The sequence below is a fragment of the Microvirga sp. CF3062 genome (assembly GCF_036314045.1).
Taxonomy (GTDB): Bacteria; Pseudomonadota; Alphaproteobacteria; order Rhizobiales; family Beijerinckiaceae; genus Microvirga.
In genome coordinates this window covers 1-45,630 of sequence record NZ_JAYGGN010000013.1, presented here as the reverse complement: position 1 = coordinate 45,630, position 45,630 = coordinate 1, and the positions used below count along the sequence as shown (strand labels likewise).

General features: G+C 62.2%; 45 protein-coding genes and 1 tRNA gene. 29 read left to right on the top strand and 17 right to left on the bottom strand.

The genetic code is table 11. The annotated features are described in order from the left end of the window. Positions 1–240: 240 nt before the first annotated feature. Both VB618_RS19250 and VB618_RS19245 read right to left on the bottom strand, forming a co-directional pair. Positions 241–759: a DUF4399 domain-containing protein gene (locus VB618_RS19250; protein WP_329798363.1), complete on the bottom strand. Its 519-nt coding sequence runs from the start codon at positions 757–759 to the stop codon at positions 241–243. 14 nt (positions 760–773) lie between these two features. Beyond that, a complete protein-coding gene (locus VB618_RS19245) occupies positions 774–2,390 on the bottom strand; it encodes an SUMF1/EgtB/PvdO family nonheme iron enzyme (protein WP_329798362.1) in 1,617 nt (538 codons plus the stop codon). A gap of 338 nt (positions 2,391–2,728) precedes the next feature. Between VB618_RS19245 and rsgA the strand changes: the two genes are divergently transcribed. Together rsgA and VB618_RS19235 are read left to right on the top strand one after the other, a co-directional pair. Continuing rightward, positions 2,729–3,775 (top strand): ribosome small subunit-dependent GTPase A, encoded by a 1,047-nt coding sequence (gene rsgA, locus VB618_RS19240; RefSeq protein ID WP_329798371.1) that lies wholly within the window; start codon positions 2,729–2,731, stop codon positions 3,773–3,775. Positions 3,776–4,134: 359 nt separating this feature from the next. Then, on the top strand, positions 4,135–4,827 hold the full coding sequence (locus VB618_RS19235) for a protocatechuate 3,4-dioxygenase (protein WP_329798361.1): 693 nt from the start codon (positions 4,135–4,137) through the stop codon (positions 4,825–4,827). A 146-nt stretch (positions 4,828–4,973) separates the two neighbouring features. On the opposite strand, the gene VB618_RS19230 is transcribed toward VB618_RS19235, so the two are convergent. Both VB618_RS19230 and VB618_RS19225 read right to left on the bottom strand, forming a co-directional pair. Then, positions 4,974–5,684, bottom strand: coding sequence for a DnaJ domain-containing protein (locus VB618_RS19230; RefSeq protein WP_442931869.1), 711 nt, complete (start codon positions 5,682–5,684; stop codon positions 4,974–4,976). Beyond that, positions 5,684–6,412 (bottom strand): VWA domain-containing protein, encoded by a 729-nt coding sequence (locus tag VB618_RS19225; RefSeq protein WP_329798359.1) that lies wholly within the window; start codon positions 6,410–6,412, stop codon positions 5,684–5,686. Before VB618_RS19225 ends, VB618_RS19230 begins: the two co-directional genes overlap by 1 nt. A gap of 675 nt (positions 6,413–7,087) precedes the next feature. Between VB618_RS19225 and VB618_RS19220 the strand changes: the two genes are divergently transcribed. The 9 genes from VB618_RS19220 to VB618_RS19180 all read left to right on the top strand — a co-directional run bounded on the left by VB618_RS19220 (position 7,088) and on the right by VB618_RS19180 (position 15,789). Further along, positions 7,088–7,864 carry a response regulator transcription factor gene (locus VB618_RS19220; protein ID WP_329798358.1) on the top strand — a complete coding sequence of 259 codons (777 nt, stop codon included), beginning with the start codon at positions 7,088–7,090 and terminating at the stop codon, positions 7,862–7,864. A 117-nt stretch (positions 7,865–7,981) separates the two neighbouring features. Continuing rightward, positions 7,982–8,350: a hypothetical protein gene (locus tag VB618_RS19215; protein WP_329798357.1), complete on the top strand. Its 369-nt coding sequence runs from the start codon at positions 7,982–7,984 to the stop codon at positions 8,348–8,350. Positions 8,351–8,597: 247 nt separating this feature from the next. Beyond that, a complete protein-coding gene (locus VB618_RS19210) occupies positions 8,598–9,905 on the top strand; it encodes an epoxide hydrolase family protein (protein ID WP_329798356.1) in 1,308 nt (435 codons plus the stop codon). Positions 9,906–10,026: 121 nt separating this feature from the next. After that, positions 10,027–10,425, top strand: a complete 399-nt coding sequence (locus VB618_RS19205; RefSeq protein WP_442931868.1) for a cupin domain-containing protein — start codon at positions 10,027–10,029, stop codon at positions 10,423–10,425. A 51-nt stretch (positions 10,426–10,476) separates the two neighbouring features. After that, positions 10,477–11,133 (top strand): VOC family protein, encoded by a 657-nt coding sequence (locus VB618_RS19200; protein ID WP_329798354.1) that lies wholly within the window; start codon positions 10,477–10,479, stop codon positions 11,131–11,133. 162 nt (positions 11,134–11,295) lie between these two features. Then, positions 11,296–12,414, top strand: a complete 1,119-nt coding sequence (locus VB618_RS19195; RefSeq protein WP_329798353.1) for a thioredoxin family protein — start codon at positions 11,296–11,298, stop codon at positions 12,412–12,414. 44 nt (positions 12,415–12,458) lie between these two features. Continuing rightward, complete coding sequence (locus VB618_RS19190) at positions 12,459–13,514, top strand: alpha/beta fold hydrolase (protein WP_329798370.1); 1,056 nt, start codon at positions 12,459–12,461, stop codon at positions 13,512–13,514. A gap of 100 nt (positions 13,515–13,614) precedes the next feature. Further along, positions 13,615–13,995 (top strand): cupin domain-containing protein, encoded by a 381-nt coding sequence (locus VB618_RS19185; RefSeq protein ID WP_329798352.1) that lies wholly within the window; start codon positions 13,615–13,617, stop codon positions 13,993–13,995. 414 nt (positions 13,996–14,409) lie between these two features. Further along, the gene (locus VB618_RS19180; RefSeq protein WP_329798351.1) at positions 14,410–15,789 is read left to right on the top strand and encodes an FAD-containing oxidoreductase; all 1,380 of its coding nucleotides are present in this window, start codon (positions 14,410–14,412) and stop codon (positions 15,787–15,789) included. 348 nt (positions 15,790–16,137) lie between these two features. Here the strand turns inward: VB618_RS19180 and VB618_RS19175 are convergent. Beyond that, positions 16,138–16,227: transfer RNA gene (locus VB618_RS19175), tRNA-Ser, on the bottom strand. A gap of 264 nt (positions 16,228–16,491) precedes the next feature. On the opposite strand from VB618_RS19175, the gene rplU reads away from it, so the two are divergent. The 5 genes from rplU (at position 16,492) to proB (ending at position 20,364) form a co-directional block, all read left to right on the top strand. Continuing rightward, positions 16,492–16,884: a 50S ribosomal protein L21 gene (rplU, locus tag VB618_RS19170; protein ID WP_173946682.1), complete on the top strand. Its 393-nt coding sequence runs from the start codon at positions 16,492–16,494 to the stop codon at positions 16,882–16,884. Positions 16,885–16,918: 34 nt separating this feature from the next. Continuing rightward, the gene (gene rpmA, locus VB618_RS19165) at positions 16,919–17,185 is read left to right on the top strand and encodes a 50S ribosomal protein L27 (RefSeq protein ID WP_036355650.1); all 267 of its coding nucleotides are present in this window, start codon (positions 16,919–16,921) and stop codon (positions 17,183–17,185) included. Between the two features lie 181 nt (positions 17,186–17,366). Further along, positions 17,367–18,017: a GNAT family N-acetyltransferase gene (locus VB618_RS19160; protein WP_329798350.1), complete on the top strand. Its 651-nt coding sequence runs from the start codon at positions 17,367–17,369 to the stop codon at positions 18,015–18,017. Positions 18,018–18,217: 200 nt separating this feature from the next. Next, on the top strand, positions 18,218–19,252 hold the full coding sequence (gene obgE / locus VB618_RS19155) for a GTPase ObgE (protein WP_329798349.1): 1,035 nt from the start codon (positions 18,218–18,220) through the stop codon (positions 19,250–19,252). Further along, the gene (gene proB, locus VB618_RS19150; RefSeq protein WP_329798348.1) at positions 19,249–20,364 is read left to right on the top strand and encodes a glutamate 5-kinase; all 1,116 of its coding nucleotides are present in this window, start codon (positions 19,249–19,251) and stop codon (positions 20,362–20,364) included. Before obgE ends, proB begins: the two co-directional genes overlap by 4 nt. Here the strand turns inward: proB and VB618_RS19145 are convergent. Next, positions 20,334–21,155, bottom strand: a complete 822-nt coding sequence (locus tag VB618_RS19145; protein ID WP_329798347.1) for a DUF72 domain-containing protein — start codon at positions 21,153–21,155, stop codon at positions 20,334–20,336. The two genes, proB and VB618_RS19145, sit on opposite strands and share 31 nt — an antisense overlap. A gap of 130 nt (positions 21,156–21,285) precedes the next feature. On the opposite strand from VB618_RS19145, the gene VB618_RS19140 reads away from it, so the two are divergent. The 8 genes from VB618_RS19140 to VB618_RS19105 all read left to right on the top strand — a co-directional run bounded on the left by VB618_RS19140 (position 21,286) and on the right by VB618_RS19105 (position 28,663). Continuing rightward, entirely contained in the window at positions 21,286–22,527 is a 1,242-nt protein-coding gene (locus VB618_RS19140) for a glutamate-5-semialdehyde dehydrogenase (RefSeq protein ID WP_329798369.1), read from the top strand. Then, on the top strand, positions 22,524–23,180 hold the full coding sequence (locus tag VB618_RS19135; RefSeq protein WP_329798346.1) for a nicotinate-nucleotide adenylyltransferase: 657 nt from the start codon (positions 22,524–22,526) through the stop codon (positions 23,178–23,180). Before VB618_RS19140 ends, VB618_RS19135 begins: the two co-directional genes overlap by 4 nt. A 44-nt stretch (positions 23,181–23,224) precedes the next feature. After that, complete coding sequence (rsfS, locus tag VB618_RS19130; RefSeq protein WP_442931866.1) at positions 23,225–23,659, top strand: ribosome silencing factor; 435 nt, start codon at positions 23,225–23,227, stop codon at positions 23,657–23,659. A gap of 73 nt (positions 23,660–23,732) precedes the next feature. Continuing rightward, the gene (gene rlmH / locus VB618_RS19125) at positions 23,733–24,227 is read left to right on the top strand and encodes a 23S rRNA (pseudouridine(1915)-N(3))-methyltransferase RlmH (RefSeq protein WP_329798345.1); all 495 of its coding nucleotides are present in this window, start codon (positions 23,733–23,735) and stop codon (positions 24,225–24,227) included. 4 nt (positions 24,228–24,231) lie between these two features. Next, positions 24,232–25,575, top strand: coding sequence for a murein hydrolase activator EnvC family protein (locus VB618_RS19120; protein WP_329798344.1), 1,344 nt, complete (start codon positions 24,232–24,234; stop codon positions 25,573–25,575). Beyond that, positions 25,575–26,891 carry a S41 family peptidase gene (locus VB618_RS19115; RefSeq protein WP_329798343.1) on the top strand — a complete coding sequence of 439 codons (1,317 nt, stop codon included), beginning with the start codon at positions 25,575–25,577 and terminating at the stop codon, positions 26,889–26,891. The genes VB618_RS19120 and VB618_RS19115 overlap by 1 nt, the downstream gene beginning before the upstream one ends. 225 nt (positions 26,892–27,116) lie before the next feature. Then, entirely contained in the window at positions 27,117–27,665 is a 549-nt protein-coding gene (locus VB618_RS19110) for an RNA pyrophosphohydrolase (RefSeq protein WP_329798342.1), read from the top strand. A gap of 272 nt (positions 27,666–27,937) precedes the next feature. Then, positions 27,938–28,663, top strand: a complete 726-nt coding sequence (locus tag VB618_RS19105) for a DUF1236 domain-containing protein (protein WP_329798341.1) — start codon at positions 27,938–27,940, stop codon at positions 28,661–28,663. Between the two features lie 139 nt (positions 28,664–28,802). On the opposite strand, the gene VB618_RS19100 is transcribed toward VB618_RS19105, so the two are convergent. Then, positions 28,803–28,997, bottom strand: coding sequence for a hypothetical protein (locus tag VB618_RS19100; protein WP_329798340.1), 195 nt, complete (start codon positions 28,995–28,997; stop codon positions 28,803–28,805). A 633-nt stretch (positions 28,998–29,630) separates the two neighbouring features. Between VB618_RS19100 and VB618_RS19095 the strand changes: the two genes are divergently transcribed. Together VB618_RS19095 and VB618_RS19090 are read left to right on the top strand one after the other, a co-directional pair. Further along, entirely contained in the window at positions 29,631–30,518 is an 888-nt protein-coding gene (locus VB618_RS19095; protein WP_329798339.1) for a DUF7146 domain-containing protein, read from the top strand. Beyond that, complete coding sequence (locus VB618_RS19090; RefSeq protein WP_329798338.1) at positions 30,518–31,501, top strand: AAA family ATPase; 984 nt, start codon at positions 30,518–30,520, stop codon at positions 31,499–31,501. Before VB618_RS19095 ends, VB618_RS19090 begins: the two co-directional genes overlap by 1 nt. A gap of 796 nt (positions 31,502–32,297) precedes the next feature. Here VB618_RS19090 and VB618_RS19085 read toward each other — a convergent pair. Next, positions 32,298–32,657, bottom strand: a complete 360-nt coding sequence (locus VB618_RS19085) for a winged helix-turn-helix transcriptional regulator (RefSeq protein ID WP_329798367.1) — start codon at positions 32,655–32,657, stop codon at positions 32,298–32,300. A 136-nt stretch (positions 32,658–32,793) separates the two neighbouring features. Here VB618_RS19085 and VB618_RS19080 point away from each other — a divergent pair, with 136 nt between their 5' ends. After that, complete coding sequence (locus VB618_RS19080; RefSeq protein ID WP_329798337.1) at positions 32,794–33,120, top strand: nuclear transport factor 2 family protein; 327 nt, start codon at positions 32,794–32,796, stop codon at positions 33,118–33,120. Further along, the gene (locus VB618_RS19075) at positions 33,120–33,923 is read left to right on the top strand and encodes an SDR family oxidoreductase (protein ID WP_329798366.1); all 804 of its coding nucleotides are present in this window, start codon (positions 33,120–33,122) and stop codon (positions 33,921–33,923) included. Before VB618_RS19080 ends, VB618_RS19075 begins: the two co-directional genes overlap by 1 nt. Positions 33,924–34,219: 296 nt before the next feature. Here VB618_RS19075 and VB618_RS19070 read toward each other — a convergent pair whose 3' ends face one another. Further along, a complete protein-coding gene (locus VB618_RS19070) occupies positions 34,220–35,383 on the bottom strand; it encodes a sensor histidine kinase (protein ID WP_329798336.1) in 1,164 nt (387 codons plus the stop codon). Between the two features lie 153 nt (positions 35,384–35,536). Between VB618_RS19070 and VB618_RS19065 the strand changes: the two genes are divergently transcribed. Continuing rightward, positions 35,537–35,956 carry a response regulator gene (locus VB618_RS19065; protein WP_329798365.1) on the top strand — a complete coding sequence of 140 codons (420 nt, stop codon included), beginning with the start codon at positions 35,537–35,539 and terminating at the stop codon, positions 35,954–35,956. 290 nt (positions 35,957–36,246) lie between these two features. Here the strand turns inward: VB618_RS19065 and VB618_RS19060 are convergent, their stop codons facing one another. The 8 genes from VB618_RS19060 to VB618_RS19025 form a co-directional block, all read right to left on the bottom strand. Beyond that, positions 36,247–36,939: a response regulator gene (locus tag VB618_RS19060; RefSeq protein WP_329798335.1), complete on the bottom strand. Its 693-nt coding sequence runs from the start codon at positions 36,937–36,939 to the stop codon at positions 36,247–36,249. Beyond that, positions 36,936–39,617, bottom strand: coding sequence for a sensor histidine kinase KdpD (locus VB618_RS19055; protein WP_329798334.1), 2,682 nt, complete (start codon positions 39,615–39,617; stop codon positions 36,936–36,938). The genes VB618_RS19060 and VB618_RS19055 overlap by 4 nt, the downstream gene beginning before the upstream one ends. A gap of 48 nt (positions 39,618–39,665) precedes the next feature. Further along, positions 39,666–40,265, bottom strand: coding sequence for a potassium-transporting ATPase subunit KdpC (kdpC, locus tag VB618_RS19050; RefSeq protein WP_329798333.1), 600 nt, complete (start codon positions 40,263–40,265; stop codon positions 39,666–39,668). A gap of 12 nt (positions 40,266–40,277) precedes the next feature. After that, positions 40,278–42,335: a potassium-transporting ATPase subunit KdpB gene (gene kdpB / locus VB618_RS19045; protein WP_329798332.1), complete on the bottom strand. Its 2,058-nt coding sequence runs from the start codon at positions 42,333–42,335 to the stop codon at positions 40,278–40,280. A 10-nt stretch (positions 42,336–42,345) separates the two neighbouring features. Next, the gene (gene kdpA, locus VB618_RS19040; protein WP_329798331.1) at positions 42,346–44,055 is read right to left on the bottom strand and encodes a potassium-transporting ATPase subunit KdpA; all 1,710 of its coding nucleotides are present in this window, start codon (positions 44,053–44,055) and stop codon (positions 42,346–42,348) included. A gap of 9 nt (positions 44,056–44,064) precedes the next feature. Further along, positions 44,065–44,154, bottom strand: coding sequence for a K(+)-transporting ATPase subunit F (gene kdpF, locus VB618_RS19035; protein WP_329798330.1), 90 nt, complete (start codon positions 44,152–44,154; stop codon positions 44,065–44,067). Positions 44,155–44,167: 13 nt separating this feature from the next. Beyond that, positions 44,168–44,296 carry a hypothetical protein gene (locus VB618_RS19030; protein WP_329798329.1) on the bottom strand — a complete coding sequence of 43 codons (129 nt, stop codon included), beginning with the start codon at positions 44,294–44,296 and terminating at the stop codon, positions 44,168–44,170. A gap of 91 nt (positions 44,297–44,387) precedes the next feature. Then, on the bottom strand, positions 44,388–45,401 hold the full coding sequence (locus VB618_RS19025) for a magnesium and cobalt transport protein CorA (RefSeq protein ID WP_329798364.1): 1,014 nt from the start codon (positions 45,399–45,401) through the stop codon (positions 44,388–44,390). Between the last annotated feature and the right edge of the window lie 229 nt (positions 45,402–45,630).

Genomic DNA, 45,630 nt, shown 5'->3' with positions numbered 1-45,630 from the left:
GGTCTTCCCCTTCAACGAAACGCTTCATGCTGCCCTCCGCCGATCACGATCAGCTTAGCAGATCAAGGCGTTTCCACACAGCCTGGACCCAGAACGGACCTTCAACTGTAGCAGGTGCCCTGATCCGACGACCTTTCTAGATTTCACTTTGGATTTGATCGAGCCGGCTTCTGCAATCTAAGCCGAGAAATGCAACCTGCGCCCATTCGTGCTGCGAAATTCAGGGCGTCCCACCGTATTTCAGGGTCGAATCGATCCACTTCGCCGGATCCCGCTCTCTCGCTCGGCTCGACTGATCTGAGGGGACCTGCGCACCCGAGGCGGCAATACTGTCACGGTGATTTTCTTGGAGATGAGCAGAGGCGCGAAGGGTTTGTGGTCAGCATCACCGAGAACGAGTTGCAGAACATGCTTACCAGGTGGGAGCTCAAGGCGGGTCTCGGTTTGTCCTGCGCCAAAGTGAATGTGTTGTTTATCGGTTGGGATCGGTTCGTTCGGCTCAATCGCCTCGTCTACATCGACCAGGAGATGGTGATGGCCGGTGTTCGGCGTTCTGTCGCCTGCATGGGTGATGCCCATGTTGCGCAGCCCGAACCGAACCGGAAAGCTGCCTCGGATCCGCTGCCCGTCGCCCGGATAGATGATGTAGAGAGACGCGTCCGCTGGGGCCGGTGTCTGCGCCTGAGCCGACCACGATGACCAACAGAAGCATACGGCGGATGCGGCGGCAATTGCACCCTGTCGGACGATCGCATGCATGAATTGTCTCCTTCTCAGAGCGACCGAGCTACCCGGAATCCATGGGCCGGGTATCGCACGCCGCTGTCGTAATAAGCTCGGCTTGCAGATCTGGCATAGCTCGCATCGTTGCGCCAAGAACTGCCACGCAGCACTCTCTCTCGGCAATTTTCCTCAGTCCAAGCCGATCCGTCGGCCGGTGCGCCCTGATAATTCGGGTGCCAGCAATCCGCGACCCATTGCGCAACGCCACCGGCTAGGTCGTAAAGCCCAAGTGGATTTGCCGGAAAGCTGCCGACAAGCGCGGGCTGGCGTGGATCATAGGGTTCGCCGCAGCCTTTGCAGTTGGCCATTTTCGGGACAATCTTGTCGCCCCACCAATAGCGGCCGCCGGTTCCGGCACGGGCTGCATATTCCCATTCGGCTTCACTAGGCAGGCGATAATCCTGTCCAGTACTCTTTGAGAGCCATGCAACATACTGTTGCGCATCGGCCCAGCTCAAGTTGCGGGCTGGAGCCATGGAACTGCCATCGAGGAGGGAGGCACAGGCATTCGCCGCCACACATTGGTTCCATTCGCCGACTGTGACCGGGTATCGCCCGAGAGCAAACGGCTTAACTCTGACTAAATGAGCCGGACTCTCGGATGGATCCTCGGTACTCCCCATCCGGAAGCTGCCTCCGGGCAGACGCACCAGTTCCGGGCAGCCCTGGCAATCCCGCAAACCTGTTCCGAATTCAACCGCCTTGCTCAAAGACTGCGGTGGGGGCACGGCAGCGACTTGGGTATTGCTGGAAGGCGCAGTAGGAGCAGGAGACGCCTCCGGGATTGGAATGGGCAGTTCACCCGACAGGGTTGGAGGCGGTGGAGGCAGGCCCGGAGGGTTGGCAGTTGCTTGGCGTGTAGCATTCTGTTGCGGTTGGGCCGTTGCAGCCTGAGCCGGGACAGAAGCGGCCGGGCTTAACGCGGCCTCTGGCGCCCCTGCCGGACGCTGCGTCAGGAATGCATACCAGCCGCCTCCTGCCACGGCCATTAGCCCCACGAACCCGGCAGCGGTCCAGTTCCATTTGGCTTTGGCATGGCTAGCACGGGAGACCGCGGATGGATCCGGCAGGACCCGATAGATGCGCACAGGATCTGTGATGTTCTTGAGCTTCTCGTCGCCAAGCGATTGATAGCCGCAGACCAACTTGTTCTTGATCTGCTCATAGACGCCGCCTGAGATATAAACACCGCCAGGATCGGCCATGTTTTCCAGGCGCGCCGCGATATTGACCCCATCGCCATAGATATCATCCGGATCGACGATGACATCGCCCAGATTCACTCCGATCCGGTATCGGATCCACTGCTCCTGTGGCAGCGAGGTGTTACGGGCCGCCATCGACTGCTGGATTACGATAGCGCAGCGCACGGCTTCGAGAGGACTATCGAACATGGCTAGAAAGCCATCGCCGGTTGTCTTGATCACACGGCCGAAATGCTCATTGATTGTCGGCTCGATCATCTCGCGGCGATGCCGCTTCAGGCGCGCAAGCGTGCCTTCCTCGTCAAAGCCCATGAGCCGGCTGTAACCGGCGATGTCCGCCGCAAGGATCGCCGCAAGCCGGCGGGGGCTACCAATAACATGGGAAGTGCTCTCTCCGGGCATAGCAACCCCTGGCGGCACAGTAACAACCTAAAGATTACACCCGATCAAGCTGCTAATGCAATCGACCGTCCCTGGATCGTTCCGGCGCCAGGTGTCTTGTCCTAAGGCATGACGCATCACGGGGTAGCATGAACCTCAGCCGCGTCGCGCGTGATCCCTCTGTGTCACATGAGTCCAACCGGTTGCGAAAGTTTAACCCCGCTCATAGAACACCGTGAGAGGGTGACAAATACCGAGGAAACCTGGTCATTGAGGGTGGGAAGCAACCAACCCGCGGTCGCCAGAGGCGTTACTTTCATGTTCTAAAGGACCCTGCCTATGAATGTGACACCGTGCGATTGGGAAAAACTGTGACAGATGACTCCGCCGCCCGTCCCGTGTCACTTTCAAGTCTGGGATGGTCTGATTTTTTCAAGGATCAGCTTGAGCCTCATGAGGCAGGGCTTGCCCCACATCGTATTGCTACGGTCCACCGCGCCCGCCTGACTGCCATATCCCAAACCGGGCCAGTCGGTCTGACACTTCCGGTTCACAGCCAGACCGGCGACTTTGCCGTGGGGGATTGGGTGCTTGCCGACCCTCAAACCCAGCTGCTGCATCGCCGACTGATCCGCAAGACGGTGCTGGAGCGTCGCACCGAAGGCAGCAAGACCCCGCAGCTCGCTGGTGCTAATGTTGATACGCTGTTCATCGTCACCTCATGCAATGCTGATTTCAACCTCGCGCGGCTGGAGCGCTATCTGGCACTGGCGAATGAGGCCGGGACCAACCCGGTGATCCTGCTGACCAAGGCTGACACCGTGGCAGATGCGCAGACGTATCTAAAACAGGCGAGCGCACTGCAACGCGGGCTGCCCGTCGTGATCTTAAATCCTCGATCCAAAGATGCCGCAGCTGCTTTAGCCCCGTGGTGCGGTGTCGGGCAGACAGTGGCGCTGGTCGGATCCTCAGGTGTCGGCAAATCGACTTTAGTAAACACACTGGCAGGCCTGACGCAGGAGTTGGCCCAGGAAACCGGAGGAATTCGCGAACACGACTCCAAAGGGCGCCATACCACAACCTCGCGGTCGCTTCATGCCATCGCAGGTGGCGGATGGGTGATCGACACGCCGGGGATGCGCACGCTCCGTGTCAGCGATGCGGCTTTTGGCATTGAGACCCTGTTCGCTGAAATTACTGAGCTTGCCCCTCTTTGCCGGTTCCGCGACTGCACGCACGCCCATGAGCCCGGCTGCGCCGTCCAAGGAGCCGTTACCGCAGGTGTGCTGGACCCGGAGCGTCTCGCCCGGTGGCGCAAGCTGGTAGAGGAAAGCAGCAACCAAACGTCGGGCCGCAACGGGCCGCGTGGTGGCAATGCCGCTGCGGGTCGAAGCAAGAAGCGCTGAACGACGGCCGGTAGGGCTGCTCGCCTACACGGGATATTGATCACTTTCCGATAGGTCCGGCCGCATTGGACCCAATGTGGAGGGATGGAGACGGTCACCTGAAGCACTCCGAACTGGTGGCTTGCTCTTCCGTCGAAGGTGATGCCTGTTTTCTCTGAGTGCTGGATATGTACGGCCACAAGCCACATGTCATCTCGTAACATGGAGCCGATCCTTCGTGATGATCTGAAAACCATGGGACAGCGGACGCTCGCAGGGAGGTTTGTCTCAGCCCTGCATCTGGAGCAGTGCCATTACGCCTTTCATCACGTTCGTGCGATGTGGGATGCGGCGAACTGGTCTGGAAGGGTCAGTCGTCTATGCTGTCATTCAGTGATCCACGCCTGGGGTTCTACATGAGCCACCATCCAATCATCTGTCCTGATCGACGCTCTTTGCTGATCAAGGCGGCCGTCACGTCCGCCTCCGTTATCATCCCGCGGAGCCTGGTCGCGGCCGAGCTTGTCCCAACACCAGTACAGACGGAGGGGCCCTTCTACCCAGTCGAGTTCCCCCCTGACATGGACAATGACCTTGTCCGTATCACGGGCCAAGCCGCTCAGGCTCTGGGACAGTTGGTACACGTGTCGGGGCGGGTGCTGGACACCCGCGGGCAGCCGAAGCCTGGCAGTGTGGTCGAGATCTGGCAGTGTGATGCCAATGGCATCTATCGCCATCCGCGTGCGGGAGGGCAGGGCCGCATCGACCATGCTTTCCAGGGCTATGGCCGCACCCAAGTGGATGAACAGGGCAGATATCGGTTCCGCACCATAAGACCCGTGCCGTATCCCGGGCGGACCCCCCACATCCACTTTGCCGTGCATGTACCGGGGCAGGGACGTCTGGTTACCCAGATGTACATTGAGGGCGAACCCCTCAACGCACAGGATGGAGTCCTCAACCGCATCCGTGACCCTCAGGCCCGCCGCAGCGTGATCGTTCCCTTGGCTTCTGGGCAGGTCCCTGAGCCCGGCGCGCTCCAAGGGCGCTTCGATATTGTCGTGGCAGTTTAGATCTGGTGCTCTCGCCTAGCGCGTCACCCAGACAATAAGCCGAGTATCTGCTCAAGGAGGGAGCACTGCACGCGCCTGAAGGGCAGGGCATCTTCTGCTTCGATCCGCAACGGGATACTCCGGCATCAGCACTGTGGCATCACCGATTACCTTTCATGCCGGCTCAACAGAATTTCCTTGGCTTGGTTCACCCGCGCGGCGAGATAGGTCGAGCCGCCTTGATCCGGATGGAGCTTCTTCATCAAGGAGCGGTGAGCCTGTCGGATCTGATCGGGAGCGGCCCCTGGTTGGAGATCAAGGATCCGGTAGGCTTCCTCCGGAGTCATGACACCTGATGCGGGCTGAGCGGCTGCCCGCCGCTGCTCCTCATTCTGAGTATCTTCGCGCCAGCGAGGAAACCGACGGTCGAGGTAGGCTTCGAGAAGGCGGACGCCGTCCGGATCGCCGGCTTGGCACTCCGTCAGCAGATCCCGCAGGCGAGCCTCATCCAGTGACCCGAGTTGCTGCCCGGCGAAAGCACCGGCAAGCACGGAGCCCTCCATCTCGCCGGTGTCGTGATCAAGAATCATCTCAATCAGTCCTGAGCGAACGCGCGAAGTACTGCCGGAGGTCCGCTGCGGACGTGTGCCAAGACCAGTGAAGGTGAAGCGACTCCACCCGAGGAGCCAGGCTCCGAGACTTCCAATCAGCAGGGCTATGTCGACCCGCCCCCGCACCGCAAACAGGCCCGCCAAGCCCAACGCCAGCACCCCGCCGGTGATTTTGAGAAATTTCGCCAGAGTCGCAGGGTTCGCATGCGCGAAGTTGCTTAGGAAGAACCAGAGGGCCGTGACGGCCACGATGCCATACAGCAGCATCACGGCTTGCGCTCATTGATGGTGGTGAGCAGGCCATGGGCCTGCGCGTTGCTTGCGGACAGCCGGGCAAGTCCCTCGACGCCACTGGTCGCATAGGTGGCTGCGGCACGCAGGAGTTCGGACAGTGTGTGGGGAGCTCCTGCATCGAACCGCGCATAGGCTCCGCCGCTCAGGCGGGCGATCTCCTGAAAGGCGCGGGCCGCATCAGGATCGTGCCCCTCTTGGAACATGAAGGCTTTCACTCCGAGGAGACCGAGTTCGCCTGCGACGGCACAGAGATCGTCGATTGGCTCCTCCATGGCGTCGCCAACGTAGACGAGCACTTTCACCGGGGTTTGGCTCGCCTCAGTGCGGACATGGCGGAGCACCCGCCCGATCTGGGTTTGACCACCCTGGCAGTTGATCTTCGTCATGAGCTCGGTGAGAGCCCGCGGATCCGCGACCCAGCGGGAGGCGCGGCACTCACCGAAACCTCGGAAGTAGACCAACTGCACTGAGAGGCCGCCGGCCTGGCCGGCCGCAGCAAACATCTCGCCCTGGACCCGGCAGGCGAGATCCCATGTGGGCTGCCGGCTCATGGTGGCATCAAGCGCGAACACGAGCCGCGCCCGGGGCGCATTGCCGGCCAGTGGCCCAAGGCGCTTGGCCTCCGCCAGGAACGAGTCAACCATTGAAGCCGGACTGCCAGCAGTTGTGGGTGGTCGTGTGAGATCCTTCTTGTCAGCCATTGCATCTCCCTCTCCAAAGAGGTGGGGCTTGAGGGAGCGCCTGTAAATCCGAATACGGAGGCATAGCGCGGCAGCTCCAGGTTGCGAGACCTGCGAAGATAGGGGAGAACATGCAGGAAGAATGCTCGATGTAGTAGGCGCTGAAAGTAGTGCGGAACACCCTCACGAGAGGGGTCATGGACCGTCACTTGTTGGCAATTGCCGGAACTAGGCCGAATGTCCGCTTGAGACGCAAACATCGGACGTTCCTCAAGAGCAGTGAATTTCTTCGTTTGATCCATTTAAGACCTTTGGCATTTGCATCAGCCGTGGCCCAAACGGGGAGCACCAGCCATCATGCACGATGCTGACATAGGTGCGCGCAGAGCCCACCCACGAACTCATCCGGAAAACAGCTGCCTTCGGCACCAAGCGGGCGACGCAGGTCTTAGGGCGCTCTGGTCGCTGTTGATGGCAGATCTATAGTCCTCTGTGGCAGCGCACGCTCAGGTGGGGAGAAGGCAACATCAAATGACCCGACCATTGCCGATAAATAGGAAAATATCCTTTATCAAGGCAGGCTCCGGCCCTGCAATGCCGCGGTTTCCTGTGCATGCAGGCTGACGACTCATCGAAGTCTTCGGGTGCAGCGATGGCCATGAGCTGTTACCATCAGGAGTGGCTCGGAGAGCGCCCATGACCACGAGGGTATCCTTTGAAGGTCCCAATCGGGATCGCTCAGTGCATCCGAATGCCCCGAACGAGGGCGTTATCTCCGAGGATGTCTCAGCTGAAACTGCTGGCCTGCCAATAACTGTCCGGTCGCTCCCGACAGTCGTGATCCTTTCCGATATCCGGTTCCTGCAAGAGGTCTTGGCTGAGATTCTGGGTCGCGAGGCTGGGCTGTCCGTGATCGGCATTGCTGCAAACCTCGTCGAGGCGCAAGCGAGCTGGCCGGGCATCCATCCCGATATAGTCCTGCTCGACACAACCCTGCCTGATGCTCTCGGCGCCGCCGCTGCGGTTCGGGAACTCCTGCCGAAGGCTCGCGTGATAGCTCTCTCGGTGACGGAGACAGAGGAGAATGTGATCACGTGGGGCGAAGCTGGTGTGGCCGGCTACATTCCGCGTACGGCCACCCTGACCGATGTGATCGCCGCGATCGGGAACACCATGCGCGGCGAGCAGGCCTGCTCGGCACGCATCAGCGCTACGCTCTTGCACCGGCTCGCGGAACACCCCACCCCGTCACCCGCCGCAAACCAGCCCCTATTAACGGCACGGGAGGTCGAGATCGTTCAACTCCTAGCGACAGGACTATCCAACAAGCAAATTGCCCTCCACTTGCGCATCAGTCTGGCCACGACCAAATCGCACGTCCACAACCTTCTGACCAAGCTGGAGCTCCCCCGTCGAGGTCATGCAGCGATTTGGCTTCGCCAGCACGCAATCACTCTTCAGGATGCCCGCTGACGATCGGCACTCGTCCACCAACTCCATCCTTCTGCATCCTTTTCGTACCGGAGGATGGATATCGCATGCCGCCTTTTGCCGTGAGAATGCATGTGCTCTCAATGCAAGGAGAGTCCCTTGTCGGTTGGCATCCAGACTGCTCTGGTTACCCTGTCGCCCTTGCTCAGTGACATCATCACCCGAGCGATAAGACCAGAGATCGAGCTCGACGTGGTGGCTGAGCTCCACAGCGGAGACTTGCTTAAGGAGCAGCTTCGTCTGATCGGTCCCGAACTGATCCTGATCGGCTTGCAGGCGGGACAGACAGACGCGATCGCCGCGACTGCCCTTGCGGCGGTACCGACCGCAAAGGTGATCGCCTTCTCATCTGACTGCCGTCACGCTTACCTGCATGAGATGCGGCCTTATCAAATAATGCTCATCGACGTCACGCCGGCGGCACTGGCTGGAGCCATCCTAGGTCAACAGCTCGGGGCACAAGCCTGACTTCCCGTATGAAGGGATTAGATCCTTTTTTGATCCTCTCTCAATCCATTGATGGATAGATCAGGACAGGTTGCGAGTAGAATATGTCAACGGTTGCAGCCCTGTTGCACTCAGACCGCCGTTCTTGGTCATAGCCGCACTGCCTTGCTCCATTGACGTGCGTCATCCGGCTGGCACGCGAGAGGCTCACCGTCATGGGTGAAGCCATTCATCTGTAGCCAACCTCGCTACTCCAGCAAGAAGATTGATGATGTCCCTATTTGCCACCTCAGCAGCCGCGATCGTTGCCACTTCAGTAGCCGCGGGTGCTCTCGGCCTGCTCCCCGCACCGGTAGCCGCAAACCCCACGCAACAGAGGGCATTGACCGAAGACGCCGCAATCCGCCCCTTCCGCATCGACATTCCCGAAGAGGCACTTGTGGACCTCCGCCGCCGCATCGCGGCGACACGATGGCCTAACCAGGAGACGGTTAATGACCAGTCGCAGGGCATCCAGCTCGCGAAGATCAAGCCGCTCGTCGAGTACTGGGGCACCGGCTATAGCTGGCGGAAGGCGGAAGCGAAGCTGAATGCCCTGCCACAGTTCATGACAACGATCGATGGCGTCGACATCCACTTTATTCACGTTCGCTCGAAGCATCCGAATGCCATGCCGCTGATCATGACCCATGGCTGGCCGGGATCGGTGTTCGAGCTACTCAAGATCGTCAGCCCACTGACCGATCCCCCGTCTCATGGTGGGCATGTGGAGGACGCCTTCGATCTCGTTCTCCCCTCGATGCCTGGCTACGGCTTCTCCGGCAAGCCGACGGGTCTCGGCTGGGGGCCCGATCGCATCGGGCGAGCCTGGGCGGAGTTGATGAAGCGTCTCGGCTACACCCGCTATGTTGCCCAGGGTGGCGACTGGGGCTCCCCCGTCTCCAGCGCGATGGCACGCCAGGCGCCGACTGGTCTGCTGGGCATCCATGTTAACTTGCCGGCGACGATCCCGCCCGAAGTGGATCAGGCACTGGCCAACGGTGGGCCTGTGCCGGCGGGATTATCCGAGAAGGAACGTGCGACCTTCGACGAGCTCAGCGCCTACGGAAAGATGGGGAGCAGGTCCTACGCTGTGATGATGGGTACGCGGCCGCAGACGATTGGCTTCGCCATAACGGACACCCCAGGCGGCCTTGCGGCGTGGATGCTCGGCCATCCCGGCTTCGCGACGTGGACCTATAGCAGCACTGATCCAGAAAAGTCCCCAGACGAGGTCCTGGACGACATCACGCTGTATTGGCTGACGAACACCGCAGCCTCGGCCGCGCGGCTGTACTGGGAGAACAAATCCAACATTCTGTCCGCGACCTCGGAGAAGACCGCCGAGATCTCGCTCCCGGTGGCGATCACGGTCTTTCCGGGGGAAGTCTATCGAGCTCCGGAAACATGGGCCCGGCGCGCCTACCGCAACCTGATCTACTTCCACGAGGTCGACAAGGGCGGGCACTTCGCTGCCTGGGAACAGCCGGAACTCTTCAGCGCCGAGCTTCGCGCCGCGTTCAGGCCGCTCCGTTAGTCGTGGCCGTCAGGCCTAAGTCGGGACCGCTTGTGCTGACGCGCGTTCTGAGCCCTGAACGGTGCTTGCCAGATTACGCATGCTTGAAGGTCGAAAGGAGATCCACGTGAGAGTGACTCAAATGATTGCGGCGGCAGGACTATTGTTCGCAAGCGGATTGTCGCTGCAGCTGGTGCACGCGCAACAGTCAGGCATCGGACGCACTGATGTCCTGCGACACGATCTCGGCGAAAATGGACGCGAGCTTATCCAGGTGCGTGTCGACTTTGCTCCGGGGGCGGCGTTCGGCATGCACACACATCCGGGCGAAGAGGTCGCCTATGTCCTCGAAGGCTCGCTGGAATATCAATTCGAGGGCAAGCCGCCGGTCACACTCAAGGCCGGTGACTCATTATTCATCCCGGCTGGAACGCTCCACGCGGCAAGGAATGTCGGCAGTGTCGACGCCGCCGAGCTCGCTACTTATCTCGTCGACAAGGGGAAGCCGCTCGTCGTGCTGGGTCAGGTAAGCGCCCGGTGAACTAACTGGGGGCGGCAAGTGCCCGCCAAGTCGATGCAAAGGGAGACCGTCATGAACCAACTCGACACTATGATGGGACGAGATACCGCACCCGCCGCGAGGGCAACCGACATGAAACTCGAGGTTGTTGCCATTCCTGTTGCGGACGTCGATCTCGCCAAGCGCTTCTACGGCGACTTGGGGTGGCGTCTTGATGCCGACTTCGTCGTCGGTGACGAGTTTCGAGGCGTTCAGTTCACACCACCAGGCTCGCCGTGCTCGATCCAGTTCGGCACCGGGGGCCCGTCGGCTGTACCAGGCTCGGCACGCGGACTCTATCTTGTCGTTTCGGACATCCAGTTAGCACGTGCCGAGCTCATCAATCGCGGCATCGACGTGAGCGAACTGTTCCACCGTGCGGGTCCGGGTCAGCCACCTCTCAGTGGTCCGGATCCGGCGCGGCGCAGTTACTTCTCATACGCCACGTTCAGCGATCCGGATGGGAACGAATGGCTGTTGCAGGAGGTCACCACCCGGTTCCCAGGCCGGATCGACGCCAATGCGACGAGCTTCGCCTCTGTATCGGATCTGGCGAGCGCGATGCGGCGCGCGTCGGTCGCCCATGGTGAGCACGAGATGCGGGCCGGCGGCCAGCGAGATGAGAACTGGCCTGACTGGTATGCCGAGTACATGGTGGCGGAGCAGGCTGGCAAGGAGCTGCCGTCATGAGCTGCGGCTACGACGTCATCGACTGAGGCTCGCGGGCTCGCGGGCTGTGCGTCCATTTCGTCGAGCACAATCTGGCCGGCAAATCTGGCAACCGCTCTATGGCCCGAACGTGTCGCCGCTCAAGCATCGCAACGTCGCTTGGACTCCAGGAGGCATTCACCGATGAACGCAAGCAAGCTCTTGGTAGCTGCCTTACTTGCCACGTCACTTGGGACACCGATTCCGGGCCTCGCAGGAGACACGAAAGTGCTGCAGCCGATCATATCCGCAGAGATACGGGTCCCGTTCCTCCATGGGCTTCTCTCTGGCCAACTCGGTAGTCAGACTGAGCTGGCTTCTCTTGAGCGCGCGAACGAATGGCTGAATTCGCCGCCTCTGACGCCGCCGGCTTTGCGGGGAAAAGTCGTCCTCATCGATTTCTGGACCTACACTTGCATCAACTGGCTGCGGACCGCTCCTTATGTCCGCGCGTGGGCCGAGAAATACAAGAATCAAGGGTTAGTGGTGATCGGCGTCCATGCGCCGGAGTTCACTTTCGAGAAAAACATAAACAACGTTCGCTGGGCCGTGAAGGAAATGCGGATCGACTACCCGGTCGCAGTGGACAATGAGCATACTATCTGGCGAGCTTTCAAGAACAGATACTGGCCTGCGTTATATTTCGTCGACTCCCAGGGCCGCGTTCGACATCATCATTTTGGTGAGGGCTCATACGAACAATCGGAGATGATAATCCAAGAATTGCTGGCCGAAGCAGGAAATAGCGGGGCCGCCCGAGAACCCGTGTCGGTAGATGCTCGTGGTATCGAAGCCGCCGCCGACTGGGGCAGCCTGAAGTCGGCGGAAAACTATGTTGGATATGAGCGCAGCGAGAACTTTGCCTCACCTGGCGGGGCGGCCGTGGACAAGCCTCACATGTACCAATTGCCTGCGATGTTGCGCCAGAACGAATGGGCGCTGTCTGGCGACTGGACAGTGCAGAAGGAAAATGCGGTTTTGAATAAACCCAATGGCAGCATCGCATATCGTTTTCACGCCCGCGATCTTCATCTCGTCATGGGCCTGGCAGCACCAGGAGCGCCCGTGAGGTTCCGCGTGCGGATCGATGGACAACCACCAGGCGCGGCTCGCGGGATTGACGTTGACGAAGAAGGCAATGGCGCAGTGACCGAACAGCGGCTGTACCAGCTGATCAGGCAGTCCAAACCCATCGCCAATCGACAGTTCGAGATCGAGTTTCTTGGTCCAGGCGTGGAGGCGTTCGCTTTCACGTTCGGCTGATCCCGCCCAAGACCATCGAGAGAAGGAAGTTCCAAGTGGACACGATCTCGGAACCAATCAACCGGCACCGCCGTGATTTTCTTGGTGCTGCGGCCGCAACGGCTGCGGCCGCGCAGCTGGGCATTATGGACTCTGCAGCAGCACAGACTGGCAAGACAAAAGCCGTAGGACCGCCCACGGTGAAGTTGGGGGCGAACACGTCATTCAGCACGCTTAGGCAGATTGATGCTGGCGTCCTGAATATCAGCTACGCCGAAGCCGGCCCGCTCGATGGCCCCGCGGTCCTGCTCCTGCACGGCTGGCCTTACGACATCCACACCTATGTCGATGTAGCTCCTTTGCTGGCAGCCTCGGGGTACCGGGCGATCGTCCCTTATCTGCGCGGCTATGGCACAACGCGCTTTCTTTCGGGCGAGACCATCCGCAACAGCCAGCAGTCGGCCCTCGCTGTCGACATCATTGACTTGATGGATGCTCTCAAGATCGAGAAGGCGATCCTCGCCGGCTGCGATTGGGGAGCGCGCACCGCGGGCATCATGGCGGCGCTCTGGCCGGAGCGCTGCAAGGCTCTCGTCTCCGTTAGCGGTTATCTGATTGGCAGCCGTGAACTGAACAGGATGCCGTTGCCGCCGAAGGCCGAGCACGATTGGTGGTACCAGTATTACTTCGCTACGGAACGTGGCCGCGCCGGCTACGAAAAATACCGGCGTGAGTTCTCGAGGCTCATTTGGCAACTCGCTTCGCCGAAATGGAGTTTCGACGACGCCACTTTCGATCGCAGCGCGGCGGCGTTTGACAACCCGGACCACGTCAGCATTGTGATTCATAACTACCGCTGGCGGCTCGGGCTCGCTGACGGCGAGCCGAAGTATGACGATCTGGAAAAGCGGCTTGCCGAATTCCCGGTCATTGCGGTTCCCACGATCACCTTGGAGGGGGATGCAAACGGTGCGCCGCACCCGGACCCCAGCGCCTATGTGAAGAAATTCTCCGGCAGGTATGAGCACCGGCTCATCAAAGGCGGCGTCGGGCACAACCTGCCGCAGGAAGCCCCGCAGGATTTCGCCCAAGCGGTCACCGACATCGCCGCCGGAAGTTGAAAGCGATCTTCGCGGCGACTGGAATGCGCGTGCGTAAGCTTCCGGTTCATATTGCCTCGTTGAAGTAGCCGTAAGAACCTCAATAGAGAGGAGGAGCGTTATGAAGTGCGTTGTCCTCGCATTCGCCTGTAGTTGTCTGATCCTTCCTGCCAGCGCTCAGCAGGTCGTCAAGGAGCTTCTGCACACACCACCGAAGGGTGACAAGCTTGAAGCGCGGCTTGCCACCGCCACGATCCAACCAGGCGCTGTCGGGAAATGGCATACGTACCCGAACCATCCCGTCGTCTACGTTGCCGAGGGCACACTTACGGTGGAGTTCCGAGGTGGCGAGCCGAAGGTTTACAATGCCGGACAGGGCTTCGTCGAACCCATCAACACCGTAGTGCGGGGCACCAACAGGGGTCAGATGCCAGTCAAGCTCGTGATCTTTCAGTTGAGCCCACCTGAGGTTCCGGACGCCACGGACGCTCCATCGCAGTAGAGGGCCCAAAAATGGTGTGAGCTTAAAGCGTGGACCGGCATCGACGCGCAACCGCCTGGCGTGAAGATTGCTATGCTGGCGCAGTCGCTTGTGTTCGGCGGCCAAGTGAAGCACGTGGACGATGTCGTAGCCACGGCCGTCAAGAGCGTCCGCCAGATCGCGAGGCTCGGCAATGCCGTCGACGTGGTTGCCGATCATATGGGCGCGGCGAAAACGGGACTCGCGGCGCTGGTGACCGGTTGGGAAGACGGGCTACACGCCAAGCTCGAGCAAGCGACGCGCAAGTCGGGGTCGTGGCTCAGAACATCAGCAATGTCGATCGGGGATAGGGGGCGCCGTTACAGAGTTCAGCGTGACCGACACCGGAGGACACGGCTGCGATCCTCGGCTCGGGGCTCATTGTGGAGGCCGTATATGAACCAATTCTTCGACGCCATCGTCATCGGGGCCGGACAGGCTGGCCCTTCTCTGGCTGGACGGCTGACGGCCACTGGCATGAAAGTCGCGCTGATTGAGCGGAAGTTCATTGGCGGAACCTGCGTCAATACTGGCTGTATGCCGACCAAGACGCTGATCGCCAGCGCCTACGCAGCCCATCTTGCCCGGCGAGGCACCGAGTATGGGATCGAGATCGAGTGCCCGATCAAGATCGACATGAAGCGGGTCAAGGCTCGGGCTGAAACCGTCTTAACGAATGCCCGCACGAATGTCGAAAAGTGGCTGCGCAGCATGGACGGCCTGACGGTCATTGAAGGGCATGCCCGCTTCGAGAGTATGGATACTGTCCGGGTGGGCGAGAGCCAGCTGAAGGCGCCGCGCATCTTTCTCAATGTCGGCGGCCGCGCGAGCGTTCCCGACCTACCGGGGGTCGGCACCGTCGCCTATCTGACGAACACGTCGATCCTCAAGCTCGATATCATCCCGCGGCACCTAGTCGTCGTCGGGGGCAGCTATATCGGGCTTGAGTTCGCCCAGATGTACCGCCGCTTCGGCGCGGAGGTCACGATCGTGGAGAGGAGTCCGCTGTTGATTGCCCGCGAGGGCGAGGACGTGTCTGAGACAGTCCGAGAGATCCTCACCGATGAGGGGATCGTGGTGCGCACCACCGCCACCTGCATTGGCTTCAAACCCCATTCTGAGGGCGTGATGGTCGACATTGATTGCGCATCCGGGGAGCCGTTCGCGGTAGGATCGCATGTGCTGCTGGCGGTGGGGCGCCGGCCCAACACGGATGATCTCGGCCTCGACAAGGCCGGGGTCTCGGTCGATGCCCGGGGTTACATAGGGGTGGATGACAGCCTGGCCACCAACGTCCCCGGCATCTGGGCCCTGGGCGACTGTAACGGCCGCGGAGCCTTTACGCATACCTCCTACAACGATTACGAGATTGTCGCCGCCAATCTTCTCGACGGTGGCAACCGCCGGATGACCGACCGGATCCCCGCCTACGCGCTCTACATCGATCCACCGCTTGGGCGCGTCGGCATGTCGGAGACGGAGGCGGTGCGCACGGGCCGTAAGCTACTGGTGGCCAAACGCCCGATGACGCAGGTTGGGCGTGCGATCGAGAAGGGCGAGACCAAGGGGTTCATGAAGGTGATCGCCGACGCGGAGACGAAGCAGATCCTGGGTGCAGCCATCCTGGGTGTTGGTGGCGACGAGGCGATCCACGGCATTCTGGACATGATGAATGCCAGAGTGACCTATCCGGTCCTGCAATGGGCGGTTCCCATCCACCCGACCGTTTCGGAACTGATCCCCACACTTCTTGGAGACCTGAAGCCCATTGTATAAAGAGTTGGTCGGTTCCAGTTCGGACAAGCGCAGACTTGCCGCGACGAGCCTGCCCAGACGCGGAAGGTCTGCTTGTGGCACATTTCAGACCCTATCCGAAGGTCCGCTATCGAGCGGAACGCAGTCATTGGTCCAATCGATTGCACCCGTACTTTCCTGCTACGCCACAACCGGACTGGGTGAACTTAGGGCGGAGAACAGAGGCAAAATTGGCGCTCCAAGGGTCCTTGTTAGCGTCTAGAGAACGTCCGTCAGAGAATCGTTGCCCCGAAATTGGCACAAGAAATCCGGCACTTAAGGATAGAATGCCTTAGGAGAAAAATTCTGCAATTTCAGAGACTTAGATAGTGGCGGAGAGGGGGAGATTCGAACTCCCGATACGGTTGCCCGTATGCCGCATTTCGAGTGCGGTGCATTCAACCACTCTGCCACCTCTCCGGGGTGCGAAGGCCTTAGGGGCCCGCTGGTTGAGGCCGGGTGGATATCATGGGCTTTGCGGGTCTTCAAGCGCCAAAAGCAAGGTTTTTGATTGACAAAGACAGGGGGCGTCGGTAGGTAGGCGTCCTCTATGAGCGGGCACGAGTGCCTGCGCATATCCATGCGGCAGCTTGAGGCTGCCGTGAACCGAAGCCGGAAACTGCCAAAAAGCCAATCCGGTGGGGCTTGCCCCGCTGAGAATTGGGTTTGAACACGAGGATCAAGATGTTCGCAGTGATCAAGACCGGCGGCAAGCAGTATCGCGTTGCCGCCAACGACGTCATCACCGTCGCCACGCTCGCAGGCGAGCCGGGCACCGCCGTCACGTTCGACCAGGTTCTCATGGTCACCAATGACGGCAGTACCCAGGTTGGCGCCCCCCTCATCGAGGGCGTGACCGTGGCAGGCGAAGTGGTGGAACACACCCGCGGCGAGAAGGTCATCTCCTTCAAGAAGCGCCGTCGCCAGAATTCGCGTCGCAAGCGCGGGCATCGCCAGGACTATACCGTTGTGCGGATCACCGAGATCCTCGCCGGTGGCGAAAAGCCCAAGAAGGCTGCGGCCAAGAAGACCACCAAGGCTGCGGCTGACGAAGCTGCGCCGGCCACCGCTGAATAAGCGTTCGGCATCAACAGGAACACGGGAGTAACCCATGGCTCACAAAAAAGCAGGCGGTTCGTCTCGCAACGGTCGCGACTCGGCAGGCCGTCGTCTGGGCGTCAAGCGCTTCGGCGATCAGCAGGTTGTCGCCGGCAACATCATTATTCGTCAGCGCGGCACCAAATGGCATGCCGGCGCGAATGTCGGCATGGGCAAAGATCATACCCTCTTTGCCACGGCCAATGGCCGAGTCCGATTCCTGACGCGTCAAGGCCGAGCATTCGTATCGGTCGTACCGGCCCAAGAGGCCGCAGAGTAAACGGCGAGAGCAAAACGAAGGAGCTCCCGCCGGCATCACACCGACCCGGCGGATGAAGAGCTCCAGACAGGCCCCTTAAAGGCCAAGCTCCAATCCGAAATCGACAGGGGAGGTGGGATGTCCACCTCCCCTTCGTCATTTCTAGGGCCCAGGGAGGGCCCGACTGGATCGGAGCAAGACGATGTTTCCCGACCTCACCCGTGACGATGTTTTCCGCCTCGAGACCCGCCGCCTGTGGCTGCGCTGGGCCCGTCTTGCGGATGCTCAAGCCATCGTACGCCTCGCCGGGGAGAAAGCGGTCGCGGAGATGACGGCGCGAATTCCGCATCCGTATCACCCGGACGATGCCGGGCGGTTCATCTTCCAGTCCCGGCGGTCCAATGCGGACGGCCAGAGCCTGCAGCTCGCCATCACGCCGAAGGGAAAGCCCAACAGCCTCATCGGCATGGTGGGGATCGGGCCGAATCCGGAGACGGGTAAGCCCGATCTCGGCTATTGGCTCGGCACCCCCTTTTGGGGCAAGGGCTATGCCACCGAGGCGGTCCACGCGCTGATCGATGCCTTCTTCGCCTATGGCGAGGAGGACGAGGTCACGGCCTGCGCCCGGGTGATCAACCCGGGGTCCCGGCGGGTGCTGGAGAAGTGCGGCTTTGCCTATCAGGGCGCCGGGCTCTCCGAGCTGCCGGCCCGGTGCGGCCTCTATCCGGTGGATCACTTCCGGCTCGACCGGCGCACCTGGGAGAGCCTGAAGACCTGGGGCCAGACCGGCTTCGTGCGCGAGCCGCTCTCCCTCGAGGTCGAGGTGGAGCGGGAGATCTCTCTCGCGAGCTAAAGCATCGGACCCAAAAGTGGATTTGCACTTATGGGACAAATCTGATGCTTGGGCACATAAGGCGCTCCCGAGATCTTTTCGGGAGCGCTTCTCTTTCGTCCGCGTTGCTCCCGCACGATGGACGTGGACGGCTGCATTTTAACCGCGAGAGCAGATCCGCTTTTGCGAAAAGTGTTCCAGTCCCGTAAAGGATGCGGGTTATGAAATTTCTCGACCAAGCCAAAATCTTTATTCGCTCCGGCAACGGCGGTGGCGGTGCCATCTCGTTTCGCCGTGAAAAATTCATCGAGTTCGGCGGGCCGGACGGCGGCGACGGCGGCCGCGGCGGCGACGTGTGGGCGGAGTGCGTGGAGGGTCTCAACACCCTCATCGACTACCGCTACCAGCAGCATTTCAAGGCCAAGACCGGCGGCCACGGCATGGGCAAGAACCGGCACGGCGCCAAGGGCGCCGATGCGGTGCTCAAAGTTCCGGCCGGCACGGAGATCCTGGAGGAGGACGACGAGACCGTCATCGCCGACATGACCCATGTGGGCCAGCGGGTGCTGCTGGCGAAGGGCGGCAACGGCGGCTTCGGCAATGCCTATTTCACCTCCTCGACCAACCGGGCTCCGCGCCGGGCCAATCCCGGCCAGGAAGGCATCGAGCGCACGCTCATCCTGCGCCTCAAGCTGATCGCCGATGCGGGCCTCGTCGGGCTGCCCAACGCAGGCAAGTCCACGTTCCTGGCGACGACAACGGCCGCCAAGCCGAAGATCGCCGACTACCCCTTCACCACGCTCCATCCCGGTCTCGGGGTGGTGCGGGCCTATAACCGCGAGTTCGTGCTGGCCGATATTCCGGGCCTGATCGAGGGCGCGTCCGAGGGTGTGGGCCTGGGTGACCGATTCTTGAGCCACGTAGAGCGCTGCCGGGTGCTGCTGCATCTGGTCGAGGGCACGAGCGAGGACGCGGGCGAGGCCTACAAGACGGTGCGCCATGAGATTGAGGCCTATGGCCATGGCCTGGACGAGAAGCCCGAAATCGTGGCGCTCTCCAAGGCGGATGCTTTGGACGAGGATATGCTGAAGGAGCAGCTGAAAAAGCTGAAGAAGGCCAGCAAGCGGACCCCTTACGTCATTTCCTCGGCCTCTGGTCAGGGCGTCCAGGAGGTGCTGCAGGCATTGCTGACCGTCATCGACCAGGCGAAGGTCGAGGAGGAGCCGGTTCAGTCCCAGGACGAGTGGCACCCGTGAGCCCGCAGCTCGGCCAGTTCCGCCGCGTCGTCCTGAAAGTCGGCTCTGCGCTGCTTGTGGATAGGGCGCGCGGACGGCTGAACCATGCCTGGCTCGCGGCGCTCGCCGAGGACATTGCCGATCTTCATGCCAAGGGCGCCGACGTTCTCGTGGTTTCCTCCGGGGCCATCGCCATGGGACGCACGGTGCTGGGGCTCCCGTCCGGTCCGTTGCGTCTCGAGGAGAGCCAGGCGGCGGCTGCCGTCGGGCAGATCGCTCTCGCGCGCACCTGGTCGGAGGTGCTGGCTCATCACGGCATCACGGCCGGCCAGATCCTGGTGACGCTCGCGGATACGGAGCAGCGGCGGCGTTACCTGAACGCCCGTGCCACCACCCTGAAGCTTCTGGAGATGCGCGCCGTTCCGGTGATCAACGAGAACGACACGGTGACGACCTCAGAGATCCGCTATGGCGACAACGACCGTCTGGCGGCCCGCGTCGCCACCATGATCGGCGCCGATCTCCTGGTGCTGTTCTCCGACATCGACGGCCTCTATACGGCGCCGCCTGCCTCCGATCCGAATGCCGAGCACATCCCGGTGGTCGAGCGCATCACGCCGGCCATCGAAGCCATGGCAGGCGGGGCGGCTTCCGAGTTGTCGCGCGGCGGCATGCGCACCAAGGTCGAGGCCGGCAAGATCGCCACCGCCGGCGGCACGCACATGATCATTGCCGATGGCCGCACGAAGAACCCGTTGAAGCGCGTGTCCGAGGGCGGGCGCTGCACGTGGTTCCTCACACCGTCCAATCCCGCCACCGCCCGCAAGACCTGGATCGCAGGCGCCCTTAAGCCGCGCGGCACGCTGACCGTGGATGAAGGTGCAGCCCGCGCCCTACAGAGCGGCGCGAGCCTGCTGCCGGTGGGCGTGCGCCGGGTCGAGGGCTCGTTTCATCGCGGCGACGCGGTGACGATCCGCAGCGAGGCCCGCGTGCTCGGCCGGGGGCTTGTGGCTTATGATGCGGAGGATGCATTGCGCATCATCGGTCGCCCGAGCCGCGAGATCGAAGGTATCCTCGGCTATCCCGGCCGCACCGAGATGGTTCACCGGGACGACATGGCTCTCAGCGACTGATCTTCGTCGAGAAGCTTCAATAAGGTCTGCGCATCGCCGGGCGCGGCGCTTTTGATGTCGTTGTCGAAATACACATAGACGCTGCGCTCTTGCCCGCGCCAATCGGCAATACGCCGGGTCCAGTCCTGCAATGTCTCGGCCGAGTAGCTGCCCGCATAGCGGCCATTGGTGCCATGCGCGCGCACATAGACGAAATCGGCGGTCGCCTCCCAGGGCGCGGGCGCATCCGCGTGATCGGAGATGCAGAGCGCGGCGTTGTGATCGCGTAAAATTCGGAAAGTGTCCTCCTCGTACCAGCTCGGGTGACGGAACTCGAAGGCGCAGCGGCGTCCTTTAGGCACCAGCGACAGGCAGCGCGCCACGCGCTCCCGGGTCTCGGCATCGGCCTTGAAGGTGGGCGGCAGCTGGAACAGGACCGGGCCAAACTTGTCGCCCAAGGCATCCATCCGACCGAAGACCAGATCGATGCTCTCCTCGATCCCTTTCAGCCGCTTCATGTGGGTGATGAAGCGCGAGGCCTTCCAGGCAAACAGAAAGCGTTTCGGGGTGGAATTGTGCCAAGCCTGCACGGCCTTCTCGGTGGGAAGCCTGTAGAAGGAGTTGTTGATCTCCGCCGTGTCGAAGCGCTGGACGTAATAGGACAGGAAATCCTTGATCTTCAGACGCGCCGGGTAGAAAGGTCCATGCCAGGACCGATAGTGCCAGCCCGACGTTCCGATGCGGATCTCAGGCAAGGCGGAGCGGCTTGGCTCCAGGGCCACCTGCCGTGCTATGGGTTCCGAATGAGGCATTTCCTCTGAGGCTATCAGGGGCTGGGACTTGGACATGGACGACATTCGCGCCTTGATTGCAGAAGTGCTCGCTGACCACCTCAACGCGCCAGGTGCGGCTTCGGTCGGAAATCCGGACGTTCCGGCTCTCATGCGCGAACTTGGCCGCCGTGCACGCGCGGCCGCCCGGTGCGTGGCGCTGGCCTCCACCGAGGACAAGAACGCCGCGTTGCGGGCCATGGCCGCCCGCATCCGCGCGCAGGCGGATGCGATTCTTGCCGCCAATGAACAGGATCTGGCCGAGGCGAGGGCTAAGGGGCAGCCTGCCTCCTTCATCGACCGGCTCATGCTGAACCCCGAGCGCCTTGAAGCCATCGCGGTTGCGGTCGAAAGCGTCGCCGACCTGCCCGATCCGGTCGGGCGTGTACTGGCGCGCTTCGAGCGCCCCAACGGGCTGGAGATCGACCGGGTGGCGACGCCGCTTGGCGTCGTCGGGGTGATCTTCGAGAGTCGTCCCAACGTGACGGCGGATGCGGGTGCGCTGTGCCTCAAGGCCGGCAATGCCGCGATCCTGCGCACTGGGTCGGAGAGCTTCCGCACGTCCTTGGCCATCGCGCAGGCGATGGGGGAGGGGCTGGAGCAGGCGGGGCTGCCGTCCGACGCCATCCGCCTCGTTCCGACCCGCGACCGCGCGGCGGTGGGCGCCATGCTGTCGGGACTTGACGGCAACATCGACGTGATCGTGCCGCGCGGGGGCAAAAGTCTCGTGGCGCGGGTGCAGGAGGAGGCCCGGGTGCCGGTCTTCGCGCATCTGGAGGGCATCTGCCACGTCTTCGTGCACGGCTCAGCCGATCTGGAGATGGCGAAACAAATCGTGCTGAACGCCAAGATGCGCCGCACGGGAGTCTGCGGTTCGGCCGAGACGTTGCTGGTGGACCGCGCCTGTGCCGACACGCACCTGAAGCCCCTTGTATCCATGCTGCTCGATGCGGCTTGCGCCGTGCGCGGGGACGAGGCCGTGCAAGCCGCCGATCCGCGCGTGACTCCGGCCACGGAAGAGGATTGGCGCACCGAGTACCTCGATGCCGTCATCTCCGTCCGGGTCGTCGATGGGCTCGACGAGGCCATCGGCCATATCGAATCTTATGGCTCCCACCACACAGATTCCATCGTGACGGATGACGAGGCGGCGGCCGAGCGCTTCCTGGCCGAGGTGGATTCGGCCATCGTGCTCCACAATGCCTCGACCCAGTTCGCCGATGGCGGCGAATTCGGCTTCGGGGCCGAGATCGGCATCGCCACGGGCCGGATGCATGCCCGCGGGCCGGTGGGCGTGGAGCAGCTGACCTCGTTCAAATACCGCATCCGCGGCTCGGGCCAGACGCGTCCGTGAAGCCTTCCGCCTCTCGCTTCCGCATCAGGCCATCTAGCCTGACCCGTCTGCCGCGGGTGGCTCCCGGCATGCGGATCGGCCTCTATGGCGGATCCTTCAACCCGGCCCATGCCGGGCACCGGCATGTCAGCCAGATGGCCCTGAAGCGGCTCGGGCTCGACCGGGTCTGGTGGATCGTCACGCCGGGCAATCCCCTCAAGGACACGGGCGAACTCGCCACCACGGCCATGCGGGTCGAGGAGGCTCAGGCTGTGGCCGATGACCCCCGCATCGACGTGACCGCCTTCGAGGAGGAAATCGGCGCCCGCTATACCGTCGATACCCTGACCTATCTCAAGCGGCGCTATCCGAATGTCCGGTTCGTGTGGATCATGGGGGCGGACAATCTGGCGAGCTTCCACCGCTGGCGCGGCTGGCGGCGCATCGCCCGCATGATGCCGATCGCCATCGTCGACCGGCCCGGCTGGACCCTGAAGGCGGTCCGCTCCCGCAGCGCCACAGCTCTGTCGGGAGCCCGGATCGACGCGGCCGATGCCTTGGCCCTCCCGGGCCTGAAGCCGCCTGTCTGGGTTTTCCTGCACGGACCCCGGTCCCACCTGTCGTCCACCCAGCTGCGCCGGTTGCGACGAACTTCTCCCACGGAAGGACGTTGAAAAATGGGGCCTTCCCGCATTATCTTAAGGATCGGCACCTTCAAGTGCTGCTGAGAAAGGGTCTGAACCTGAACCGACTATCCTCCGTCGAAGCGGACTTGAACCCGCTTCCTCCTCTCGCTGGAGCGAATGCTCCTGCCGCAGAGGACATCCGGGCTGTTGCCCTGGCTTCCATCGAGGACATGAAGGCCGAGAACACGGTCGAGATCGACCTGGCCGGAAAGACCTCGCTTGCCGACACCATGATCGTGACCTCGGGCCGCTCCGACCGCCATGTCGGCGCGATCGCCGAGCGCGTCGTCAAGGACCTCAAGGACAAGGGGTTCGGGAACGCGCGCGTCGAAGGCCTGCCGGCCTGCGATTGGGTGCTCATCGATGCCGGCGACGTGCTGATCCACGTTTTCCGCCCCGAGGTTCGCGGTTTCTACAACCTCGAGAAGATGTGGGGCGCCGACCGCCCGCAGGATCGCGCCAGCTAAAGCATGATCCGGGCAAGTGGGTACCGGTTGCCCGACCAAGATCATGCGGCACTGAGATGGTAAGGCCAATATCGTGCGACTGAGCTTGCTGGCCGTGGGCCGTCTCAAGAGCGGCCCCGAGCGGGAGCTGGTCGAGCGATACAGGCAACGGATCGAGGGCATGGGCCGGACCTTGGGTCTGGCCGGGCTCGACATGGTCGAGCTGCCCGAAAGCCGCGCGCGCCGCGATGACGACCGGCGCGCCGAAGAGGCTGCGGCCCTTCTGGATAAGGCCGGTTCCTCCGTGCTGATCGTCTTTGACGAGCGCGGCAAGAGCCCTTCCAGCGAAGCTTTCGCAGACCGAATCAGACACTGGCGGGACGAGGGCCGCTCCGGAATTTCCTGCGTCATCGGTGGGCCCGACGGTCTCGATCCCAAACTGCGTCAGCGCGCCGAGCTCGTGGTTTCCTTCGGGGCGCTCACGATGCCGCATCAGATTGTGCGGGCGCTCGTGGCCGAACAGCTCTATAGGGCCCTGACAATCATCGCCGGGCACCCTTATCATCGCGCCGGCCATGATGATTCCTGATTGGATGATCCGCTTCAAATCCTTATTTTTCCGCAAGGCTCTCGGCCTTGCTGCCTTGATGGTTGCTGCCAGCCTGAGCCCCGCCGGGGCCCAGCAGCCCGCACCTGCGCCTGCGGTCCAGACCGAAACCGCCGAGGAAAAGACGCGCCGGGAGCAGGATCTGAAGGTCCTGGAGGAGGCGATCACGGCCAATGCGGAGGCCCGCCGCCGCCTTGAGACCGAGATCGAATCCATCAAGGCCGACCGGGCCAAGCTCAATGCCGCTCTGATTGGGACAGCCGAGCGCGTGCGCGGCACCGAGGATCGGATCCGGGGCCTGGAGCAGCGGCTTCAGACCCTGACCTCCAGCGAGGCGGCCATTCGCCGTTCCCTGCAGAGCCGGCGGGGGGTCATCATCGAGGTCTTCGCCGCCCTGCAGCGCATGGGCCGTCGGCCACCGCCAGCGGTGCTGGTGCGGCCCGAGGACATGCTCGAGGCCGTGCGCGCCTCGATCATGCTGGGGGCCGTTCTGCCGGAGTTGCGCGTCGAGGCCGAGATCCTGGCCACGGACCTGACCGAACTCGTCCGCCTGAAGAATGCGATCACCACCGATCGCGCGACCCTGAACGGGGAACTGACAGGGCTCACCCGCGAGCAGGAGCGCCTTGCGGCCCTCATGGGGGCCCGCCAGGACCGCATCGCCGAGGTGGAGCGCAATGCCGGCGCCGAGCAGCGCAAGGCCGAGGAACTGGCCCGTCAGGCCGGCACCCTCAAGGAACTCATCGACCGCATGGAAGCGGAGAGTACGGGCGCGCAGAGAGCCGCGGACGAGGCCCGCAAGGCGGCCGAGGCTCAGGGGCGCGAGACCCGCGAGAAATTTGCCCAGCTGGCCTTCCGGGATCCGGCGCGGCTGGCCCCCAAGATCCCCTTCGCGGAAGCCCGTGGCCTGCTGCCGCGCCCGGTCAGCGGCGAGACGGCCCAGGAATTCGGCGCCTCGGACGGGTATGGCGGAACGACGCGTGGCATTTCGATCACGACGCGGCAGAATGCAACCGTGGTATCACCCGCGGATGGCTGGGTGTCCTTTGCGGGCCCTTTCCGCTCCTACGGTCGACTCTTGATCATCAATGCCGGTGGGGGATACTATATTCTTCTGGCCGGTATGGACCAAATCAACGTCGATGTCGGTCAGTTCGTGCTCGCCGGCGAGCCCGTTGCGACCATGGGGGAGGCTCCTCTCATGAGTTTGATCGGCTCCGCCATAGAAAAGAACAGCCCCGTCCTCTATGTTGAGTTCAGAAAAGACGGCGGTTCTATCGATCCAGGGCCCTGGTGGGCAAAATCGCAAAGCGAAAAGGTTCGCGGATAATGCGCAAACTATCTCTCTTGATTCTCGGTGCGGCCATCGGCGCAGGCAGCGCGACCATGGTGTCGCAGACAAGCCTCCTGTCGGGCATGAGCGCGGTTGCCGCCTCGGCCGACACGTACCGGCAGCTGAGCCTTTTCGGAGACGTCTTCGAGAAGGTCCGCACGGACTATGTCGAAAAGCCTGAAGAGGCCAAGCTGGTCGAGTCTGCCATCAACGGCATGCTCACCTCCCTCGACCCGCATTCCAGCTTCATGGATGCCAAGAGCTTCCGCGACATGCAGGTGCAGACCCGCGGCGAGTTCGGCGGCCTCGGCATCGAGGTCACCATGGAGGAAGGTCTGGTCAAGGTCGTGACCCCGATCGACGAGACCCCTGCCTCCCGGGCCGGCGTCATGGCCAACGACATCATCACCCACATCAACGACGAGCCGGTCCAGGGCCTCAACCTGAACCAGGCGGTCGACAAGATGCGCGGTCCGGTCAATTCCTCCGTCACCCTCAAGATCCAGCGCAAGGAAGCCAAGGATCCGGTGGAGGTGAAGCTGACCCGCGAGACCATCAAGGTGCGTCCGGTCCGGGCCCGCGTCGAGGGTGACATCGGCGTGCTGCGCGTGACCCAGTTCAACGAGCAGACCTACGAAAACCTGCGCACCGGCATCGACAAGCTCACCAGCGATATCGGCGCCGACAAGCTGGCCGGCTTCGTCATCGACCTGCGCAACAACCCGGGCGGCCTCCTCGATCAGGCGATCATGGTCTCCGACGCCTTCCTCGACCGCGGTGAGATCGTCTCGACCCGCAGCCGGAACGCCGAGGATACCCAGCGCTTCAGCGCTAAGGCCGGCGATCTGACCAAGGGCAAGCCGCTGGTGGTGCTGGTCAACGGTGGCTCGGCCTCGGCGTCCGAGATCGTGGCCGGCGCCCTGCAGGACCACAAGCGCGCGACGGTTCTCGGAACCCGCTCCTTCGGCAAGGGCTCCGTGCAGACCATCATCCCGCTCGGCGGCAACGGGGCCGTGCGCCTGACGACGGCGCGCTACTACACCCCGGCCGGCCGTTCGATCCAGGCCAAGGGCATCGATCCCGACGTCGAGGTGCTGCAGGACATCCCCGAGGAGCTGAAGGGCAAGGACGAGACCAAGGGTGAGGCGGGTCTGCGCGGCCACCTGAGCAATGGCGGCGACAAGGAAGAGCGCGGCGGCTCCTCCGCCTACATTCCGCCGGATGCGACCAAGGACAAGCAGCTCATCGCGGCCTATGACCTGCTGCGCGGCGTCCGCAAGGGTGCGGCCAACACGACCACGACGCCTAACTAAGGGCAGTTCGCTCTTTCGTTCGAGAAACACTAATGCAAAAGGGCCTGACGGGAATCGATCCCGCCAGGCCCTTTCCTGTTGATGCATCCACAGCCCTGCGGAAATGCTTGTGCGAGGGCTGGTGAAGCGGCACTCTCTCTTCCTGCTTCGGAACAAGGACCAAGCGCCGGCAGTATTCAAGAACCGGCTGCATCCGAGTTCCGTGATCAAGGGAGTGAGTGTCTGATGAGGAGCGCAAGAGGATCACAGGCCAGGAAGGATCTGCCCTACCGCTCCTGCGTCGGCGTAATGCTGATCAACAAGGAAGACTTGGTATTCATCGGCCGGCGCCGTTCAGAAGCCGACACGACGTCGGATGGCTATTCCTGGCAGATGCCCCAGGGCGGGATCGATCCCGGCGAGGAGCCCTATCAGGCAGCCCTGCGCGAGCTCCATGAGGAAACCAGCGTCCGTTCCGTGAGCCTCATGGCCGAGGCGCCCGAATGGTACGCCTACGATCTGCCCTCCATGGTGGCGGGGCGTGCTTGGCGTGGACGCTACCGCGGGCAGAACCAGAAATGGTTCGCTTTCCGGTTCGAAGGCGATGACAGCGAGATCAACATTCTTCAGCCCGGCGGAGGCGGCCACAGGCCGGAGTTCGACGAATGGCGCTGGGAAGAGATGCGCCGCCTGCCGGAACTGATCATCCCGTTCAAGCGACCTGTCTATGAGAAGGTCGTTGCCGCATTTGCGCCGCTCGTATCAGAGCGCCTGCACAGTTCCGCTCATCCCTGACCGACCCTCTCCGAATGAGTGTCGTTGAATTGCGTGAAACGGCCTCCGCGCCGTACATGCAGCGTGTGTGTTCCTGCTCGGGACGCGGAAGCAAGACACCACGTCGTTTGTTCAAAACAGCCGGCATTTCAAGGCTTTTTGTTCATGTTGATGAACCGCAGATGTACGCCGCCAACACTTAGTGTTGGGAACGGAACCCTAGCGAAAAACCTCCGTTGATAGGCATTGCAGAGGGCCGCTTTTGGCCCTCCATCACAGGGAGGTTTCATCCAATGCGTGTTACTTTACTAGCCAGTGTAGCGGCAGCGGCTCTTTCCCTGAGCGTGGCTGCGATGGCGCAGACGAGCGGTAGTTCGGGAGGCAGCAGCTCCGGCGGCGCTTCGGGCGGCTCCTCGGGCGGCTCCACGATCATGACGCCCGGCGGTTCGTCCGGCGGGGCCTCGGGCTCGACCTTGGGTGGCGCATCCGGCTCGACGAGTGGGACGACGTCCGGCGGCTCTGCTTCCAGCGGCACCGGCGGCTCCTCCGGCACCTCGACCACGGGCGGCAGCTCGACTGATAGTGCGCAGTCCGGCACATCCGGTACCTCCGGCACGGCGCAGGGCACGACATCCGGCACGGCCTCGGGCGGCACGAGCGGCAACTCGAGCACCACGGGCAACGCAGCCAACACGACGGGCGGCGCGGCCAATACAAACACCACGGGCAGCACGAACTCGTCGGGGTCCGCGAATGTGACGGTGACCTCTGAGCAGCGGACGCAGATCTCACGGTCGTTCAACAGCGTGAACGTGCAGCCGCTCACCAATGTGGAGTTCAGCGTCAGCGTCGGCTCGACCATCCCGGCCTCGGTGACGACCCTGTACGATTGCCCTGACAATGTTGAGCGCATCCTGACTGGTTTGCCGGAGTGCAAATACATCGTCGTGCGCGATCAGGTCGTGATCCTCGAGCCTCGCACCCGTCGCATCGTGACGGTGATCGAACGTCGCGGCTGATCAGCAGCACAGCGACGATGCTCTTAAACCCAAGCGCCCGCGGCTCAGTCGAGCCGTGGGCGTTTTCTCGTCATGAGATCGGCCATCATGCCTGAAATTCCGAGTCCGGGCAGATGATCAAGCGGAAGAGGGCGAAAGCCTAAGCCGCATATGGGAAGGCAACAGCCTGCAGATCGTAAGGCTCCTGCCTGCGGTGCTGCGCAAGCAGCGCCAGGGCAGTTCGAGCATGCTCACGGAACTTATCCCTGATGAGCTCAGGCTCATGCTCCCACACATGAGCATCATCTTCGGCAGAATACAGGGCGCGCGCGACTGCTTCGATTTCAAATTCCATGACATGCCCCTCCCGGCTTGGATTGACTGCGTTCTTGATGCGGCGTGGTTGCCTTGAGGCTCCATTCATGGACAGCCCCGAGTCCCCGTTCGCATCCGACATCCCCAGCGCGGGCATTTGTTCCAAACGTAGCCGCCTGTGCAATGTGGAAGATGAGGTAGCCCGAAAGCGATAATCCATTGAGATGAGCAAGGCGGCAGCTATGCGCAGCGCAGCCCTATGATCGGCCGAGGGCTCAACGTCTTCGGATTTCTCAATGTTTGTCGGCGCTATGCCGTGCCATCTAAAAGGCGATGGTGCCCCTGGCCGGGCGCGGACGAAACTGAAAAATCAATACCTTAGCAGAGGTGGGACAGTCAGAACCTTCCACCTAGCTTCAGGGCTTTTTGCCTCGATTGTCCCACCTTGGGAAGTGCAAAATAGGGCCCAAATGAAAACCGCCGTACCGGCTGACCCCCGGAACGGCGGAAAGAAGATTTGCAATCCAGAGGCCTTGGTGAAGGCTCAATTCGCACAATGCCGGATCGTAGGACAGGGCACAAGCACTTGTTTTCTGCCGATCCAGGGTTGGACGTACTTTGTGGTCAACAAGGCCAGCCACACCCAAGCGATCTCCAACATTGGGGATGCACAATGACGCTTTTGGGATCCTATGCCAGGTTGCTCAACGGTACTGTTATTGGCCAACAAATAGTCTTTCCTGCCCCAGGCCATTCAAAGCGGGACCGGTCAGCATCACTCAAGTTCAGCCCAAACGCGCCAGGTGGTTTTATCGTCCACTCCTTTGCGGGTGATGATCCGCTTCCGATCCGGGACTATGTCCGTGAGCGGCTCGGGCGGGCCCTTTTTCAAGGAACGCCATCAGGGCTACATGCGAACACTCCCGCTCCGGCCAAAGACCTTCGTAGCCGGGCTCTCGCCGTTTGGAAGGAGAGCCGGGATCCGCGGGGTACAAGAGTTGAGGCCTATTTCCGTCGCCGGAAGATCAAACTCTTTAATCAGGCCTCGGGCGAGACCGTCCGCTACCATCCCGCCTGCCCCTTTGCTGGCAAGTACGTGCCGGCGATGGTGTGCTTGGTCCGTGACATCGTGACAAACGAGCCGAAGGCGATCCATCGCACGGCTCTCACACTTCAGGGAGACAAGGCCCAAGTTAAGGGTCAGAGCCGCCTTAGTCTTGGACCGGTGGCAGGTGGTGCCATCAAGTTCACACCCGACGAGGAGGTGACAACCTGTCTCGGCATCGGTGAGGGGCTCGAAAGTGCTCTCAGCCTCCGCCATACACCAGAGTTCGGCCCTTCCCCTGTGTGGGCACTTATCTCCGCAGGCGGGATTGAGTACTTCCCGATTCTTGCGGGTATCGAGTGCCTCTGGATTGCGGTCGACCATGACGAGACCGGGGTGAGGGTCGCTCGTTCCACCGGGCGGCGCTGGCAAGCATCCGGAGCCGAGGTATTCCTGACAACGCCTTTGAGCGCCGGTGCCGATCTGAACGACGTTCTGATGGCGGGAGGGATCTGATGCTGCACCCTCCATACATCATCGAACACCTGCACCCTGATGCGGGCTCACCAGACCAGGACCTTATCCCTGGAGCGCCGAACTTTGAGACAATCACCTTGGGCGACCTTGTTCGACTGAAACTTCCAGAGCGGCAGCAGGTCATCGCCCCCATCATCCCAGTGCGGGGACTGGCCATGCTCTATGCGGCTCGCGGCATTGGCAAAACCCACGTAGCCTTGGGGCTGAGCTATGCTGTGAGCTGCGGCAGCGCGTTTCTCCGATGGCAAGCACACCAGCCGCGCCGCGTATTGTATCTTGATGGAGAGATGCCCGCACAGGCTCTTCAGGAGCGTGCTCGGCAGATCATAGCCGCAAGTCCGCATCAGCCTCCAGCAGATGACTATTTCCGGCTTCTGTCGATGGACAGGCAGTCCTTGGGGTTGTCTCTCAATCTGGCAAAACCGGAGCACCAAGCTGCCTTGGAGCCCCATCTGGTAGGCGTCGAACTTGTCGTGATCGACAACATCTCGACCCTGGTCAGCGGCGGCCGTGAAAACGATGCGGATTCCTGGGACGCAATGCAGGCGTGGCTCCTGCACCTGAGACGCCAGGGGACCAGTGTTCTGCTCATCCACCATGCTGGCCGCGGTGAGAATGCTCGCGGCACCTCCAAGCGCGAGGATGTCCTGGACACGGTGATCCAGCTCAAGCGTCCTGAGGACTACGATCCCGAGGAGGGCGCCCGCTTCGAGGTTCACCTCACCAAAGCTCGGGGTGTCTTTGGCGAAGACGCCCTGCCGTTCGAAGCGAAGCTCGAAGTCACTGATGGTCAAGCTCGCTGGACGTGCAACACGTTACAAGATCGGGAGCTTGCTCAGGTTGAGGAGCTTTCACGGACGGGAATACCGGTGAGGGAAATCGCTGAACAAACGGGCCTCAGCAAATCGAAGGTGCACCGCATGCAGATAAAATTGCGAGAAGAAGGACGCCTTCGGAACTAGCAAAGCAATCGTGTCCCGCTGTCCCGCTCTCTCACATGTGGGACAGCGGGACAGATGTCTGGAGGGAATGGCTGGGACAAGTGGGACAGGCGGGACAAAGTGAATCAAAACAGAACACTTTGGCGCTTCAATCGGATCAGATCGCCCTTGCCCTCCAAAAAACCAAAGAGGTCGGCGCCCAGTCGACAGCCTCAGAAATCAAAAGGAAATCAAATGGCACAGCGTGGTGGGAAGCGTTCCGGAGCTGGCCGTCCTCAAGGCCGAAGGAACAGAGCAACCGTTGCGCACAAGCTCACGCTTGAGGAACTGGCTCGGTCACATACGGAGGTAGCACTTGGTGTGCTGGTTGAGATCGCTCAGCGCGGACAGAGTGAGGCTGCGCGGGTGTCGGCTGCTAACGCGATCCTTGACAGAGGATACGGAAAACCGCGCCAAATTGATCCAGAGCCTCTGCCAGAGAAAGCGACGAACGAGCAGAAGGCACCGCACAATTACGATCCAATGGCAGCAGTGTACGAACTACTTGATAAGCATCTCTCTCCTCATCCAACCGAAGTATCCAGCTAGTAAGTTGATGTCGGAATGGACTGTAGGGACCTTGAACGATCAAATTATGCAATGCGCGAAAGTGCCGGCGCGCTGGGACGAACCAAACTTCAGTGTCTCACTTCCGGCCCAAAGCAGACCTGGGGATTCGGTCCGAGTAGTGCCAGAAGCCGACATTTCGCGTTCGGTGGATGGAATCAAGCCAAAGGATGCACCGTACTGAGGCCTTATCGGGTTTCAGTTGTAGTCCTCAGGATATCGAATGCACTGACGGCGTTTTAGCATCCGTTCCACTGAGAAGTTCCCGGGCGGCTGCCCATTGCAGCAAGGCATCAAGCGCCGGGCATAAAGCCTGCCCCCAATCCGTGAGGCAATACTCTACCTTCGGCGGCACCTGATGATGAACGATCCGGCGAACGATGCCGTCCGCCTCCATCTGACGGAGCTGCTGGATGAGCATCTTCTGCGAGATGGCCGGAATGACTTTCTCAAGTTCCGAGAAGCGCAGCACCTTGCCGCCAAACAGCCGGAACAGGATCACCAGCTTCCAACGGCCTTCGAGGAACTTGAGCGCCTGTTCAACCCGGTCGGCGGCGGAACTGGGGGTCAGTGCTTCTTCCTTACTCATGGGTGAGTACCTTACTTTTTCGTGCGTTCTTGTCTTTCGGTCAGCATACCTCCAAGTTCCATCCGCCGCAACGGAGCCAGACAAGTTTCAGGCGCCTGGCCCCTCTTGGAGAATCTGTATGAGCAAACAATTGCCTCTCCCGCTGGCTGGCTATTACGAGGCCAAGAACCAGCACGACATCAATGGCATGCTGGCGCCGTTTGCCGAGGATGCCGTGGTCAAGGACGAAGATCAGGAGCATCATGGCAGGGAAGCCATCCGTTCCTGGATGGAGCACACAACCCGCAAGTACCGCGTCACTATCGACGTCAAACAGATCGAACCGGTCGACGATCGTCTGATCGTCTCAGGTCTGGTGTCCGGCGACTTTCCCGGTTCTCCTGCAATGCTGCGCTATGCCTTTACCCTCTCGGGATCAAAGATTGCGCGGCTGGAGATTGCATGATGATCGCAGCATCTTCATTCGCTATTGATCCTCAGGAATTCGCCGGCAAGCGTGCCCTGGTGACAGGGGGCACGAAAGGCATGGGCGGGGCCATCGTCCGCCGGCTTGTCGCGGGTGGCGCAACGGTCGCCACAACGGCCCGCTCGCCTCTGCCCGATGGACAGCACCCCACCCTGTTCGTTCAGGCTGACATTACCACAGCCAGCGGCGTCGATGCGGTTGTCGCCGAGCTCGATAGGCACATGGGCGGCGTCGATCTTCTCGTGAACGTCGTCGGCGGTTCGAATGCGCCAGGCGGTGGCTTTGCTGCGTTGACCGATCATGAGTGGCAAGCGGAGCTTGACAGGAACCTGTACCCTGCGGTGCGGTTCGACCGCGCGCTGCTGCCTGGCATGATCCGGCAGGGGTATGGCGTCATCATTCATGTATCGTCAATCCAGCGTCGCCTTCCCTTGTTTGAGGCGACGCTGGCCTATGCTGCTGCGAAAGCCGCCCTGACGACCTACAGCAAGGGCTTATCGAAAGAGGTTGGTCCGAAAGGCGTACGCGTGAACACGATCTCGCCTGGCTTCATCGAGACGAGTGCCGCGACAGCGCTCATTCAGCGCCTAGCCGAGCAACAAGAGATGGACGAGGACGGCGCCCGCGAGGGCCTGATGCAATCCCTCGGAGGCATTCCCATCGGCAGACCTGGCCGACCGGAAGAAGTTGCAGAGCTAGCGGCTTTTCTTCTCTCGGATCGGGCGGCGTCAATCCATGGTGCCGAATACACAATCGATGGCGGAACAGTCCCTGTTGTCTGATCCCGGCACCCCAGACAAGTGCAAGATGGTCAGGGGTTGAGTGCTGGCGAGTGGCGGTGCCCGCCACAGGGTGGCACAAATCCCGTCAATGCGCGAATACACCAAACGTGAGTTCAACGTTCGTTTGGGGTCAATCTAAGTCATTCAGCGCGACCGTAACAAGGTCCGCTCTCTGGGTGATTCCTGACGTTCGTTGATTCTAGGGGAATGGGTGCTGTGGCAAGAGCCGGCGCAGAGGGGGTGCTATTGATTCAACCAGTTGAAAGCGAGCAATCGGCTAGAGCAGCAGCCGTAGATCACTCGCTGGAGAGTTCGAGCACGACCCGTGTGCCCGGCTGCGCGTCCTGCCACTCCGTTCGGCCGCCCAGTTGACGCGCGAGGCTGGAGACCAGCCGCATCCCGAGGCTTTTTGAGCGTGATGGGTCCAGGTTCGGCGGCAGGCCCTCTCCACGTTCGGAGACTTCAAGCCGGACCAGCCTCTCTGTGGGGGTGCTCAGCCTGATCAGGATATCGCCCGACCCATTCGAGTAGGCGTACTTGGCGGCATTCGTGACAAGCTCATTGACCATGAGCCCGATGGCGATGGCGCGGTCGGTGGTGACCACAACAGGTTCGACCTCGCAGGTTATGATGTGTTGAGGGACTGTCTCCTGCAGCGTGGCACAAAGTTCACTGACGAACTCGCTAAGATCAATGGAGCTCACTTCGTTCGAGCGCCAGAGCCGATCATGCACCCTCGCAATCGTATGTACGCGCGTCTCTGCATCAGACAAGGCCTGCTGCAAGCCTGCATCCTGCGAGCCGCGAGCCTGCATGTTGAGGAGGCCTGCGACAAGCTGAAGGCTGTTCTTGACGCGGTGGTTGATCTCGCGGGTCAGGGCCTCCTGGCTGTCCAGAACCCGCTGCCGTTCGATGGCAACGCCAGGCACGTTTGCCACCCCTTGCAGGAAGGCGATGTCGGCCTCGGTGAACCGTCCCTGGTTGGTGCTGTCGACTTCTAGGACGCCATAGGGCTCGCTCTCACCTTGGATGATCACGTTGATGGCACGTTTGACCCCATGCTCGACAAGAAGCTGTGGGGTGCGAAAGCGGCTTTCTCCGGCCAAGTGGTTGGAGATCACAGGCCGTCCGGTCTGAAACGCAAAACCTGCAGGGTTTTCGGCATCGGCGCCCATATGCGCTTCATTGACAACGCTGGGCTTCCAGCCAACACCAGCGCGGACGATGAACCGCTTCTCATCGGGGAGGAACTCCACGACCTTGGAGAGTTCGCTTTGCAGCCCTCGGGCCGAAACTCGGACCGCCTCCTGCAGGACTTGGTTCAGATCCGTGCTTTTGAGAGCAAACAGGCTGAACTGGGTTGTCAGCTCCTGTTGGCACAGGCGGTAAGCCAGTTCCTCGGCCGCATCACTGCCCTGCTCGGGAGCGACAGGTTGCGCTCCTTCCGTGTTCTTGCTCATAGCCCTGCCCCACTACCCTTGAGGTCTTGGATAAGGTCTGAGGGATGTCCCTGTAAAGCTTAGAGAAACGTGGCTGTTCGTTCTGTGACAATCTTTCTCAACTTTGCAGGGGTGTTCAAGCAATAACAGGCTTTGCCGCTTCAGCTCCCCTTGATGGTTCGCTCAAGCAATCTAGTTGCCGAGCAGTTTGCAGCGTACCGGATCATTCTTGTGTCTCCTTTGGTCCTTGTTGTTGAAGATGAAGCCGCTGTTCGTGCCATGGCAGTCGAGGCGCTTGAGGCAGAGGGGTTTGTGGTGCTTGAGGCTCCATCGGCTGACTATGCAGCAACAATCCTGCAAAAGAGGAACGACATTGGGGTAGTGTTCACCGATGTCACTCTGCCCGGAACACTCAATGGCTTCGATCTTGCCCAGTTGGCCCAGAGGCTTCATCCGCAGATTGGTGTTCTGGTGACCTCCGGTGCACTTCCGCCAGGGTTCAGCGGCGAGGCACCCGTCGCCAGGTTCGTGCCCAAGCCCTACCGCATGTCAGGCGTGATCCCGATTATCCGGGAGATCATGAAGCATACGTGACTGTTCCAAAGAGGTGGAATACAGCGCTCCAACCCAGCCGACGCCCATCCTCTATGGGCCGGGTTGGCGGATCACCCCAAAGCTGGGCAGGTTCATTGATGTCTCGATAGGGATTGTTGGACGTCAGGAACCTAGCTGAGTGGGCTCAAACTAAGCCGTCAAGCGCGGTTACCTGAAGGTCCCCTTGCAGTTCCACTGCGGAAATACGGTCAAGGTCTTCCCTGTGCCAGAACGGGACCTTGGCGGAGCCGCTCGTTATCCGGCCGGACGCATATGAAGCCTGTCAATACCTAGAACGTATCGACGAGACGATAGCCGATTCCTTGCTCTGTGAGGATGAAGCAAGGGTCGGAGGGGTTCGGCTCGATCTTCTGCCGGAGCTGGCCGACATAGACCCGTAGGTACTGAGTGTCGTCCGCATGAGCGGGGCCCCAGACGGCGGTCAGGATCTGTTTGTGTGTCACCACCTTGCCGGCGTGGCTCGCCAAGAAAGCGAGGAGGTCGAATTCCCTGGGGCTGAGGCCGACCTCAGCCTCCTGCCACGCCACACGGCGGCGCGGGATGTCGATCTCCAATCCTCCCACTCTCAGGACTGGCGTCTCGCCTTTCCGCTGCATGCGGTGGCGCAAGGCCGTGCGCAGCCGCGCCATGAATTCCCCCATCCCGAACGGCTTGTTGACGAAGTCGTCCGCGCCGAGATCAAGGGCGGCAATCTTCTCGGCCTCCCGGTCACGGGCCGAGAGCACGATGATCGGTACGTCGGACCATTCGCGAACGCGGGAGATCACCTCCTTGCCGTCCATGTCGGGCAGTCCAAGGTCAAGGACGACCACGTCGGGAGCGTCAGTTGCGATGCGCTTCAGGGCCTCGGCCGCCGTTCCTGCGCCGAGCACCTCGTACTCGTTTACCTCGAGGGCTGGCTTGAGGAAGCGGTGGATCGCCGGCTCGTCGTCAACGACGAGCACCCGCGTTAAGGTAGTCATGACCTCTTCTCCTCCAGGGGCAGCCGGATCGAGATGCAGGTGCCATGCCCGTCGGCAACGGGGCTCTCGGCGGCAATCGAACCGCCATGGGCATCGACGATCCCCTTGGCGATGGCCAGTCCCAGTCCTGTGCCCTCGCCGCCGTCGCCACCCTGCTCACGGCCCCGGGCGAACTTCTCGAAGACCTTCGGCAGCAGGGCCGGAGGGATGCCGGGTCCGTTGTCAGTCACGGACAGCATGATCCCTTCGCCAGCATAGCGTGCTGCGAGATGCACATGCGCATCCAATCCGGCGTATCGGATCGCGTTACCAACGATGTTCGCAAGGGCCTGATCGAGTAGGGAGGGATCGGCCAGGACGAAGGGCAGTTCCGGGTCGACATCGAGACGGAAGGCCTGCGTTGCCCCCCGTCGCCTGGCAATGGCTACCACGCGATCGAAGGTCTCCCGGATGTCGACCCAATCGCGACGAAGCTCCAGGGCTCCGGCTTCGACACGGGTCATCGACAGGAGGTTGCGGACCATCCGATCAAGATGCTCCGCCTCGTCCTTCACCTGGTCCAATAAATCCTGACGGGCGTGTTCCGGCAGTTTCGGCCCATAATCGATAAGGCTGGTTGCCGCCCCGAGAATAGACGCGAGGGGCGTCCGGAAGTCGTGACTGATCGAGGCCAGCAGCGTATTGCGCACCCGTTCCGCTTCAGTCGCCGTATGGGCCGCCGTGATCTCACGCGCCAGCCGCGCCCGCTCCAGGGCCGTCGCCGTCAATTCCGCCACGGTTTCCGCCAGGGTTCGGGTCTCCCCGTCAGGAACGGCCCCGTCCAGAGCCACCCCCATGACCCCGACGCGGCCCCGGCCCGACCTTAGGGGCAGGAAGATCCAGCGTGCAGACGGCAGCGTTCCGGTCCCGGCCCCGGCGGCCTCATCCTTGTCGTAGGCCCAACGTGCCGCCGTGGCCGAGGCGGTGTCTAGTTGGTCCTCCGGTGGCCAGGAGGCCGCAAGCTCGAGGAGATCCCCCTGGGGCAGGAGGATCGCGGCGGGGCGATTGATATAGCCATTCAGCTCCACGACGGCGCCCTCGGCCACGGCAATGGCATCGGGCAGGCTCGAGAGCCTGCGGGTGAATTCGTAAAGACGCCGCAGGGCCCGTGCCCGGCTGACTGCTGCGGCCGCCTGCTCCCGCGCCCGCCCGGCGATGGCCGATGTCAGAACGGCCGCGCCAAGGAAGATGAACAGGGCGAGCAGTTCATGCGGACGGGCCACCGTGAACGTGTAGACGGGATCGATGAAGAAGAAATTGTAGCTCAGGAACGACAGGATCGAGCTGACAACGGCAGGCCAGATCCCGAACCGGACGGCAGCGAACAGGACGGCCACCAGAAAAATCATCGAGACGTTCGGCAGCGAGACGACGGATGTCATCGCAAGTGCGATCGCAATCGCCCCGGCGACCGCGAGAGCCGACCACAGGAAGGGTAGCCAGGACTGGTTTGGGTTAACCTGCGGAGTCCGCTTCCTCCACCAGGCGCCGGGCGAACGCTCGCCTTTGGCAGTCACGACATGAATGGCGATGTCCTCGGCGTGGTGAACCAGTTGGTGCGGCAACGAGCGCCCGAGGAGTTCGGACCACCAGCCGCCGCGGGATCGTCCTACCACGATCTGGGTGACGTTCTCAAACCGGGCAAAGCGCAGAAGCTCCTGCACCATGTCGCCCGCAACCAGCGTCTTCGTCTCATCGGCGCCGAGTTGGCCTGCCAGTTGCAGCGCCCCGTCCAGGCGATGCCGCTTCTCGCTTCCCAGGCTCTCGCCGGGCCGCTCGACGGTCACCGCCAGCCAGGGCGCCCCGATGGCGTCCGCCAAGCGCTTGGCGTGTCGCACCACCATGGGTGAGACCTCGTCCGCGCCGACACAGACCAGGATGCGTTCACCAGCGGCCCAAGGTCCCTCGACGCCGCCGCTCTGCATCCGCTCTAGAAGCTCGCTGTCGATGCGTTCCGCCGCGCGGCGCAGCGCCAGCTCGCGCAACGCCACCAGGTTGTTGGGGCGAAAGAAGTTATCGACCGCACGTGCCGCCGTGTCTTGAACGTAGACCTTTCCCGCGGCCAACCGCTTGAGGAGCTCGTCCGGCGGCAGGTCGACCAGGACAAGCTCATCCGCTTCGTCGAACACCCTGTCGGGCACGGTCTCGCGCACGCGGATCCGCGTGATGCGTTGAACGATGTCGTTGAGGCTCTCAAGATGCTGGATGTTCAGCGTCGTCCAGACGTCGATCCCCGCGTCCAGCAGTTCCTCGATGTCCTGCCATCGCTTCGGGTGCCGGCTGCCGGATGCATTCGTGTGGGCATACTCATCGACGAGGATGAGCCGGGGATGGCGCTGGAGGGCGGCGTCGAGGTCGAATTCCTGCACCATCCGGCCCCGGTAAGGGACGGAGAGGCGGGGCAGGATCTCGAAACCGTACAGAAGCTCCTGCGTTTCCGGGCGTCCATGGGTTTCGACGAGACCGATGACCGCGTCGGTCCCGCCATCCCGCTCCGCCCGCCCGGCCTGAAGCATGGCATAGGTCTTCCCAACGCCTGGAGCCGCCCCAAGAAAGATCTTGAGGCAGCCCCGTCCTTCCCGGTTGGCCAGGGTGAGAAGAGCATCGGGCGACGCACGGGGCGGATCGGTCTGGGCCATCAGGGCTCAAGCCTCTATCGTCTCAGGGTAGGCATCCTCCCGCCCTCTTCAAGAACGCAAGCGGTCGAGGGCTTGGTTAACCTGAAGGACATTCACCCGGGGCTCCCCGACGGCACCAAGGAAGCGCCCTTCAGTCGAGACTTCGATCAGTTGCCTGACCTGAGCCTCGGGGAGATTCCGGGCCCTTGCGATCCGGGCGACCTGAGCCTGCGCATAGGCTGGGGAGATGTGCGGATCGAGGCCGCTGCCGGAGGTGGTGATGGCATCTCCGGGGATCGGCAGCACGAAGCCGGACTCCTTCCAGGCTTCCGAGGACTGCGTCAGGCGGCCCGCTAACTTTGCCGAGGTCGGTCCGAGGTTGGATCCCGTCGAAGCTGCCGCGTTGTAGGGCACATCCACCGTCTGCGTCGGGTTGGTCGGATCGGACGCGCTCGTGGCCGAAGGACGCGGCCACATGTAGCGGTCGGACATGAAGGCTTGCCCGATCAGATCGGATCCGATCACGCGGCCATCTTGTGTGATGAGGCTTCCATTCGCCTGAGCGGGGAAGATAACCTGCCCGATCCCGGTCACAGCCAAGGGATAGGCAAACCCCGTCAGGACCGTGAAGAGCAGGAGAAGAACCAGAGCGGGACGAAGATGTGACATGCCAGCCTCCTTTTAAGCCCAGCCGATCGCCGTGACGGCGAGGTCGATGATCTTGATGCCAATGAAGGGCACGATGAGGCCGCCCAATCCATAGATCAGGAGATTACGGCGCAGCAGGGTCGCAGCTCCCAGAGGGCGGTAGGGAATGCCGCGTAAGGCCAACGGAATCAGCGCAACGATGATGAGGGCATTGAAGATCACTGCGGATAGAATCGCGCTCTGCGGCGTCGAGAGCCCCATGATGTTGAGCACCCCGAGCTGGGGAATGGCTGCCACGAACAGTGCAGGAATGATGGCGAAGTACTTGGCCACATCGTTGGCGATGGAGAAGGTGGTCAGCGAGCCGCGCGTCATCAGGAGCTGCTTGCCGATCCCGACGATCTCGATGAGTTTCGTCGGGTTCGAGTCGAGGTCCACCATGTTGCCGGCCTCGCGGGCAGCCTGGGTGCCGGATTGCATTGCGACACCGACATCGGCCTGCGCCAGGGCCGGGGCATCATTGGTGCCGTCTCCGCACATGGCCACGAGGCGGCCCTCCGTCTGGGCCCTGCGGATGTAGTCGAGCTTGTCCTGAGGGGTCGCCTCCGCGATGAAGTCGTCGACGCCGGCCTCGGAGGCGATCGCCGCCGCCGTCACCGGGTTGTCGCCAGTCACCATGACGGTGCGGATGCCGATGCGGCGCAATTCTGAAAACCGTTCCTTGATGTCGGGCTTGACCACATCCTTGAGGTGGATGACGGCCAGGAGCCGATCCCCGTCGGCCAAGCCAAGGGGCGTCCCGCCCGAGCGGGCTATCCGGTCCACGGCGGCCGCGAAGCCATGATCCGCCACATTGCGCCCACAGGCATCGCGCACGAAGCGGAGCACGGCGTCCACCGCTCCCTTGCGCAGGCTCCTGCTTCCGAAGTCGACGCCGGAGAGCCGGGTGGTCGCGGAGAACTCGATGAAGCGTGCGTTTTCTGGAGGTTGTTCGGGCGCTTTCAGCCCGTACTTCTCCTGAGCCAGTGCCACGATGGAGCGTCCCTCCGCCGTCTCGTCGGCCAGGCTCGCCAGCAGCGCGGCTTCCGCAGCCTCGCTCTCCGTGACGCCCGAGATCGGGATGATCTCCGCCGCCATGCGGTTGCCGAAGGTGATGGTGCCCGTCTTGTCGAGGAGCAGCGTATCGACGTCGCCGGCGGCTTCCACGGCCCGCCCTGACATGGCGAGCACGTTGAAGCGGATGAGGCGGTCCATGCCGGCAATGCCGATGGCCGAGAGAAGGCCGCCGATGGTCGTCGGGATCAAGGTCACGAGAAGCGCCACCAGGACCGGGACTGGAACGTCAGCTCCGGAGTAGCGCCCGAACCCTGCAAGCGTCACAACGGCCACCAGGAACACGATGGTCATGCCCGCCAGTAGGACGTTGAGGGCGATCTCGTTCGGCGTCTTCTGCCGCTCGGCTCCTTCCACGAGGGCGATCATCCGGTCCAGGAACGAGGAGCCGTGCGCCGCCGTGATGCGGATCACGAGCCAGTCGGAGATCACCGTCGTGCCGCCCGTCACGGCAGAGCGGTCGCCACCGGACTCGCGAATGACCGGCGCTGACTCCCCCGTGATGGCGGCCTCGTTGACCGAGGCGATGCCTTCAACGATCTCGCCGTCCCCGGGGATGAGGTCCCCAGCCTCGACCAGCACGAGATCGCCGACTTCAAGGTCGAGAGCCGAAACGCTCGCATGCAGTTCCTTACGCTCGGCATCGTATAGCCGCTTGGCAATCGTCTGGGTGCGCGCCTGGCGCAGGGTGTCGGCTTGAGCCCGGCCTCTCCCCTCCGCCACGGCCTCAGCGAAGTTGGCGAAGATCACCGTGAACCAGAGCCAAGCCGCAATCTGTCCAGTGAAGAAAGCGGATGCACCCGTCACAACATCCCGAATGAAGAGTATCGTGACGAGAAGAGCCACGACTTCCGTGACGAAGATGACCGGGTTGCGAATGAGGTCGCCGGGATTGAGTTTCCTCAGGGAGTCGAGGACCGCCTGGCGCAGGATTGCCCCGTCGAGCAGTGAGATGGTCGGTTGGATGTGTTTGTCCATGGAGCACCTGTCAGAATGTTTTGCCCGCGAGCATCATCACCTGCTCGGCGATGGGGCCGAGGGCGAGAGCCGGGAAGAACTGGAGACCACCGAGGATCAGGATCACGCCGATCAGCAGGCCGATGAACAGCGGCCCATGCGTTGGGAGCGTCCCCGTCGAGGATTCAAGTCGCGTCTTTGCTGCAAGCGAGCCCGCGATGGCCAGCATCGGCACGATGTAGGCGAAGCGGCCGAGCAGCATCGCAAGACCCAGGGTCGTGTTGTACCAAGGGGAGTTGGCGGTGAGCCCGGCGAAGGCGGAACCGTTGTTGCCCGCGGCCGACGAATAGGCGTACAGGATCTCCGAGAGGCCGTGCGGCCCGGCATTGAGCAACCCGGCCAAGCCCTGCGGGATGACGGCGGCGACCGCCGAGAACCCGAGGATTGTGATCGGCAGGATCAGGACGGCGAGCATGGCCATCTTGACCTCCTTCGCTTCGATCTTCTTGCCGAGATATTCCGGTGTCCGTCCCACCATGAGACCTGCCACGAAGACGGCGATGATCGCCATGACCAGGATCCCATAGAGGCCAGACCCGACGCCGCCCGGCAGGATCTCGCCGAGCTGGATCAGGAACATCGGGACTAGGCTGCCGATGGGGGTGAAGCTCGCGTGCATGGAATTGACCGCACCCGTGGACAAGCCCGTTGTCACCGCGGCCCACAGGGCGGACATAGCGAGTCCGAAACGGACCTCTTTGCCCTCCATGTTGCCGTCGGCCGGGTTGATGCCCGCTGCGTGCAGCATCGGCGTTCCGGCGGCTTCGGCCGCGTAGGTGATGGCAATGCCGGCCACGAGCAGGATGCCCATCACCCAGAGCAGGGCCCGCGCCTGCCGGCTGTCGCCGATAAGACGCCCGAAGGCGAACACGACGGCGACCGATATCACCAGCATCTGCCAGATCTGCACGAAGTTCGTCAGCGACGTCGGATTCTCGAAGGGATGCGCCGCATTCACGTTGAAGAAGCCTCCGCCGTTGGTGCCGAGCTGCTTGATCGCGATCTGGCTTGCGACGGGACCGACTACGATTGTCTGCTTCGTACCTTCGAGCGTCGTTGCGTCGACGGAAGCAAGCAGGGTCTGCGGCAGCCCCAACGCCACCAGCAGAAGAGCCGTGGCCAGGGCGAGCGGAAGGAGAATGTAGAGGGTCGAGCGGGTCATGTCGGCCCAGAAATTTCCGACGGTGCCCACCTTCGACCGAACGAAGCCGCGGACCAGCGCCATGGCAAGCGCGAGTCCCGTGGCGGCGGAGAGAAAGTTCTGCACCGTCAGCCCTGCCATCTGCGAGAAATGGCTCATGGTCGTCTCGCCGCCATAGGACTGCCAGTTGGTGTTGGTAACGAACGAGACGGCAGTATTGAAGGCGAGATCCGGCGTGAGGCCGCCGAAGCCCTGCGGGTTGAAGGGCATGAAGCCTTGCAGCCTTAAGGTGACATAGAGCAGCACGAAGCCGGCGGCGTTGAATAGGAGCATCGCGAGCGCATAGGCCCGCCAGCCTTGCTCCCGGGCGGGCTCGACGCCTGCCAAGGCATAGAAGCCACGTTCGACCGGGCTGAGCATGGGCGAAAGGAAGGTGTGCTTGCCCGCATAGACCCGTGCCATGAAGGCGCCGAGCGGCACCGCAGCCAGCAAGACGGTTGCGAGGATGATGGCGATCTGGAGCCAGCCATTGAGTGTCATGTTGGTCTCCTAGAAGCGTTCCGGTCTGATCAGCGCCAGGACCAGATAGGCGGCAAGGCCAAAGGCGACGCAGCCGCCGAGAAGTAGGTCGAGGGACATGAAAGAGCCTCCCTCAGAGCCGTTCGGCCACGCGGGCATACAGCGCCATCAGCGCGAAGAACCCGAGGCCGGTGAGAAGATAGGCAAGGTCGTACATGACGGCACCCCAATGTGAGCGCCGAAGGCTACGCCCACTTCGCATTAAATCTCGATTGGGAAGTGCGCCCTTGGATATAAAGACCGCATAAGTACCCGCGGCTGCCCGTCCAGTCGCCGGATATCAGAATAGTTGCCTAGAGCCAGTGGTTTTGGCGGAAGCGCCAGTAGAGCCAGCCGCACACCGAGGCGATGACTGCCAGCACCAGGGCATAACCGTACTTCCATTGCAGTTCGGGCATGTGCTCGAAGTTCATGCCGTAGATCCCTGCAACCGCCGTCGGCACTGCGAGAATGGCCGCCCAGGCCGCCAGCTTACGGGTGATCTCGTTCTGCTGGGCTTGGCCGGTCATCAGGCTGGTCTCGAAGGCGAAGGCCAACACTTCACGCAAGGACTCGATCTCCTCCTGCACCCTGCGGATGTGGTCGGACACATCTCGGAAGAGCGGGTACAGCGAGGCATCAATACCCGGCAGGCCGGGGTGCTCGAGACGGCGGCAGACCTCCACCAGAGGGATCGCGGCATTGCGCAGGCGCAGGAGGTCGCGGCGAAGCTGGTAGAGCCGCCCCACACGGGATTGCGTGTATGTCTCGGCTAGGATGCAGTCCTCGATCTCCTCTACCTCCGCCTGGATCGTCTCGATCACCGGCATGTAGTTGTCGACGATGAAATCGAGGATGGCGTAGAGGATGAAATCCTCTCCATCTGACAGGGCCTTGGGCGAGGCCTCGCAACGCTCGCGCACCGGGGTGTAGGAGGTCGAGGCCCCGTGTCGAACGGAGACCACGTAGCCGTGCCCGACGAACAGGTGGGTCTCGCCGAAGGCAATGCGCCCATCCAGCATCTGGGCCGTGCGCGCAACGATGAACAAGGCGTCGCCGTATTGCTCAAGCTTGGGCCGCTGATGGGCCTTGAGCGCATCTTCGATGGCCAAGTCATGAAGCCCGAACTCTGCCTGGAGACGCCGCAAAAGGTCCAGGCCGGGCTCGTGCAGGCCGACCCAGGCGAGGTGCCCCGGCTTGCGCGACCACTCGCCCACGTCCTCGATCGGAACTTCGGCCACCCGTCGGCCACCGGCATAGGCGGCCGAGGCGACAACCCCGGCAGTGTCCGCAGGCTGAGCTGATACGAGCTTGAGAGCATCCGCCATGTGCAACCAACGCTCGGCGACCGTCTCCGGTGCCATGGTCCTGGGTCCCCCGTTCCGTAAGGCCCCGGCGCGGGGGTGAAACCCTCCCCGTGCTGCCACGTCGTGCCGAAGGGGCTCCGGTCCTTTTTCAACGCAGGAGGGTACATGGCCGCGACGGGGATTAGCGAACGGGTGGATGTCGGCCCTGCCGGATACGGGCACGCAACTCCGACCTCCTTCTGGGCTCTGA

Coding starts and splice junctions, on each gene's coding strand:
- VB618_RS19180 (WP_329798351.1), top strand. CDS start 14,410: ATGAACCAATTCTTCGACGCCATCGTCATCGGGGCCGGACAGGCTGGC.
- kdpF (WP_329798330.1), bottom strand. CDS start 44,154: ATGTCCCTCGACCTACTTCTCGGCGGCTGCGTCGCCTTTGGCCTTGCC.
- VB618_RS19100 (WP_329798340.1), bottom strand. CDS start 28,997: ATGGAATTTGAAATCGAAGCAGTCGCGCGCGCCCTGTATTCTGCCGAA.
- VB618_RS19245 (WP_329798362.1), bottom strand. CDS start 2,390: ATGCCCGGAGAGAGCACTTCCCATGTTATTGGTAGCCCCCGCCGGCTT.
- VB618_RS19060 (WP_329798335.1), bottom strand. CDS start 36,939: ATGACTACCTTAACGCGGGTGCTCGTCGTTGACGACGAGCCGGCGATC.
- VB618_RS19195 (WP_329798353.1), top strand. CDS start 11,296: ATGAACGCAAGCAAGCTCTTGGTAGCTGCCTTACTTGCCACGTCACTT.
- VB618_RS19105 (WP_329798341.1), top strand. CDS start 27,938: ATGCGTGTTACTTTACTAGCCAGTGTAGCGGCAGCGGCTCTTTCCCTG.
- VB618_RS19120 (WP_329798344.1), top strand. CDS start 24,232: ATGATCCGCTTCAAATCCTTATTTTTCCGCAAGGCTCTCGGCCTTGCT.
- VB618_RS19160 (WP_329798350.1), top strand. CDS start 17,367: ATGTTTCCCGACCTCACCCGTGACGATGTTTTCCGCCTCGAGACCCGC.
- VB618_RS19030 (WP_329798329.1), bottom strand. CDS start 44,296: ATGCGAAGTGGGCGTAGCCTTCGGCGCTCACATTGGGGTGCCGTCATG.
- obgE (WP_329798349.1), top strand. CDS start 18,218: ATGAAATTTCTCGACCAAGCCAAAATCTTTATTCGCTCCGGCAACGGC.
- kdpB (WP_329798332.1), bottom strand. CDS start 42,335: ATGGACAAACACATCCAACCGACCATCTCACTGCTCGACGGGGCAATC.
- VB618_RS19075 (WP_329798366.1), top strand. CDS start 33,120: ATGATCGCAGCATCTTCATTCGCTATTGATCCTCAGGAATTCGCCGGC.
- VB618_RS19095 (WP_329798339.1), top strand. CDS start 29,631: ATGACGCTTTTGGGATCCTATGCCAGGTTGCTCAACGGTACTGTTATT.
- VB618_RS19200 (WP_329798354.1), top strand. CDS start 10,477: ATGAACCAACTCGACACTATGATGGGACGAGATACCGCACCCGCCGCG.
- VB618_RS19065 (WP_329798365.1), top strand. CDS start 35,537: ATGGTTCGCTCAAGCAATCTAGTTGCCGAGCAGTTTGCAGCGTACCGG.
- VB618_RS19205 (WP_442931868.1), top strand. CDS start 10,027: ATGATTGCGGCGGCAGGACTATTGTTCGCAAGCGGATTGTCGCTGCAG.
- VB618_RS19115 (WP_329798343.1), top strand. CDS start 25,575: ATGCGCAAACTATCTCTCTTGATTCTCGGTGCGGCCATCGGCGCAGGC.
- rpmA (WP_036355650.1), top strand. CDS start 16,919: ATGGCTCACAAAAAAGCAGGCGGTTCGTCTCGCAACGGTCGCGACTCG.
- VB618_RS19070 (WP_329798336.1), bottom strand. CDS start 35,383: ATGAGCAAGAACACGGAAGGAGCGCAACCTGTCGCTCCCGAGCAGGGC.
- VB618_RS19145 (WP_329798347.1), bottom strand. CDS start 21,155: ATGCCTCATTCGGAACCCATAGCACGGCAGGTGGCCCTGGAGCCAAGC.
- VB618_RS19210 (WP_329798356.1), top strand. CDS start 8,598: ATGATGTCCCTATTTGCCACCTCAGCAGCCGCGATCGTTGCCACTTCA.
- VB618_RS19055 (WP_329798334.1), bottom strand. CDS start 39,617: ATGGCCCAGACCGATCCGCCCCGTGCGTCGCCCGATGCTCTTCTCACC.
- VB618_RS19025 (WP_329798364.1), bottom strand. CDS start 45,401: ATGGCGGATGCTCTCAAGCTCGTATCAGCTCAGCCTGCGGACACTGCC.
- VB618_RS19220 (WP_329798358.1), top strand. CDS start 7,088: ATGACCACGAGGGTATCCTTTGAAGGTCCCAATCGGGATCGCTCAGTG.
- VB618_RS19225 (WP_329798359.1), bottom strand. CDS start 6,412: ATGGCTGACAAGAAGGATCTCACACGACCACCCACAACTGCTGGCAGT.
- VB618_RS19185 (WP_329798352.1), top strand. CDS start 13,615: ATGAAGTGCGTTGTCCTCGCATTCGCCTGTAGTTGTCTGATCCTTCCT.
- VB618_RS19080 (WP_329798337.1), top strand. CDS start 32,794: ATGAGCAAACAATTGCCTCTCCCGCTGGCTGGCTATTACGAGGCCAAG.
- VB618_RS19230 (WP_442931869.1), bottom strand. CDS start 5,684: ATGCTGCTGTATGGCATCGTGGCCGTCACGGCCCTCTGGTTCTTCCTA.
- VB618_RS19110 (WP_329798342.1), top strand. CDS start 27,117: ATGAGGAGCGCAAGAGGATCACAGGCCAGGAAGGATCTGCCCTACCGC.
- VB618_RS19090 (WP_329798338.1), top strand. CDS start 30,518: ATGCTGCACCCTCCATACATCATCGAACACCTGCACCCTGATGCGGGC.
- kdpC (WP_329798333.1), bottom strand. CDS start 40,265: ATGTCACATCTTCGTCCCGCTCTGGTTCTTCTCCTGCTCTTCACGGTC.
- rplU (WP_173946682.1), top strand. CDS start 16,492: ATGTTCGCAGTGATCAAGACCGGCGGCAAGCAGTATCGCGTTGCCGCC.
- kdpA (WP_329798331.1), bottom strand. CDS start 44,055: ATGACACTCAATGGCTGGCTCCAGATCGCCATCATCCTCGCAACCGTC.
- VB618_RS19140 (WP_329798369.1), top strand. CDS start 21,286: ATGCGCGAACTTGGCCGCCGTGCACGCGCGGCCGCCCGGTGCGTGGCG.
- VB618_RS19250 (WP_329798363.1), bottom strand. CDS start 759: ATGCATGCGATCGTCCGACAGGGTGCAATTGCCGCCGCATCCGCCGTA.
- VB618_RS19235 (WP_329798361.1), top strand. CDS start 4,135: ATGCTGTCATTCAGTGATCCACGCCTGGGGTTCTACATGAGCCACCAT.